The organism is Bacillus sp. SJS (assembly GCF_000732485.2).
GTDB lineage: Bacteria > Bacillota > Bacilli > Bacillales > Bacillaceae > Metabacillus_B > Metabacillus_B sediminis.
In genome coordinates, this window is record NZ_JAQV02000015.1 from 346,029 (window position 1) to 403,699 (window position 57,671).

Annotated in this window: 59 protein-coding genes, 3 tRNA genes, 2 pseudogenes and 1 riboswitch (2 of these 65 cut by a window edge); of the genes and pseudogenes, 19 read left to right on the forward strand and 45 right to left on the reverse strand. The window is 43.0% G+C overall.

Features of this window, described 5'->3' with window-relative positions; all coding sequences use genetic code 11:
- Positions 1-1,201 carry the 3' portion of a M14 family metallopeptidase gene (locus AS29_RS08705; protein WP_035404947.1) on the forward strand. The gene continues 32 nt to the left of window position 1, outside the view, so only the last 1,201 of its 1,233 coding nucleotides appear in the window; the start codon falls outside the window, past its left edge; it ends in the stop codon at positions 1,199-1,201.
- Positions 1,202-1,239: 38 nt separating this feature from the next.
- Here AS29_RS08705 and AS29_RS08710 read toward each other — a convergent pair whose 3' ends face one another.
- Complete coding sequence (locus AS29_RS08710; protein ID WP_035404948.1) at positions 1,240-1,851, reverse strand: flavin reductase family protein; 612 nt, start codon at positions 1,849-1,851, stop codon at positions 1,240-1,242.
- A gap of 350 nt (positions 1,852-2,201) precedes the next feature.
- Here AS29_RS08710 and AS29_RS08715 point away from each other — a divergent pair, with 350 nt between their 5' ends.
- The 4 genes from AS29_RS08715 (at position 2,202) to AS29_RS08730 (ending at position 5,176) form a co-directional block, all read left to right on the forward strand.
- Positions 2,202-3,101, forward strand: coding sequence for a LysR family transcriptional regulator (locus AS29_RS08715; RefSeq protein WP_035404949.1), 900 nt, complete (start codon positions 2,202-2,204; stop codon positions 3,099-3,101).
- A 586-nt stretch (positions 3,102-3,687) separates the two neighbouring features.
- Entirely contained in the window at positions 3,688-4,056 is a 369-nt protein-coding gene (locus AS29_RS08720; RefSeq protein WP_051860547.1) for a carboxymuconolactone decarboxylase family protein, read from the forward strand.
- 57 nt (positions 4,057-4,113) lie between these two features.
- Positions 4,114-4,491, forward strand: coding sequence for a CidA/LrgA family protein (locus AS29_RS08725; RefSeq protein ID WP_035404951.1), 378 nt, complete (start codon positions 4,114-4,116; stop codon positions 4,489-4,491).
- Entirely contained in the window at positions 4,481-5,176 is a 696-nt protein-coding gene (locus AS29_RS08730) for an LrgB family protein (protein ID WP_051860540.1), read from the forward strand. Before AS29_RS08725 ends, AS29_RS08730 begins: the two co-directional genes overlap by 11 nt.
- 117 nt (positions 5,177-5,293) lie before the next feature.
- On the opposite strand, the pseudogene fabF reads toward AS29_RS08730, so the two are convergent.
- The 6 genes and pseudogenes from fabF to AS29_RS08755 form a co-directional block, all read right to left on the reverse strand.
- A pseudogene (gene fabF / locus AS29_RS08735) lies at positions 5,294-6,560 on the reverse strand (beta-ketoacyl-ACP synthase II).
- Positions 6,561-6,670: 110 nt separating this feature from the next.
- Entirely contained in the window at positions 6,671-7,042 is a 372-nt protein-coding gene (locus tag AS29_RS08740; RefSeq protein WP_035404952.1) for a DUF4181 domain-containing protein, read from the reverse strand.
- 159 nt (positions 7,043-7,201) lie between these two features.
- Complete coding sequence (gene abc-f / locus AS29_RS08745) at positions 7,202-9,028, reverse strand: ribosomal protection-like ABC-F family protein (RefSeq protein WP_082883787.1); 1,827 nt, start codon at positions 9,026-9,028, stop codon at positions 7,202-7,204.
- A 138-nt stretch (positions 9,029-9,166) separates the two neighbouring features.
- The gene (locus AS29_RS21945; RefSeq protein ID WP_331712019.1) at positions 9,167-9,301 is read right to left on the reverse strand and encodes an RAxF-45 family protein; all 135 of its coding nucleotides are present in this window, start codon (positions 9,299-9,301) and stop codon (positions 9,167-9,169) included.
- A 134-nt stretch (positions 9,302-9,435) separates the two neighbouring features.
- A complete protein-coding gene (locus AS29_RS08750) occupies positions 9,436-10,542 on the reverse strand; it encodes an ATP-binding protein (RefSeq protein WP_082883781.1) in 1,107 nt (368 codons plus the stop codon).
- Positions 10,520-11,188: a cobalamin B12-binding domain-containing protein gene (locus AS29_RS08755; RefSeq protein WP_035404954.1), complete on the reverse strand. Its 669-nt coding sequence runs from the start codon at positions 11,186-11,188 to the stop codon at positions 10,520-10,522. The genes AS29_RS08750 and AS29_RS08755 overlap by 23 nt, the downstream gene beginning before the upstream one ends.
- A 527-nt stretch (positions 11,189-11,715) precedes the next feature.
- Between AS29_RS08755 and AS29_RS08760 the strand changes: the two genes are divergently transcribed.
- The 5 genes from AS29_RS08760 to AS29_RS08780 are packed head-to-tail and all read left to right on the forward strand — an operon-like array spanning position 11,716 to position 15,986.
- Positions 11,716-13,107 carry a spore germination protein gene (locus AS29_RS08760; RefSeq protein WP_051860542.1) on the forward strand — a complete coding sequence of 464 codons (1,392 nt, stop codon included), beginning with the start codon at positions 11,716-11,718 and terminating at the stop codon, positions 13,105-13,107.
- Positions 13,104-14,279 (forward strand): Ger(x)C family spore germination protein, encoded by a 1,176-nt coding sequence (locus AS29_RS08765; protein WP_035404956.1) that lies wholly within the window; start codon positions 13,104-13,106, stop codon positions 14,277-14,279. The genes AS29_RS08760 and AS29_RS08765 overlap by 4 nt, the downstream gene beginning before the upstream one ends.
- Before the next feature lie 12 nt (positions 14,280-14,291).
- Positions 14,292-15,416: a GerAB/ArcD/ProY family transporter gene (locus AS29_RS08770; RefSeq protein WP_035404958.1), complete on the forward strand. Its 1,125-nt coding sequence runs from the start codon at positions 14,292-14,294 to the stop codon at positions 15,414-15,416.
- Positions 15,394-15,687, forward strand: a complete 294-nt coding sequence (locus AS29_RS08775; RefSeq protein ID WP_035404960.1) for a hypothetical protein — start codon at positions 15,394-15,396, stop codon at positions 15,685-15,687. The genes AS29_RS08770 and AS29_RS08775 overlap by 23 nt, the downstream gene beginning before the upstream one ends.
- Positions 15,684-15,986, forward strand: coding sequence for a hypothetical protein (locus AS29_RS08780; protein ID WP_035404962.1), 303 nt, complete (start codon positions 15,684-15,686; stop codon positions 15,984-15,986). The genes AS29_RS08775 and AS29_RS08780 overlap by 4 nt, the downstream gene beginning before the upstream one ends.
- Before the next feature lie 53 nt (positions 15,987-16,039).
- On the opposite strand, the gene AS29_RS08785 is transcribed toward AS29_RS08780, so the two are convergent.
- From AS29_RS08785 to AS29_RS08820, 7 genes are all read right to left on the reverse strand, one after another.
- A complete protein-coding gene (locus AS29_RS08785) occupies positions 16,040-17,155 on the reverse strand; it encodes an acyltransferase (protein ID WP_051860543.1) in 1,116 nt (371 codons plus the stop codon).
- Positions 17,156-18,605: 1,450 nt separating this feature from the next.
- Positions 18,606-19,952 (reverse strand): Na+/H+ antiporter NhaC family protein, encoded by a 1,347-nt coding sequence (locus AS29_RS08795; RefSeq protein WP_035404965.1) that lies wholly within the window; start codon positions 19,950-19,952, stop codon positions 18,606-18,608.
- A gap of 131 nt (positions 19,953-20,083) precedes the next feature.
- A riboswitch (SAM riboswitch) is annotated at positions 20,084-20,191 on the reverse strand.
- Between the two features lie 211 nt (positions 20,192-20,402).
- Positions 20,403-21,071: a GNAT family N-acetyltransferase gene (locus tag AS29_RS08800; protein WP_035404966.1), complete on the reverse strand. Its 669-nt coding sequence runs from the start codon at positions 21,069-21,071 to the stop codon at positions 20,403-20,405.
- Between the two features lie 104 nt (positions 21,072-21,175).
- On the reverse strand, positions 21,176-21,505 hold the full coding sequence (locus tag AS29_RS08805; RefSeq protein ID WP_035404967.1) for a YqzG/YhdC family protein: 330 nt from the start codon (positions 21,503-21,505) through the stop codon (positions 21,176-21,178).
- An 83-nt stretch (positions 21,506-21,588) separates the two neighbouring features.
- Positions 21,589-22,980, reverse strand: a complete 1,392-nt coding sequence (locus AS29_RS08810; protein ID WP_035404968.1) for an amino acid permease — start codon at positions 22,978-22,980, stop codon at positions 21,589-21,591.
- Positions 22,981-23,146: 166 nt separating this feature from the next.
- On the reverse strand, positions 23,147-23,611 hold the full coding sequence (locus tag AS29_RS08815; protein ID WP_442854521.1) for a divergent PAP2 family protein: 465 nt from the start codon (positions 23,609-23,611) through the stop codon (positions 23,147-23,149).
- Between the two features lie 343 nt (positions 23,612-23,954).
- The gene (locus tag AS29_RS08820) at positions 23,955-24,581 is read right to left on the reverse strand and encodes an FMN-dependent NADH-azoreductase (protein WP_035404970.1); all 627 of its coding nucleotides are present in this window, start codon (positions 24,579-24,581) and stop codon (positions 23,955-23,957) included.
- A 190-nt stretch (positions 24,582-24,771) separates the two neighbouring features.
- Here AS29_RS08820 and AS29_RS08825 point away from each other — a divergent pair, with 190 nt between their 5' ends.
- Positions 24,772-25,194, forward strand: a complete 423-nt coding sequence (locus AS29_RS08825) for a pyridoxamine 5'-phosphate oxidase family protein (protein ID WP_035404972.1) — start codon at positions 24,772-24,774, stop codon at positions 25,192-25,194.
- Positions 25,195-25,313: 119 nt separating this feature from the next.
- Here AS29_RS08825 and AS29_RS08830 read toward each other — a convergent pair whose 3' ends face one another.
- The 15 genes from AS29_RS08830 to AS29_RS08895 all read right to left on the reverse strand — a co-directional run bounded on the left by AS29_RS08830 (position 25,314) and on the right by AS29_RS08895 (position 39,761).
- A complete protein-coding gene (locus AS29_RS08830; RefSeq protein WP_035404973.1) occupies positions 25,314-26,054 on the reverse strand; it encodes an amino acid ABC transporter ATP-binding protein in 741 nt (246 codons plus the stop codon).
- A gap of 12 nt (positions 26,055-26,066) precedes the next feature.
- Positions 26,067-26,732, reverse strand: coding sequence for an amino acid ABC transporter permease (locus AS29_RS08835; RefSeq protein ID WP_035404974.1), 666 nt, complete (start codon positions 26,730-26,732; stop codon positions 26,067-26,069).
- A 21-nt stretch (positions 26,733-26,753) separates the two neighbouring features.
- Positions 26,754-27,551 carry a transporter substrate-binding domain-containing protein gene (locus AS29_RS08840; protein ID WP_197491591.1) on the reverse strand — a complete coding sequence of 266 codons (798 nt, stop codon included), beginning with the start codon at positions 27,549-27,551 and terminating at the stop codon, positions 26,754-26,756.
- A gap of 369 nt (positions 27,552-27,920) precedes the next feature.
- Positions 27,921-28,472, reverse strand: coding sequence for a 6-phospho-3-hexuloisomerase (hxlB, locus tag AS29_RS08845; RefSeq protein ID WP_035404976.1), 552 nt, complete (start codon positions 28,470-28,472; stop codon positions 27,921-27,923).
- Positions 28,462-29,103 (reverse strand): 3-hexulose-6-phosphate synthase, encoded by a 642-nt coding sequence (gene hxlA / locus AS29_RS08850; protein ID WP_035404977.1) that lies wholly within the window; start codon positions 29,101-29,103, stop codon positions 28,462-28,464. Before hxlA ends, hxlB begins: the two co-directional genes overlap by 11 nt.
- Positions 29,104-29,106: 3 nt before the next feature.
- Positions 29,107-30,114 carry a LacI family DNA-binding transcriptional regulator gene (locus AS29_RS08855; protein WP_035404978.1) on the reverse strand — a complete coding sequence of 336 codons (1,008 nt, stop codon included), beginning with the start codon at positions 30,112-30,114 and terminating at the stop codon, positions 29,107-29,109.
- Positions 30,115-30,220: 106 nt separating this feature from the next.
- Positions 30,221-30,859, reverse strand: coding sequence for a bifunctional 4-hydroxy-2-oxoglutarate aldolase/2-dehydro-3-deoxy-phosphogluconate aldolase (locus AS29_RS08860; protein ID WP_035404979.1), 639 nt, complete (start codon positions 30,857-30,859; stop codon positions 30,221-30,223).
- 15 nt (positions 30,860-30,874) lie between these two features.
- Complete coding sequence (locus AS29_RS08865; protein WP_035404980.1) at positions 30,875-32,152, reverse strand: MFS transporter; 1,278 nt, start codon at positions 32,150-32,152, stop codon at positions 30,875-30,877.
- Entirely contained in the window at positions 32,149-33,108 is a 960-nt protein-coding gene (locus AS29_RS08870) for a sugar kinase (RefSeq protein WP_035404983.1), read from the reverse strand. The genes AS29_RS08865 and AS29_RS08870 overlap by 4 nt, the downstream gene beginning before the upstream one ends.
- Entirely contained in the window at positions 33,059-33,835 is a 777-nt protein-coding gene (locus AS29_RS08875) for a hypothetical protein (RefSeq protein ID WP_035404984.1), read from the reverse strand. The genes AS29_RS08870 and AS29_RS08875 overlap by 50 nt, the downstream gene beginning before the upstream one ends.
- Before the next feature lie 279 nt (positions 33,836-34,114).
- On the reverse strand, positions 34,115-35,284 hold the full coding sequence (gene yhbH / locus AS29_RS08880) for a sporulation protein YhbH (RefSeq protein ID WP_035404985.1): 1,170 nt from the start codon (positions 35,282-35,284) through the stop codon (positions 34,115-34,117).
- 275 nt (positions 35,285-35,559) lie between these two features.
- Complete coding sequence (locus AS29_RS21340; RefSeq protein WP_156505908.1) at positions 35,560-35,727, reverse strand: hypothetical protein; 168 nt, start codon at positions 35,725-35,727, stop codon at positions 35,560-35,562.
- Positions 35,728-36,109: 382 nt separating this feature from the next.
- Positions 36,110-38,005, reverse strand: a complete 1,896-nt coding sequence (locus tag AS29_RS08885) for a PrkA family serine protein kinase (protein WP_035404986.1) — start codon at positions 38,003-38,005, stop codon at positions 36,110-36,112.
- 344 nt (positions 38,006-38,349) lie between these two features.
- A complete protein-coding gene (trmL, locus tag AS29_RS08890) occupies positions 38,350-38,832 on the reverse strand; it encodes a tRNA (uridine(34)/cytosine(34)/5-carboxymethylaminomethyluridine(34)-2'-O)-methyltransferase TrmL (RefSeq protein ID WP_156505912.1) in 483 nt (160 codons plus the stop codon).
- A 38-nt stretch (positions 38,833-38,870) separates the two neighbouring features.
- The gene (locus tag AS29_RS08895; RefSeq protein WP_035405090.1) at positions 38,871-39,761 is read right to left on the reverse strand and encodes an amidase domain-containing protein; all 891 of its coding nucleotides are present in this window, start codon (positions 39,759-39,761) and stop codon (positions 38,871-38,873) included.
- 156 nt (positions 39,762-39,917) lie between these two features.
- On the opposite strand from AS29_RS08895, the gene AS29_RS08900 reads away from it, so the two are divergent.
- Together AS29_RS08900 and AS29_RS08905 are read left to right on the forward strand one after the other, a co-directional pair.
- Complete coding sequence (locus AS29_RS08900; protein ID WP_035404988.1) at positions 39,918-40,529, forward strand: FMN-binding negative transcriptional regulator; 612 nt, start codon at positions 39,918-39,920, stop codon at positions 40,527-40,529.
- Positions 40,526-41,071 (forward strand): annotated as a pseudogene (locus AS29_RS08905) (nucleotidyltransferase family protein). Before AS29_RS08900 ends, AS29_RS08905 begins: the two are co-directional and overlap by 4 nt.
- Before the next feature lie 43 nt (positions 41,072-41,114).
- Here AS29_RS08905 and AS29_RS08910 read toward each other — a convergent pair.
- Together AS29_RS08910 and queG are read right to left on the reverse strand one after the other, a co-directional pair.
- Positions 41,115-42,005 (reverse strand): PhzF family phenazine biosynthesis isomerase, encoded by an 891-nt coding sequence (locus AS29_RS08910; protein WP_035404989.1) that lies wholly within the window; start codon positions 42,003-42,005, stop codon positions 41,115-41,117.
- A 132-nt stretch (positions 42,006-42,137) separates the two neighbouring features.
- The gene (gene queG / locus AS29_RS08915; RefSeq protein WP_035404990.1) at positions 42,138-43,271 is read right to left on the reverse strand and encodes a tRNA epoxyqueuosine(34) reductase QueG; all 1,134 of its coding nucleotides are present in this window, start codon (positions 43,269-43,271) and stop codon (positions 42,138-42,140) included.
- A gap of 76 nt (positions 43,272-43,347) precedes the next feature.
- Between queG and AS29_RS08920 the strand changes: the two genes are divergently transcribed.
- On the forward strand, positions 43,348-44,013 hold the full coding sequence (locus AS29_RS08920; RefSeq protein ID WP_035404991.1) for a B3/B4 domain-containing protein: 666 nt from the start codon (positions 43,348-43,350) through the stop codon (positions 44,011-44,013).
- 90 nt (positions 44,014-44,103) lie between these two features.
- Here the strand turns inward: AS29_RS08920 and AS29_RS08925 are convergent.
- The 3 genes from AS29_RS08925 to AS29_RS08935 all read right to left on the reverse strand — a co-directional run bounded on the left by AS29_RS08925 (position 44,104) and on the right by AS29_RS08935 (position 46,371).
- Positions 44,104-44,177: transfer RNA gene (locus tag AS29_RS08925), tRNA-Gly, on the reverse strand.
- Between the two features lie 191 nt (positions 44,178-44,368).
- Positions 44,369-45,388 (reverse strand): ABC transporter permease, encoded by a 1,020-nt coding sequence (locus tag AS29_RS08930; RefSeq protein WP_066099014.1) that lies wholly within the window; start codon positions 45,386-45,388, stop codon positions 44,369-44,371.
- Positions 45,385-46,371: a hypothetical protein gene (locus AS29_RS08935; protein ID WP_035404992.1), complete on the reverse strand. Its 987-nt coding sequence runs from the start codon at positions 46,369-46,371 to the stop codon at positions 45,385-45,387. Before AS29_RS08935 ends, AS29_RS08930 begins: the two co-directional genes overlap by 4 nt.
- 58 nt (positions 46,372-46,429) lie before the next feature.
- On the opposite strand from AS29_RS08935, the gene AS29_RS08940 reads away from it, so the two are divergent.
- Positions 46,430-47,269: a hypothetical protein gene (locus tag AS29_RS08940; RefSeq protein WP_035404993.1), complete on the forward strand. Its 840-nt coding sequence runs from the start codon at positions 46,430-46,432 to the stop codon at positions 47,267-47,269.
- 31 nt (positions 47,270-47,300) lie between these two features.
- Here the strand turns inward: AS29_RS08940 and AS29_RS08945 are convergent, their stop codons facing one another.
- Positions 47,301-47,678 carry a MaoC family dehydratase gene (locus AS29_RS08945; protein ID WP_035404994.1) on the reverse strand — a complete coding sequence of 126 codons (378 nt, stop codon included), beginning with the start codon at positions 47,676-47,678 and terminating at the stop codon, positions 47,301-47,303.
- A gap of 426 nt (positions 47,679-48,104) precedes the next feature.
- Here AS29_RS08945 and AS29_RS08955 point away from each other — a divergent pair, with 426 nt between their 5' ends.
- Complete coding sequence (locus AS29_RS08955; protein ID WP_231889917.1) at positions 48,105-48,512, forward strand: PH domain-containing protein; 408 nt, start codon at positions 48,105-48,107, stop codon at positions 48,510-48,512.
- 217 nt (positions 48,513-48,729) lie between these two features.
- Positions 48,730-49,584 carry a DUF1206 domain-containing protein gene (locus AS29_RS08960; protein ID WP_035404998.1) on the forward strand — a complete coding sequence of 285 codons (855 nt, stop codon included), beginning with the start codon at positions 48,730-48,732 and terminating at the stop codon, positions 49,582-49,584.
- An 84-nt stretch (positions 49,585-49,668) separates the two neighbouring features.
- Here AS29_RS08960 and AS29_RS08965 read toward each other — a convergent pair whose 3' ends face one another.
- The 3 genes from AS29_RS08965 to AS29_RS08975 all read right to left on the reverse strand — a co-directional run bounded on the left by AS29_RS08965 (position 49,669) and on the right by AS29_RS08975 (position 52,135).
- Positions 49,669-50,964: a hemolysin family protein gene (locus tag AS29_RS08965; RefSeq protein ID WP_035405000.1), complete on the reverse strand. Its 1,296-nt coding sequence runs from the start codon at positions 50,962-50,964 to the stop codon at positions 49,669-49,671.
- A 51-nt stretch (positions 50,965-51,015) separates the two neighbouring features.
- On the reverse strand, positions 51,016-51,387 hold the full coding sequence (locus tag AS29_RS08970; RefSeq protein ID WP_035405001.1) for a MerR family transcriptional regulator: 372 nt from the start codon (positions 51,385-51,387) through the stop codon (positions 51,016-51,018).
- Positions 51,388-51,559: 172 nt separating this feature from the next.
- Positions 51,560-52,135 carry an MEDS domain-containing protein gene (locus AS29_RS08975; RefSeq protein WP_035405002.1) on the reverse strand — a complete coding sequence of 192 codons (576 nt, stop codon included), beginning with the start codon at positions 52,133-52,135 and terminating at the stop codon, positions 51,560-51,562.
- A 250-nt stretch (positions 52,136-52,385) separates the two neighbouring features.
- Here AS29_RS08975 and AS29_RS08980 point away from each other — a divergent pair, with 250 nt between their 5' ends.
- Together AS29_RS08980 and AS29_RS08985 are read left to right on the forward strand one after the other, a co-directional pair.
- The gene (locus AS29_RS08980; protein ID WP_035405004.1) at positions 52,386-53,312 is read left to right on the forward strand and encodes a DUF5655 domain-containing protein; all 927 of its coding nucleotides are present in this window, start codon (positions 52,386-52,388) and stop codon (positions 53,310-53,312) included.
- 53 nt (positions 53,313-53,365) lie between these two features.
- Complete coding sequence (locus AS29_RS08985) at positions 53,366-53,845, forward strand: hypothetical protein (RefSeq protein WP_035405005.1); 480 nt, start codon at positions 53,366-53,368, stop codon at positions 53,843-53,845.
- Between the two features lie 41 nt (positions 53,846-53,886).
- Here AS29_RS08985 and AS29_RS22040 read toward each other — a convergent pair whose 3' ends face one another.
- From AS29_RS22040 to AS29_RS09005, 7 genes are all read right to left on the reverse strand, one after another.
- Positions 53,887-54,183 carry an HNH endonuclease signature motif containing protein gene (locus tag AS29_RS22040; protein WP_082883784.1) on the reverse strand — a complete coding sequence of 99 codons (297 nt, stop codon included), beginning with the start codon at positions 54,181-54,183 and terminating at the stop codon, positions 53,887-53,889.
- 433 nt (positions 54,184-54,616) lie between these two features.
- Positions 54,617-55,438, reverse strand: coding sequence for an abortive infection family protein (locus tag AS29_RS08990; RefSeq protein WP_035405007.1), 822 nt, complete (start codon positions 55,436-55,438; stop codon positions 54,617-54,619).
- Between the two features lie 996 nt (positions 55,439-56,434).
- The gene (locus AS29_RS21950) at positions 56,435-56,725 is read right to left on the reverse strand and encodes a tyrosine-type recombinase/integrase (RefSeq protein WP_331712022.1); all 291 of its coding nucleotides are present in this window, start codon (positions 56,723-56,725) and stop codon (positions 56,435-56,437) included.
- Positions 56,685-56,921, reverse strand: coding sequence for a tyrosine-type recombinase/integrase (locus AS29_RS21955; RefSeq protein ID WP_331712020.1), 237 nt, complete (start codon positions 56,919-56,921; stop codon positions 56,685-56,687). The genes AS29_RS21950 and AS29_RS21955 overlap by 41 nt, the downstream gene beginning before the upstream one ends.
- Positions 56,922-56,965: 44 nt before the next feature.
- Entirely contained in the window at positions 56,966-57,409 is a 444-nt protein-coding gene (locus AS29_RS21960; RefSeq protein ID WP_331712021.1) for a site-specific integrase, read from the reverse strand.
- Positions 57,410-57,531: 122 nt separating this feature from the next.
- Positions 57,532-57,612, reverse strand: a tRNA-Leu gene (locus AS29_RS09000).
- Positions 57,613-57,620: 8 nt separating this feature from the next.
- A tRNA-Cys gene (locus AS29_RS09005) sits at positions 57,621-57,671 on the reverse strand (it continues 23 nt past the right edge of the window).

Consider the following 57,671-nt stretch of genomic DNA (forward strand, 5'->3'; position numbering starts at 1 on the left):
TGCCGCTCTATTTCTATTGAATGTTGTCATTCCCAACCACTTGCTTGCAGCAAGTACAGCCAGTACCATGGAAGGCACTGTATCAAGCTTTCCTAAAACGTATGAGCAGTCCAGAGACCGCTTCCGCACCTATGAAACTGTCTTAAAATCAAGATGGGAAAAGACCGCTAAACAGAGCTTTCGGATTTCTGATTCCGAAGACTTAGCAATTGATCTTTTAAAAGCTGATGCAGCAAAATCAAAAGATACATTGATTGTCTTATCTAGCGGTACGCATGGAATTGAAGGCTATACAGGATCCGCTATGCAGGATGTTTTCATGAAAGAATTTATTCAGAAATTGAATCCTGATACGACGGGTCTTTATCTCGTCCACTCCATCAACCCTTGGGGCATGAAGAACTTCCGCCGCTACAACGAGAACAACGTAGATTTGAACAGGAACTTCATTGAAGACTGGAGCAAGTTCGACCTGAACAGCAATAAAACATACAAAGAGCTGGAAAACTTTTTCGAACCGAATCGCAAAATCGGAAGCATTGTTGCTCATGATGCAGAATTTACAGCTTCTCTAGCAAAAACGGCTTTAACTGCCGGTACAGACAAAGTACAAGGGGCTCTTCTCACCGGTCAATACACAAACCCTAAAGGCGTGTACTACGGCGGAACAAAGGATGAAAAATCAACGGCATTTATGAAGCAGGAATTTGAAAGCATTCTCTCGACTCCTTATAAGCAAATTATTCATATTGATTTACACACTGGGTACGGCCCGCGCTACCAAATGAGCATCTTCAGTTCATCAGCAGAAACGCTTACACAATATGAGGCTCAGGCAGCCTACCAATATCCGCTTGTCCTGACACCGGATTCTGAAGATTTTTACGCATCCACTGGAGATATAACCGAGTACTTTACCGCTCTTGCAAAAGAGAAAGCACCGGAAAAAGCATTCTACTCCACAACCTTTGAATTTGGGACACTTGGAGACGGCACGCTCGATTCCATTCAATCTCTTAAGCGTACGGTTGAAGAAAATCAGCTTTACCAATATGGCGCTTCGAGCGAGATCAGCAAATGCATTATTCAGGCACGCTACAAAGAACTTTTCTATCCATATGAAACGAAATGGCGCGAAAAAGCCATCCAGGATTTTAAACAGGCAATGACTGGAGTTCTAACTTATAAAGGAGCTCTATAACAGAAAAGCAGAAAGCCATTTTATTGGCTTCCTGCTTTTTATTTCGGACGTTCCATAGAGAAGATTTCCCCGATTTTCCCGTATTTCGTACCGGCAAGCCGGCTGACGGCTCCAAGCTCTCTCTCCATGATTTTTCCTTCTTTGTATACATTCTTTTTAAAATGGTACTGCACAACGCGCCCGATAATAAAATCAACAGCAGGCTCCCCTTCTCTGCCTCCAAGTTCCAAATGCTTTTCCAGGACGCATTCAAAGCGGATTTTTGCTTCCTCAATTCCTGGCACTTGAATCTGCTGGCTCGGTGTCAAGGTGAGGCCGCTAAAGTCGATTTCACTTTGGTCAGGCGGCAGAGGGGCTGATGTTTCGTTGATGCTTCTAACATTCTCCTCATCTGTTACGTGAATAACAAATTCCTTGTTGTTCACGATATTACGGGCGGTGTCCTTCATTTTCCCTTCAGCTCGCTGCACCGCAATCGTCAGCAGAGGTGGTTCAGATGAGGCTACATTAAAAAAGCTGAATGGCGCACCATTCACTACATCCTCTTCCGAAATGGAGGTGATAAAGGCAATCGGCCTTGGAATCACACTGCCAATCAGCAGCTTGTAATTTTCTAAAGCAGATAAATCGTTAGGGTTAATAGAAATCACGTTAACTCATCCTTTCGTGTCACTTACAAGAACAGACAGAAGGATCTCCTCTAATTGGCTGCTGCTTCTCGACTGCATTCCCGCTTAGTTTTATTATGTACGAATCCAGGAAGGTCTGGGCGCTTATAAAAAGGAGCCTCTTTTTTTCTTGAAATATTGGCGGTTAATTGCCTCTGTTGGCTGTTACCCGTTTTCATGAACCTATAATCGCCCGACCTGCGTTATCTTAAATTTTTAAATCTACTGTTCCAGAGCCTGTTCATTCCATTATCGTATTCAGCATGGCTCCTACTTTTGACAGGCGGCAGAAAGACGGCTACAGTTAAACCAATAATCTTTAGAGGTGACCTATGGAACTTAGACAGCTGAAATACTTCGTAGAAGCCGTCAGACAAAAAAATTTTACTAGAGCGGCAGAAAAAATGCTCGTCTCACAGCCTGCTTTAAGCAAAATGATTAAATCTCTCGAGGACGAACTTGGTGTGCCTCTGATTATACACAATTATAAAGGGCTTGAACTAACGGATGCCGGCCATTCTGTATACAGGCACGCTGTCCAAATGATCGGAATCGAAGAAGATATTCTTTCCTCTGTCATCGATGTGAAGGGTCTCAGCAGCGGAACCATTAAAATAGGAATACCGCCTATTATCGGAAGCCTCTTTTTCCCAAAGGTGCTCGCAGCCTTTCACTCAGCCCATCCCAATATCAAGATTCACATTACTGAATTTGGAGCGAAAAAGGTAGTCGAAAGTGTGCTTGCAGGGGAAATTGAGATGGGGGTAGCCGTTCTTCCTGTAGACGATGAAAGCTTTAGGACCTACCCAATCGTGGACGAAGAAATGGTTCTTCTTGTAAACGAATCCCATCCTCTCGCTTCAAGCAGCGAAGTGGAGCTTTCCCAGCTAAGCAGCGAAAACTTTATCTTTTACAGCGAAGACTTTGCCCTTTATGAGCTGATGCGTGAATACTGCATCAACGCAGGGTTCGAACCGAACATTCTATTTCAAAGCTCCCAATGGGATTTCATGTCCGAAATGGCTGCTGCGGGAATCGGTGTCACAATCCTCCCCCAGTCCATATGCACCCGTATCACAAGCAGTCAAATTAGAAAAATACCGATACAAAACCCAGCCATTCCCTGGCGGCTCGCCATCATCATAGCAAAAGACAAATACACGACATTTGCTGGAAGAGCCTTTATTGACTTTATTCTTGGAATGAAGGATCGGCTTCGGATGGGGGAATGAAAAAACTGTTAAGAAGTCCTGCTGAGAGGAAATGGTTAAAATTGCCCGCCGGAACGCATCAGGGCGGGTTTTTTTATTAACGAGAAATTTGAACAGGTATAGGTTAGGCTGATTGGAGCAGAAATCAGCCAGATCCAATCCATTTTATAAAGTTAGTTCTTAGTACTGGTTGTGTTGTAAAAAAAAGATAGATTCAAAATAAGATTACTTGATAGCGGCGGACCTCCCTTGGGAGCAGCGGAACAGGTGAGATCCCGCAGGCGATTGCGCCGAGGAGACTCACCGCCCGCCCAAGGATAAGCAAGCAGCCTGGAGCCGCCATCAACCTCGTCGAACTGTTTGCCAAAATAACAATATTTGCGAAAACATTCAAAGTTAAAAACTGACTTTACCAGCCCCCGTATCCATTCATATCAGCAAAGATTGCCCGGATCCCAACCATAACCAAAAGTTATACCACTTATAATATTTATATATTTCACGAATAGCATTCCTCCATGCTATCGTTATACATAGAGCGAAACAGAGAGGAGAATATTCATTGTCTAAAACATTTGACCGCCATCAGCAAGGCCTTGATAAGCTTATGGAGTACACTTTAAAAACGAATGATGATATTTCAACACATCTGCGGATTGTAGATGAGCTGAAGGATATTGCTCCTGATGTCGGAGATATGATTATTGATTTTGCCTATGGAGAGGTTTACTCACGCGAGGGATTAACGAATAAACAAAGAGCGCTTGTTACAATTTCCTCCCTTGTCACACAAGGGACAGAGCCGCAGCTGGAGCTTCACTTAAATACAGGCTTAACAGCCGGATTGACTCCTAAAGAAATTACGGAATCCATCATTCAGCTTGTTCCATACACAGGCTTCCCTAAGGTTTTGAACGCTCTGGCTGTTGCAAAGAAAGTATTTGCTCAGCGTGTGGACGATAAAAAAGAAGAGTAATAACGTTTACAAAGAGCCTGTCCGGGCTCTTTGTTTCATGAGAAAGGAGGGATTGAAATGAAGTGGATTCTGCTTATTAGCCAGATAGCCTTTATACATTGTTTTTATTTTCTTGGAGTATGGCTTACGGGAGTGTTTTCTCTTCCAATTCCATCCGGCATGATCGGGATGGCTATTCTTCTCCTTGCCCTGACTTTTAAGATCATTAAGTTGGAGTGGGTCGAAAAAGGAGCAGCCTGGCTTCTCGCAGAATTGCTGCTGTTTTTCGTTCCGTCTGCCGTTGGGATTGTTGATTATACAGAATTGTTCGGCTGGATTGGGCTTCAAATGCTTGGCATCATTCTAATCAGCACGTTTTTGGTTATGGGTGCAACGGCCTTTACCGCAGAGAGAATTAATAACCGCAGAAGGGAGGCCGTTCCAGATGCTGATTGAGCTAATGCTTGCAACCCTTATCACTTATCTAGTATATAAATTTGGCAAATTCGCTTATCGAAAACATGCATTCCCTTTGCTTCATCCCCTCCTGGTCTGTCCCATTATACTAATTGGCCTGATTCGTCTATTTGACATTTCGGCCTCAGAATATATGGAGCATTCGAGGCTGCTTACGCATATGCTCGGTCCCGCTACAGTCGCATTTGCTGTACCGATTTACAAGCATGCTGGCCTGATTAAAAAATACACGGCTGAAATTTTCTTTAGTGTAACGGCCGGTTCTGTAGCTGCCATTCTCACTTCTTTTTTTCTTGCATTATGGGTTCATATAAATGGAGACTGGATAATCAGTATTTTGCCAAGGTCCATAACGACTCCAATCGCGATTGAAGTATCGAAGGAAATCGGCGGGCTTCCTGCACTCACCACCGTTTTTGTCATCATAACCGGAATAATCGGAGGAATCATTGGACCTTCTATCATCAAGTGGATGTCCATAAAAACACCGATTGCAAAAGGCTTGATGCTCGGTATGGCTGCCCATGGGGTCGGAACATCCAAAGCTATGGAATATGGAGAACTTGAAGGAACATTTTCCAGCCTGTCCATGATATTAGCTGGATTTCTTACCCTCCTGTGGGGATACTCCCTAATCCCGGTTCTGCTTCGGTTTATTTCTTAAAAAGCTTGTACCTGATTAAACTGCAGGGCAAGCTTTTTATGTCTTTTATAATGGATGCCGTTTTTAATAGGCTCTTTGAATTCCATTTTGCTCCAGCAGGGGAGTTGGGAAAAATCCCTATTGAACGGATTTAAATACAAGGACCGTATTATGACCGCCAAAACCGAGGGAATTGCTCATTGCCGCATGTAAAACGGTTTTTCTAGCAACCCCAGGTACGTAGTCTAAATCACAATCCGGGTCCGGTTCATCCAAATTCAAGGTGGGAGGAATCACTCCTGTTTTTAATGTCATTAAAGTGAAGATTGCCTCAATTGCACCGGCTGCACCCATCATATGGCCCGTCATGGACTTAGTTGAACTGATTGGAATGTTATACGCGTGTTTTCCGAAAAACCCTTTAATTGCTTCAGTTTCTATTTTGTCATTGTAAATCGTGGCTGTCCCGTGAGCGTTTATATATTTGATCTCTTCCTTATCCAGTCTGGATTGCCCGAGTGCCAGCTCCATTGCTCTTACTGCTCCTTCTCCCCCTGATGCCGGGCTCGTAATATGAAACGCATCTGCCGCTGAGCCATAGCCTGTAATTTCTCCATATATGTCCGCCCCTCTATTTATAGCGGATTCAAGTGACTCCAAAATGAGCGCTGCCGCCCCTTCCCCCATCACCAGCCCATCCCGGTTTCGGCTAAAAGGGCGGCAGGACGTATTTGGATCCGGATTAGCAGAAATGGCTCCCATCGCACAAAACGCTCCAACACCGAGGGGGGTAATAGAAGCTTCCGTTCCCCCGGCAATCATCATATCAGCCTCCCCCCGCTGTATGACCCTCATTGCGTCTCCCACTGCGCTTGCACCGGATGCACAGGATAAAACCGTGCAATTGTTCACTCCTTTTGCCTGCAGCGCAATAGAGACCTGACTTGATGCCATGTTGGATATCACCATTGTTGTTGCAAAGGGATACAAGCTCTTGTACCCCCCCTTCCTGCAAACTCTTAAAGCTTTCTTCAAAGCTTTCAATCCCCCCTATGGCTGTCCCAAACCATACACCAATCCGCTCCGATTCAACATCCATCCCGATTTGAATTCCAGCATCCTGAACAGCCATCACCGATGAAGCAATCGCATACTGTGCAAACCGGTCCATTCGATGACGGTCATTCACTTTTACATAATCTGATAACCTGAAATCCCTCACCTCAGCAGCCGTTTTCGCTGAGAATCCGGACGTATCAAACCGGGTTAGCTCCCCAATCCCTGAAATGCCTTGTACAGCAGAATCCCATGTTGCTTTCATACTATTTCCCATCCCTGTTACAGCTCCAACTCCGGTAACAACCACCCTTTTCAAACAAATCCCCCCTTCCTCCCTTTCTACCATTTAATTAACATAAATACAATATTTTACAAAACAAAAGACATGCACCATTAAGGCGCATGCCTTTTATCATTATTCCTGCAAACTGCACGAGCCCCTGCAGGGAAAGCAGACTACACAAAGAATGGCATAGCAATTAAAGCTAGTAAAAAGAAACCACTAACAACAACCCCAAACAGCGACAGGATATGTCTCCTAGTCTCCCTGACATATTTCCATTCCATGAATGCCCGGAAGAGACAAAGAACCATAGAATAGATAAATGCTATGATACCCGGAGAATAAGAAAAAATAATACCAGCTGCTAAAACGACCCAGAACATAATAAAGAGTGCTGTTTCTCCAGCGCGGTGCACATTGTTTATACTGCGGTAAATCCATCCTTCTCCCCGATCAATCTTAAACTTCTTTATTAGCCACTTTTCCATTCTCCAGAAAAGTAAGAGAATCAAGATAATCACCACAAGAATATAGCCCCAAGGCAATGACTCCACCTCCCCATCATGAATTTACCATATTATAGAAGATAACAGAATTTATTTTTCATAAGCACCCTAATCAGAGGAAATGATTGAAATTCAAACCTGCTGAGAGCTGAAAAAGAAAAAACGTCCCTTCAAGTGAAAGGACGTCATCTTCTTGAACTATATGATCGAATCCAGCTGATCGTACAATTTCCCCCATCTGGCTTTTAATTCAGAGAAATCTCTGGATTCAGAAGTTAGGCTTTTCAGCCGTTCTTCAATGGCTATAAGCTCTTCCTCAATTTCCTCCGCCGTCATTTCTTTTGCTGCTGGTACTTTTGGCGGTGCAGAAAACGTGCTTTGTTCAGCGGCGGCCGCGAAAACAGGCTCCATTTTTTCTCTCGTCCAGGAGTAGCCTCCTTCAAATGGATAAACCTTGCCTCCGTGTATCCAAGCTGTTTTCGTAAACAGTTTTTCTAAAAAATATCGATCATGGGACACTGCCAGTACGGTCCCATCAAATTGCTCAATTGCATCCTCCAATACCTCACGCGACTCAATATCCAGATGGTTTGTCGGTTCATCCAGTATTAAAAGATTGATGTCTTTTTGCATCAGCTTCGCAAGCTGGATTCTCATCCGTTCTCCTCCGCTTGTGTTTTCCATATTCTTGAAAACGGACGCACCGTAAAAAAGGAATTTTGCCAACGTGTGTCTTGCATCTTCCTCAATCATGGAAAGGCCTTCACGAAAATATTGGATAACGGTCATTTTCCCCTCTGCTGCAGAAATCAGCTGCTGGGCAAGGTATCCTGCCTTTACACTGCTGCCGAGCCGTGCTATACCGCAATCCGGCTTCACTTCACCTAAAATCATCCTGATAAGAGTAGACTTGCCTGATCCATTTTCTCCGACGATTGCCAGACGGTCACGGTATAAGATCTCTAAATTTACTTCCGAGAAAAGTTTATTCCCGCTGAATTCCTTCGCTGCACCCTCTATCGTTATTGCTCTTTTGCCGCTTCGCTCCGAGCCTTCGAACTGCAGACCCATTTTCCTGTGCTCCAAAACCGGTCGCTTCAGCTTCTCCATTCGTTCCAATGCCCGTTCCATATTCCGAGCGCGTTTATGAAGGCTTTCACTCGGTGGATTTGCCTGATTCGCCCATTCTTTAAGCTGCTTGATCGCTTCCTTCATCTTTCTAATCTTTTTTTGCTGCTCCTGATAGGCTTGAAATTCATTTAGCAGCCTTTTCTGTTTTTTATCTATGAATTTCGAGTACTTGCCGGGATAGACCGTTATTTCCCCTTCGTCCAAATCCATAATTTTCGTTGATGTTTCGTCAAGAAATTGCCTGTCATGAGAAATGAGAACCACCGTTCCCTTGTATTCCTTTAGAAACTGTTCAAGCCATTCCACAGCATGTATATCTAAGTGGTTTGTCGGTTCATCTAGCAGCAGGAGTTCAGGCTCCTGAAGCAAAATCAGCCCGAGTCCGACCTTCGTCTTTTCTCCTCCGCTCAGCGAATGAAAAGGCTGATTCAGCAACTCTTTGATTCTCAGTCCTGCTGCCACTTTATTCAGCTTGGCATCCGCCTCATATCCTCCACCCCTTTCAAATTGCTCCTGCAGGCTGCCGTATTGGGTAAGTTTCCTATCTAAATCAAACGAATTGGCAGATGCCATCTCTTTTTCAAGTATGGTCATCTGTTCTTTTATAGCAAGCAATTCAGTAAAAGCTCTCCGCAGCATTCCCTCTGCCGTTTCTCCCTGTTTAGATTTCGGAATTTGCGCAAGATATCCCGTTTTCGCCCCCCTGCGAATGGAAATAACACCCCCGTCAGGTTCCTCGATCCCTTTTACTAACTTAAAAATAGTTGTCTTACCTGTTCCATTCCTTCCGACTAATCCAATCCTGTCATTTTCATGTATTTCAAACGATACGTTTTCAAACAGCATGTGTCCTCCAAAGGACTTGGAAATATTTTGACCCGAACAAATAATCATCATTATTACTCCTTTTTCAATGGTTTTTTTATTTAAAGGAGCATAGCTGTTTAAAAAACCTATAAATACGGACACAAAAAGAGAGAGCTAACAAGCCCTCCCTAATCGCACAGATATTTAGGCGGATAAGAGATCTTCTTAACATTCCGGTTCAGCTATGCAGTTGCGAAAAAAGGACAGACTTATCCCGTTGGCAGCTGCAGCATGAAAAATCGCACGGCACAAATAAAGGAAACTCAATCTCTCAGCCAATGCAATCACAGAACGTTTCATCTCTTCTCCACCTCCTTCGAACAGTAATTAGTACTAGTATATACAAAAAGTGTTTTTCTGACAATTCTATTTTTTTGCATTTATGTTTTGGCATTTCCTGCAAACAAAAAAGAGCACCCTTCACGAGTACTCTTCTAATAAACTTCCATATAGGGCAGGATGACTGTAACTCTCGTCCCTTGGCCATTTTCGCTGTCTACTTTAATTTTGCCTTCGTGGTTTTTAAGAATCTCCATGCTGACGGCAAGTCCCAAACCTTTGCCTGCTTCTTTAGTTGCTGAGAATGGGATGAAGAGCTTCTCTAGGATTTCATTTTCTATTCCGCACCCATTGTCTTCAATAATAATTTCAATGGAATCTGCTTTCAGATTTGTGAAGATTTCAATCTTTCCTTCACAGTCGTCAGCCTTCAAAAATGATTCCATTGCGTTTCTAACGATGTTCAAGATTACTTGCTTAATTTTCTTATTATCTACAAAAAGAACCGGATTTTTCAGATTGGCCTGATAATGCACCTCACAGCCGAAATGAATCGCTTCTCTTTTTGATGTCATTGCCGCATCATCAAGGAGCTGGGAAAGCAAAACCTTCCTTTTCGACATGACGGGCGGACGTTCATCAAACAGGTACTCGTATAGGTCATGATTAGCCCGGCTGAGCCCCTCGAATGTAAGATTTTTATCATCTGGATCAATCAAGTGGGGCTTCACTTGGTTAAAGAATCCTTTTATGCTTGTAAGCGGGCTCGATATGTCAGTTGAGATGCTGGCAGCAATCTCCTTAAATGAACGGAGATGGTGATTCTGCACGGCAATCTCCTTCATCTCTTTAAGGGATTTTTCAAGCTGTGTATTTTTTTCAATTAATGACATATTTGCCTTCATCAAATCTGCTTCAAGATTCTTCATCGCTTGATAAACAGGCTCCAGAGAATCCTCTTTATTGATGCAGAAGATGTGAATCGTGTCTTTATTTTCATACTGAATGTATATGTCAAACAAACACAGCGGTTTGTTTTTCGTTTTCATGTTGAGTTCAATCTTGGAAATCGACGGCGTATCCAGTATAAACGAAGCCGCCTTTTTTTTACTGCCTATTCCTACAATATCAATGAAATTTCCGGTCTCATCGAATTCACTGAACGTTCTCTTCGAAACAGAAAGAATGTTCAGTCTCCGATCAACCATGAAGTAGGAAAATGGTATTTTTTCATATTTATTAGACATTAATTGCATTTCCATGTTGAACAGTCCTTATATATTTAATTAAATCCTCAATTTCCGTCAGATTACGGATGACCATGGTGTTAGGAGGACAATGAAATTCAAGATCATGGCTCTCAGCCAGCTTTCCTCCTACCATAATAGTAGGTCCGAAAGGCAATTTTTCCAGTTCGTATATATACTTGTTGATTAGCGGCAGATTATAGGCTATGTTTACCGAAATCCCAATGACTTCAGGCTGGTATTTGTCTGCAAAATCCAACGCATGCTCAAGTGGCAGGTTCGCACCCAGGCATTGGGATTCCCATCCGTTCTCCTGAAAATAATTTGCTATCATATGAACGCCTAAATCGTGCTCCTCACCTTCCACACAGAAAAACATCGCTTTTTTCTTTTTGAGCGGCCTCACCTCATGCGGATGTTTCATCATGTGGTAATACTTGTAGGAAAGCAGATTTTTGCACACATGTGATGCTACATGTTCATCGGCCACTGTTATTACATTTTCTTCCCAAAGCTCGCCAATATAGTACATCGTTTCTTTTAGAGCGTCGTAGAACTCGATACTGTCTTTACCGAATGTAACTGATTCTAAATAGGTCCAGGCTTTCATAACCTTTCCATTTAATAAAAGCTTGCTAAGCTCCTCTACTTGAAATTTCATTTCTCCTCACCTGCCTTTAGTGATTTTGTTAGCCCGTCTACTAAAGGGTAACATATGTGAATTCCTTTAGGTACCATTACGAACAAAAACCAGATGGTATGTTCGCCTCATTTTTCATATTAGAACAACTTCATCAATACCCATTAATTTTTAAGGCAAAACCAAATCCGGAAAACTATTTTTAATTAATCCAGGAAAGAATAGCCGCGGCCTCTGTACCAGTTCTTCCTTCTTTGGATGAAGGATGCCGGTATATATCGAATTGGAAGGAATTTGTTCGGAGTGTGCAGCCTGGATATACAAGCTGAGAAGTTTTTTGAGGTTCACTATATGTTTCTAGGTTCAATCTTTAAAACCCTTTAGAGATTGTGAAAATCATAAACAACTTGTTGTTTTGATCAAGATCGCCTATGCCAATGGTAACATACCCTCCTCAATAATAAGGTTTTTGTCCTGCTTTGTTACATAAATTTAATGATTCAACAAACAATAGTTAGTAGAAAAAGGAATGATAAGGAGGATTTGGAATGAATCCGCAGGAAAGCTTGGCGGGAAGCTTAAAGCAAAACAAACAGACGATTATCAACGCGCTGCACACGATGCAGGATTTATCCTTTCATTCTCTTTTGCTTCCTTCCCAGCCTGCAGTTGAGGGCTGTCTTATTCGGCTGAAAGGGATTTCTGATGACACAAAGGTTACTGAAAAAGTGCTTCATCCTTTACTCTACGCAAATGAGCTTCCTTTAAAAAAAGATTTCCTCAAAAAACTGACCCAAAGGGTATTAGCGAGTGATCTATCAGCAGGTTCCACTTGCCAGGAAGCCGTCCAAGCGATTCTGGAGGGACATACGGTTCTGCTGATTGAAGGATATTCAGGATTTATTGACCTCGAAACCACCGGGGGAGCACGCAGAGCGGTGGAGGAGCCATCCTCACAAATGGTCATCAGGGGGCCAAAAGAAAGTTTTAATGAGACCCTCAGGACAAATACCGCCCTTATCCGCAGAAGGCTGAAGACACCGGATCTTAAGCTGGAGGAATATGTAATCGGCGAGGTTTCGAGTACAAAAGTGAACCTTATGTACATCGAAGGCAAAGTAAGTCCAGAGACTCTAAGATTGGTAAAAGAGCGATTAACAAGCAATGAATCAAAAATCGTTTTGGAATCCGGTTACATCGAGAGGATTTTGCAAGATCATCAAGTTACGCTGTTTCCCACTATGAACAATACGGAAAGACCAGATGAGGTTGTAAGCAGTCTGATTGCCGGAAGAATAGCGCTGCTCGTGGATGGCACGCCTTTTGTATTGCTATGCCCCACAAGCTTTAAGCACTACTTTTACTCTCCCGAGGACCAATATCAATCCAAAATGGCAGGCAAGCTTATTTTATTTCTGAGATATGCAGCTTTTTTCCTATCCGTTTTTGCTCCATCTATTTATATTGGAATGATTACTCATCACCAGGCACTGATCCCTACATCTTTGCTTATCAGTCTTTATTCTCAGCGGGAGGGTGTACCCTTTCCTGCACTCATTGAGGTACTCATCATGGAGGTAACCTTTGAGATATTAAGGGAAGCCGGGGTCAGACTTCCCAGAGCAATCGGTCAAGCCGTTTCCATTGTGGGAGCACTTGTTATCGGCCAAACAACCGTACAGGCAGGACTTGTTTCAACAGCCGTAGTAATTGTCGTTTCCATCACGGCCATCTCAAGCTTCACCCTGCCGAATTACAGTTTAGCCATTACAGCCAGGATGGTCCGCTTCATTTTAATGTTTGTTACCTATTTCCTGGGCTATTATGGATTAATGCTTGCCACCATTATGTTCATGGGACACCTTTATCACCTTACGACTCTAGGAACTCCCTACATGTCGAAAGGGACACAGGCTGAAAAAGGAGGCGGCAATTCGTGAAGAAATGGATAGTCATGCTCTGCGTCCTCCCAATCCTATCATCATGCGGAACCCAGCAGGAGCTGAATGATATGTCGATTGTCATCGGGATTGGAATGGATGAAGCAGGTGATGGATATCAGGTCACTCTCCAGCTTGTAGATCCGAGCGAAATATCAACCGGTGCCGGAATGTCACCTGGCGGAAAAGCGGTACCGGTTATTAACATGGTTGGTGATGGCCCTTCCATTAACGAAGCTTTTCAGGCAGCCGTCTCTAAAATTTCGAGGAGGACTTTTTACAGCCATCTATCTGTGGTGGTTATTGGTGAGAGCATGGCTAAAAGAGGAATCAACGAAATTATCGAACATTTGGAACGCGGTTCTGAAATTAGAAGCAGCCTTTTGCTTCTGACAGCAAAGGATCAGACAGCACTGGAGGTGCTGTCTGCCCTTCCTCCTTTAACGAAGGTTCCAGCCTTATCCGCTATCGGAAAGCTCGAGAACAATATGGAGAATTACGGAACCGTTACAAAAGTCAACATCGTCGATTGGGCAAAAGCGAACGACCGTAAAGGAACCTATGCCGTTATGCCTGGAATATTTAATCATGGCGATCCAAAGGTATTTACTAAACAGGAAAACCTCGAACAGAGTGAGCCTTTTTCGACCGCTGTCGGGTATACCGCTATTTTCGGTAAGGATTCCAAGCTGCTTTACTGGATAGGGCCAGAGGAAACGAAGGCGATGCTGATCCTTCAAAATCAAATCCGGCGGACATTTGTTAACGCGCCCTGTGACCATGAGCACATCTCATACGAATTGCCTTTTTCAAAATCCTATACGGATGTCTCAGTCAAAGATGGGAAAGCTAAAATCCGCATACGGGTTCATACGAGGAGTGAATTGTACTCCCTCGGCTGCATGAAAAAAGAAAAGCTTACAGAAGAGATGATACGGGATTTGGAAAGAAGAATGACAAGCAAGCTCAAAACGGAAATAGAGCGAACTATACAAATTGCACAGAATCATCATTCAGATATTTTTGGATTCGGACAAACACTGGCATCCCAGGATAAAAAGAAATGGAAAGAAATAGAGGATCACTGGGATCAGTTCTTTCAGGAAGCTGAAATCAGCGTAGATGTTTCTACTGAACTGCTGAGAGGCGGCGTGGTTGAAAGTCATATGTAAAGAGGGATCAGTATGAGCAAAGTGACTGCCAAGGAAATGTTTTATTTAATATTCATATTTGAAATCGGCAGTGCAATTCTTTTGGATCCTGCAAAGCAGGCGATGAAGGACGCATGGCTTGCGGTATTGCTTGGCTACGCAGCAAGTATTCCGCTGTTTTTAATGTATATAGGGCTGTCTAAGCTTTCAGGTAAAAAAACGATGGTTGGAATTCTCATCATGCTCCTGGGAAAGAAAGCCGGAACGATCGCCTCCTCTCTTTACGTTCTGTACTTTTTATACATCTGTGCACGTGTCCTCAGAGACTTTGGTGAATTGCTGATCATCACCGCTTATGATGAAACCTTTTTAATCGTGATCAGCAGTTTTATGATGCTTGCTGTGATGTATTTAGCCATTAAAAGATTTCATGTATTTGCCGGTGTCTCAAAACCATTATTTTTTGGAATCACAATCCCCTTTTTTATCGTAGTAGGATTTGAAATCATCTCAGGAATTGTGGACATTCATGAACTTTTGCCGATTGCAGAAAATGGTCCAATGCCGATATTGAAAACAATTTTCCCTACGATCATGACTTTTCCATTTGGAGAGATGGTCGTTTTCACGATGTTCTTTCCGCTCGTTCAGGAAAGTGCCAAGCTTATCAAAGTAACCCTTTCTTCTATCTTTTTCGCCACCTTGATTTTGAGCACCACTGCACTGCTCCATGTTTCCATTCTTGGAGCAGAAATGACAAAAAGCTTCGTATTTCCGATTCTAGCTACCGTCTCATTGATCAATATATCGGATTTTATTCAGCGTCTTGATTCAATTGTGGTCGTTCTTATGATTATTGTGGGATTTACAAAAGTGTTCATGTTTTTCTATGCAGCACTCAGAGGCACCATGGAAATCACAGGAACCAAAAATCCCATACCTCCCGTGCTAATCTATGGAGTGGCCATGATTGCCTCATCCCTGTTTATTGCCAATACTCAATATGAGCACTTTCAGGAAGGGCTCATATTCGTGCCTTATTTTCTTCATGTCCCCTTTCAAATTGTATGTCCAGCCATCATTTTAGCCATACTTTGGCTTAAGAAAAAAAGAACTCAGAAGAAGGGTGCGGCAAATGAAGTTCCTAAAGAAGCTTAAAAAAATCATGACAGAGATCAAGACCGTCCTCTTTGCTTTACTCATCGTCCTTCTTCTGATGATTTCTATGGTCCTTATCGATTTTTATCAAGGCTATTCATGGAGCATGGTGATCAAAACGTTCAGCTACGAGCTTAAGACTTCTTCCATGAATGACCTTTTTTCCCTGCTGATATTTGCACTTATGATTGTGATTTATCTATATATCACCAGCATTAAGAATGGAAAAAAGAAGCAGAAGACAGCGGCTAAAGGAGGTAAAAACCCTTGAACCAGAATAACAAGAGACTGATGGCTATTTTATTCCTATTCACCCTTGTACTAGTGAATAAGAAAAAACTGCTGCTGCGGTTTATGCCGTTCGGAATCTTCATGGTCATGATTTTGAGTATGGGCAAATTATGCAGGGTCTCTGGCGGAAGAAATGGTGAGACGATTGTGAATATAAGTTTTACGCTCGGTCCTTTTTTATACCGGATGCTATGGATTGCTTTTTCAATTTTTATAAGGCTTGCCAAATTGCCATTTTGGGTTAAAAAGAGATTTTTCACTATGGATTCGAGAAATTAATTTTTTATAATTAAAAAGAGCCCAGTGGATTCCACTGAGCTCTTCTTTCTTTATTAAGCAGATTGTCTTGCACTGGCATCTGCAGGATTGATAGGAGTTTCCCGGCTTGTTTTCTTGATTTTCGGCACAGGCAATAGGAACGTTGTAAGCGGAACAAATGTAATCAGTCTGATTGCAGCAACACAGATAATCATAACGGCAATGTACATTAAGCCCACATATTGAACATTCCAATATGGTTCCGGAAGATGCCTCGCCATTAAATAAAGCACCATAGGGTGAATCAGGTAAATTCCCATCGAGTACTTGCCAATGAGCACAAGCGGCTGCTTTATGATTGAAAACTTAGAGAGAAGCGGATAAATCCCAATAGTCGCGATACTTAGAAGCGGAATATTTGCAAGGTTTGAGATCCTGCGGTTTGATACATACCCCTTCATCTTGTACTCGATCACCGCTCCAGCTGAAACGGCTAGAGCGAGAATCAGCATCTGAATCGGACGCTTCAGCGCGTAATTGCGGATACCCTCCCAGTAATAGGCAAGGAATGCACCGAATGCAAAATAGAAAATCCAGATTGGCATAAACGATTTGCTTGCAATGAATTCTCCAATCGGACCCTCAAACGGAGGTTTAATTCCGTATAGGTTGTAACTAATTAAGAAGGAAATAAACAAGAAAATAAGAATCGTCGTCTGCGTTCTAAACAGCTTTTGAAGAAGTGGAAAAACAAGATAAAATTGCACTACGATTGAAATAAAATACAAATGATAAAACGCATTTCCTTGTATAAAGCCCCCGATTTCCTCTATCGGATCGCCAAATCCCTGGCCGTTATAAACGTACATCATATAACGATATGCAACACTCCATAAAATAAAAGGAATAATAACCTTTGAAAAACGTGATTTCATAAACTTTCCAAACTGAAATCCTTTATTCCGTACTTGTAAAAACAACAGAAAACCGCTGATGACCGCAAAAATCGGTGTGCCGAATCGGCCGATCTGGTTCAGGAAATACGAAAACCAATCATACGTATCATTATTCATACCAGAATTTGTTGCGGAAACGTGTACCGCCACAACAGCTAAACAAGCAAAGGCACGCAGGAAATGAATTTCAAACAAATAAGATTTACCGCTCTTCTGACTGGCCTCTTTTGCCATAACGATCACTCCTTTATTAAAAAAAGACTCCTTCATCATTTTAAGCTGAAAAGCTGCCGAAATGGTGGCGTTCTATCAAAAGGCTTCTTTGGTCTCGTTTTCGATTCAAGGTCTTAAGATAGAGACTTTCAGATTGTAAGCGTTATCTCCCTGCTGTCCCGTATAAGCAAATAGTCATCTACTAACAAAGATGTTTACAAAATGGTGTTTTTGTCATTAATTGTTGAAAAAGGCAGAATCGCGGTATATCAAGGATTGTAATGACCACCAATAAGAGGTTTGCGAAAATTGTCGAATTTAGCAGAAACAATGGAATCTAGTGGGATTTCTTCCCATCAGGGAGTCCGAGCTTCAGCCAATTCTTACTCTATATCAGCCGGTTCTCACTCTATATCAGCCGGTTCTTTCATGATTCCAGCCGGTTTCATTGATTTTCCAGCCAAAAATTTTTTACCAGCCGATCGGGACCTTTTTCCAGCCGCTTCCCACTCTATATAAGCGGGTTCTCTCTAAATTCCTGCCGGTTTCACTGAGTTTCCTGCCAGAATTTTTTTACCAGCCGATCGGGACCTTTTTCCAGCCGCTTCCCACTCTATATCAGCCGGTTCTCTATAGATTCCAGCCGGTTTCACTGAGTTTCCAGCCAGAATTTTTTTACCAGCCGATCGGGACTTTTTTCCAACCGCTTCCCACTCTATATAAGCGGGTTCTCTCTAAATTCCAGCCGGTTTCACTGAGTTTCCAGCCAAAATTTTTTTCCAGCCGATCGGGATCTTTTTCCAGCCGCTTCCCACTCTATATCAGTCGGTTGTTTCATGATTCCCCCGCTTATTTAGCCGGTCCGTCAATCGAATATAGCCATTCCTCTTTTTTCTGTCCATTCGCCCACACTATTCGGCCGTTCCAGCTTGCAATTTAGCCGTTCCCCCCGCTTATTTAGCCGTTCCGGCAACCCAATTTAGCCATTCCTCTTTTTTCTGTCCATTCGCCCACACTATTTGGCCGTTCCAGCTTGCAATTTAGCCGTTCCCCCCGCTTATTTAGCCAATCGGCAACCCAATTTAGCCATCCCTCTTTTTTCTGTCCATTCGCCCACACTATTTGGCCGTTCCAGCTTGCAATTTAGCCGTTCCCCCCGCTTATTTAGCCGATCGGCAACCGAATTTAGCCGTTCCTCTTTTTCTGTCCATTTGCCCACACTATTTAGCCGTTCCATTCTTCAATTTAGCCGTTCCCCCCGCTTATTTAGCCAATCGGCAACCGAATTTAGCCGTTCCTTTTTTTCTGTCCATTTGCCCACACTATTTAGCCGTTCCATTCTTCAATTTAGCCGTTCCCCCCCACGTAGTTGCCCAGTCGTAAATTGCCCTTGTCAGTTGTTCCCTTAGCTGCTCACAGCGTTCACCCATTTAAAAAAGCGATACCCCATAAGAGGGTACCGCTTCAGATATTAATTGGTATAGTTTTCGCTCAGTTCTGCCCCTTCTGCTTTACGGGTTCCAGCTTTCTGTTTAAATCTAGGCAAGCCGAATGCTATGGCTAAAATACCGCATAGAAGGGTTAGCATCGGATAGAATGTGTACGGGAGAATGCTTAATGGAGATGCTTTTACAAGCTGAGCTCCGGCAAGCATTTGCGCTCCATATGGAATCAGTCCTTGTACACTGCATGAGAAAATATCCAGGATGCTGGCTGATTTTCGTTTGTCAATGCCGTACTGATCGGCAATATTTTTCGCAAGCGGTCCTGCTGTAATAATAGAGATTGTGTTGTTCGCAGTTGAAAAGTTTGTTGCACTGACAAGTCCTGCAATTCCAAACTCTGCGCCTTTTTTTGTACGGATGTTTTTTGTCATAGCGTTCAGGAGGAAGGCTATTCCTCCATTATGCTTGATAATTTCTACCATACCGCCAATAAGAACGGACAGGATGATAAGCTCGGACATTCCAGAGATGCCTTTCATCATCGTTTGAGAGAATGTCAGGATATTGAAGCTTCCGTCTGCCAGCCCAATAATCCCGGTTAAGACAATTCCGCCTCCAAGCACGGCGACTACATTCAAGCCGGCGAGCGCTGCAACGAGTACTCCAATGTAAGGGAGCAATTTAACAAAACTGAATTCCTTCGGATTGACGGCTGAGTCCATTCCAAGTGAGATGGTAAACAGCACGATAACCGTAACAATCGCTGCAGGCAGGACGATGAAAAAGTTCGTTTTAAATTTGTCCAGCATTTCAGTCTTCTGTGTGCGGACAGCGGCGATTGTTGTATCGGAAATAAAGGATAAATTATCTCCAAACATAGCTCCTCCAATAACAGAAGCAACAGCCAGGGCAACCGGTATTTCGGTTTCACCGCTGATTCCCGCTGCAATTGGTCCAAGTGCCGCAATTGTTCCCATTGATGTACCCATTGAAATCGATACAAATGCTGCAATAATGAAAAGTCCTACTACTAAAAAGCTTTGAGGAAAATAGGTTAAAAACACGTTAACCGTTGATTCAACCGCTCCCATTCCTTTGGCAGCTTCAGAAAAAGCCCCCGCCAGAATGTAGATAAACACCATAATCATAATATCCGTTTGCCCTGCACCTTTAGCAAATCGTTCAACCTTCGAGGTCAGGTTTTCTTTTCTATTCATGAACAGTGCCACAGTTACTGCTACTAAAACGGCTACAACCATTGGAAGCTTGTAGAAATCTCCAGTTATGACACCCGCTAAAATAAACAATGCTACGAAAACCAGCAATGGCAGCAGCGCCAGCGGATTTCCTTTCGCTCCATCTTTCAAATCCATTTTCTCCACCTCACTGCTATTCGATTTTTCCAGCATGAGCAATCTTATAATGCCAGAAGATTCACCTTATAAAAAAGACCCCTTCTTATCCTTTTAAGAAGAGGCCTTAATACACAATAATCAGGACACTCTTCTTATCTTCCAAGCTCTGGAGCTTGCTGGATTTGGCACAGCACTCTTTAAAAAAGTCCGCTGCCGAGGCATCGCAGGGCCAGTCCCTCCGCCTCTCATAATAAGAAGTTGAATTTATTTAAGGGTTTTTCAAAAACAATCTTTTACTACCTTAAGGGCTGTCAGAGAAAATGTCAAACAAAAAAATGCATGAATTTTACTTTTCCAATAAAATAATAACCTTTTCAGATAGATAGAAAACCTTTTCATTTCCTATATGCCAGGGCCGTGTATCGCATGCACAAAAATATTATCGCACTCAAACATTTACAATTATTGCTATCGATTCGTAAATGGATTTTTCCATTCCATTAATGCTCCGCAATTGAAGGATTCCTCATCCTCTATATAATTGCGGATCACCTTCACTGGCGTCCTGCCGCAGCGGAGCAAAAATGTGAGGACAGGATCCTTCAATTCTCCTTTAACTATCGCATCAACATATTGTTCAGGGGTCATTTTCCCGGCATGTTTTTGATACCCTGGCATTCTCCCTCCGCCAAGGAGCCTGTCCAGCCCTTTATAAATAACCACGTCATACATAGAGGACATAAGCCACTTCCCGAGTCCCGCTTTCCGATACATAGGACGGACACCTATATCTACCACATATAAGGTGTTTCCATTAGGCTGATGGCTGCGTATGTATCCATCATCTGTGATTTCTTTCCACGTATGATCCGGATAAGCCGGGTCAAAATTGATTACTAGACCGGTGATGGAACCGGCAAGCTCTCCATTTACTTCTATGCAAAGCGCTCCTTCTGCAAAGAAATTCACATGGCTGCTCAGCTGCTCCTTATTCCACAAAAGCTCAGAAGAAAAAGGCGGAGGAAAGCTCTCTTGCTGAATGCGAATCAGCCCCTCAAAATCCGGTTCCATATAATTCCGAATAACTGCAGGCGTTGGTCCATTCTCATCGAAAACGTAAAAGTCCTTCCTGTACATTGGTTTCCCCCGTCTCAATACTTTAGATAGTAACTAATACCGCTTTTTGAGATTTAGAAACCTTTTTAAAAAAGCAGACCACTAAAGATGGTCTGCTTTCCGCTTCAACTTTCGGATTCTTTAAAATGAATGGATTTTACTTTCTGGGTCTTTTCATTAAATTCAACTGTTACAAATAATCCGAATTCCCTGCTGCCCTGGCGAACCCAAAGCTTAAATTTTTCTGCTGCCAATTCAGCATCCACTTTTTCACGGCCAATATGCTTATAATCAAGCAGCTTGGCATCCGGATACTTACGCTTAACCTCTTGTATAGCTATTCTAGACCACTTAGCATATGCGGGCTCCTGCTGGTGTGCTGAGTAAACAAGCCTAGGCTCAGCTATCCCTGCAAGTATACCTGCTATAAGAAAACAGGAAATCCATTTTTTCATATTACGTAACACATCCCTTTTTCTTTTAGGTTGGCGCAAACCGCAAAAAAAAGACGTGCATTAAGCACGCCTTTTTTATCCAATTACGATTTGTTTAACAAACTGTGTTTTCTTCCGTATAAGAAGTAAACAATTAAACCGGCAGCCAGCCAAATAAGGAAGGCAATCCAAGTTTGCTTTTGAAGCTGAAGCATTAAATAGGCGCAGGAGAGAAAGGCTAATATTGGAACAACTGGGACAAATGGAGTTTTAAACCCAGCCTTCATCCCTTCTCCTGATCTCCTTAAAACCAAAATCCCTATGGAAACCGACATGAAAGCAAACAATGTACCGATACTTGTTAAATTTGCCAATTCATCGAGCGGGATAAATCCTGCAAATAGAGAAACGAGCAAACATCCAAGGTACGTTGTTTTAACCGGAGTCTGCGTCTTTTGGTTAACTTTTGACAGACCTTTCGGCAGCAGACCATCACGGCTGATTGCATAAAACAGACGGGACAGACCGTACATCATAACAAGCAAAACTGTTGTCATTCCGGCAATGGCACCGATTGAAATCAGTCCAGCAACCCAATCCTGGTTGATATAATTCAGTGCAAAAGCAACAGGATTTTTCACATTAAGTTCAGTGTAAGGAACGACTCCCGTTAAGATTGCAGAGACGGCAATGTAAAGAACTGTACAGATTGCCAAGGAAGCGATAATTCCGATTGGCATATTTTTCTGAGGATTCTTTACCTCCTCCGCAGCAGAGGATACAGCATCGAATCCGATATATGCAAAGAATACTGTCGCAGCACCGGTAGCAACCCCCGCAAAGCCGAATGGCATAAACGGCGTCCAATTATCAGGCTTCACATACCACACAGCAACCGCGATAAATAGAAGAACAACCACAATTTTAATAATAACCATAATAGCATTAAGCCTGGCTGATTCCCTTACACCTTTCGTTAAAAGAAAAGTGATCAGAAACGCAATAATGACAGCCGGAAGATCAAAATAGGTGCCATTTTCAGGTGAATAGGCGCTGGTTAATGCAGTAGGCAAATGAATCCCGAAGCCCCCCAGCAATCCTTGAAAATATCCCGACCATCCGCTTGCGACGGAAGCAGATGCAAGCCCGTATTCCAAGAGTAAATCCCATCCCAAAATCCATGCCATCAGCTCGCCGAACGTTGCATAGCTATATGTATACGCACTGCCTGAGACCGGAACGGTTGAAGCAAATTCTGCATAGCATAATGCCGCAAAAGCGCAGGCAATTCCCGCTAAAATAAATGATAAAACAAGTGCCGGACCAGCATGTTCTGCTGCCGCAACGCCTGTAAGGACAAATATCCCCGTACCGATAATAGCCCCTATTCCGAGCATCGTCAGGTCAAATGCACCTAGCGTTTTGTTAAGCGAAATCCCTTTACTTCCTGAATCCCTAATGATTTTATCAATCGACTTTTTCCTAAACAGACTCATCGTCTCACCTGCTATTCTTTTTAAATATTCAGAAATATTTAAATAATATTTGAGATAGTCTTAATTTAATCGAACCCTGTCGAAAAATCAACCGTTTTTTGAAAATTTAATTTATTAAAATAGAAAAACCTTTATATGGAAAAAGCCGGCAATAGCCGGCTCTTCACTATTCCGATTCAGTTCTAGCGCTAATAAGCCCTATAATAACCCCAAGCATCGCTCCATAAAAGACCTCTTCAGGCTGATGACCCAAAAGTTCTTTTAATTCTTCTTTTTGCTTTACATGGCCCAGCCCGGGAAAATGCCCCGAGAGAACCTCGATATCTGCATCAATATCATTGACAAGTGCAGCAATCTCTCCCGTATGCCTTCTAATTCCTTGCGCATCATACATCACAATAATCCCAAAAACAACAGCCAGTGCGGTTTCAATGGAAGAACTCCCATTTTTAGCCGCAACATATGTAGCAAGAGATGATACCCCTGCCGAGTGGGAACTCGGCATTCCTCCCGTTGTAAAAATTGGCCGCCAATCCCATTTTCCAGTCAGCTTTTTATGGCCAAATATTTTCAAACCCTGTGCAATCCCTATTCCTGCTAATGCTGTCAAAATTCCTCGATTCTTAATCAATTCCTTCACCTCGCATAAGATTAGTTTTAGACTGTTCGATGACGACTATGCACTTCCATCATTTGCTTATACCCGAAATTCGGCATGAGTAAAATTTGTTTTGCAGGTTAGTTGAGGAATGATCGGTTTTTTATGAGTGCTGAGGATAATTGGAGGCTGGTGGGAACGTGGGGGATGCGGCTCTTATTTGAAGGGGTTCGGCTGGAAACCCGATTGCTTCGATTCGTATTCGATGCGGTTCGGATGGTATAGAAAGTGCAGCGGCTGCTGGTAAAACCCTCCTCCCTTAAAATATTCCATAAAAAAACCGCCCGCTTTTGCCAGCGGACGGTTTTTAAAATAATTAGAAGCTTAGAGCTGCTTCTTTTGCTTTTTCTACAGATTTTCCGAAGATTTCATCTGCTGCTGCAGGATCTGCAGCCATTCCTTCAGCAAGAACCACTGTCACATCATTGATGCCAAGGAAGCTCATTACTGCACGGAAGTAGCTTTCAGTGTGTTCCATAGGCTGCGCCGGACCTTCAGAATAAACGCCGCCGCGTGCTTCAATTAGAGTTACTTTTTTGTCGCCGGAAAGGCCTACTGGACCATTTTCTGTGTATTTAAACGTTTTGCCTGCTACTGCGATTGCGTCGATGTATGCTTTCATCAATGGAGGGAAGCCAAAGTTCCACATTGGAGCAGAGAATACCACTTTGTCTGCTTCAAGGAATTGATCTACCAGCTGAGAAAGGCGGGTAATTTTAGCTTGCTCGGCATCTGTTAGCTCCTGTCCTGCAGCAAGTTTGCCCCAGCCGCCAAGAACCTCAGCGTCGATCATTGGAAGATCTGTATTGTAAAGATCAAGTGTTTCCACTTTATCTCCTGTGTTTTCTGTTTGATAAGCATCTAAGAACGTGTTAGCTACACGTGCTGAGAATGACATTTCGTCACCTTTTGGATTTGCTTTTACGTAAAGAATGTTTGCCATAATTTATCTCTCCTTCAAATATTTTCATTTTATATATTTTTTATTAAAGTATCTCGACTTCGAGGTTTATTTTATCTTACTCTCATTCCGCTGTCAACCAGATTGATTTGCAGCACACTTGCCGGTTTTAAAATTTAATGATTAAGGGTAACGCTAAAGTAAGCTATTGAATGGAAGGGATGAATGAATCATGGATCAAAAAGAGCTTAGAGAACAGATCGTAAAAATAATTGACCAAAACAAAATCGGGACACTTGCTACAGTAAAGGATGGCAAGCCGCATTCCCGTTACATGACGTTCTTCAATGAGAATTTAACGCTTTATACTCCTACTGATATTGAAACTCATAAGGTTGAGGAAATTGATGAAAATCCGAATGTTCATATTCTGCTTGGCTATGACGGGGAGGGTTTCGGCGATACGTACGTAGAAATTGAAGGCAAGGCTTCAATTGAGAAATCAGAGGAGCTTAAACAGCGTTTATGGGATGACAACATGAAGATGTGGTTTGACGGCCCTCATGATGATAACTACATTATTTTGAAAATTACTCCGGATCAAATCAGGCTGATGAATAAAAAAGGCGAGCCGCCGCATACACTGGAAGTATAATGAACCTAAAATGGGCGGACAATCCAAGATGATTGTCCGCCCATTTTTTATGGAGAGAATGAGTGCAGATGTTATTAAGAAAAAAAGCTTGAGGCTCCACCTCAAGCTTCTTCCTACCATTATTTAAACGTTGTCGACATCAAAAATTCCTTCGAGCGCTCTTCCTTCGGGTTGTCAAAGAACTGATCCGGCGTTCCTTTCTCCACAATCCGTCCTTCGTGCATATAGACGATGGAATCGGCTACCTCACGTGCAAATCCCATTTCATGAGTGACGACAATCATTGTTTTCCCTTCTTCAGCGAGCTGTTTCATCGTTTCGAGCACTTCGCCTACAAGCTCAGGATCAAGCGCTGAAGTCGGTTCATCAAACAGCATGATGTCCGGTTCCATTGCAAGCGCACGTGCTATGGCTACCCGCTGCTTTTGTCCTCCGGAAAGCTTGCTTGGATAAACGTCCGCTTTGTCCTCAAGCCCTACTTTTTTCAAAAGGTCTTTGCCTAGTTGAACGGCCTGCTCTTTTTTCATTTTTTTCACCATAAGCGGCGCTTCTATAACGTTACCAAGCACTGTTTTATGAGGAAAGAGGTGAAAATGCTGGAACACCATTCCGACTTTTTGGCGGACCTCATTAATATCATGTGATTCTTTCGTTACTTCTTCGCCTTCAATGACGATCTTGCCGTTATCTCGCTTCTCTAAAAAATTGAGGCAGCGCAGCAAGGTGCTTTTCCCTGATCCACTGGCGCCGATCAGGCAAACCACTTCACTTTCATAGACCGTCATATCAATATCCTTTAATACATGAAGCTCTCCGAACGATTTGTTCAGTTTTTCTGCTTTTATCATTTCCCTATCCATGATGGCCTCCTTCTACCGGTCACTGACAGCCAGTTTTTTCTCGATCAGGTTGACACCTATTGTCAAAATTGCCACGACAATTAAGTAGTAAACGGCGACAATGAGCAAATACGTCATTTCATCAAAATTATTTGAACCGAGCGTTGTCGCGACATTGAATAGTTCATTCATTGAAATAAAGGCGGCCAGGGATGAATCCTTTAACCCGATGATAAATTGATTTCCAAGAGGCGGCAGTGCACGCCGGAAAGCCTGCGGCAAAACAATTCTGCGCATCGCAAGCGACCGGGTCATTCCAAGAGACCGTCCCGCTTCCATTTGCCCTTTGTCAATCGATTGAATGGTACCCCTGAAAATTTCGGCGATGTAAGCACCATTATGAAAAGCGAGCGCAAGCGATGCGGCCCAGAAATCCGGAATTAAAAAGATCCCGCTGATCCCGAAATACAGGATGAAAATTTGGACGATGAGCGGAGTTCCGCGAACCAGATAAATATACGCATCCGAGATGTACCCCAGCGGCTTTATATTGGAAATTTTTAATAGTGCAAAAAACAACCCGATAAAAATCCCGATGATGATTGATACAACCGTGAGCTGCAGAGTGAGCAGCATGGCCTTTAAAAAGACATCATAGCTTTCTCCGAATACTTGAAAAAAGTGCGGCAAACTAGGCAATGATCCGACTCCCTCTCTTTATTATTTTTTTGGTTTCTCCGTTGCTTCTTCTTTTGTAATGTCTTCTCCAAAATATTTAATACTGATTTTTGCTAATGTTCCATCCTTGCGCAGGTTTTCCAGCGCCTCATTCACTTTCTTCTCCATCAGCGGATTGTTCTCGGGGATGACCACTGCCTGGGCACTCCGTTCAATCAGCTGCTGGCCCTTAATTTTAAAGCCTTCATTTGCAGCGCTTCGGCCGGTTACAAAATCCGTGATAACGGCGTCATGGCGTCCTTCACTAAGTGCCTTCAGCGCAGTTATGTCACTATCATATATTTTCACGTTTCCTGTGTACTGCTTCGCTGTGTCAGCGTATGTAGATCCTTTTGCTGCAGCAACCTCTTTTCCTTTCAAGTCAGCGGTTGTTTTAATATCGCTGTCCTCTCTCGTGAAAATTTGAGGTCCGGAGTAATAGTAGGGAGTGGAAAACCGAACATACTTTGCCCGCTGATCATTGATCGTGTGGCTCGCAACCGCTACATCGGCTCTTCCTGTTTTTACCCCTTCTACAATTCCTTTAAATTTAATCCGTTTTTCAACCGGCTTTAGCCCGAGTTCCTTTGCAATTGCCTTTCCAACTTCCACATCAAAGCCTGTCATGGTCATATCGTTTTTGACATAACTAAATGGCTTGAATTCTCCGGAAGCGGCAAAGATAAACTCGCCTTTATGCACAAGCTCCAAGCCGTCTTCACCTTTTTCCTTTTCGGCACAGCCTGTAAGCACGGCCATCATAAGCGTAACGCCTATCATCCATATCAATACCTTCTTCATCCGAATACCTTCTCTCCCTTCTGTCATGGGTCAGGTTTGTAAGCTACTGGTATTACATACCCAATTTTCTGAAATTTTAATCTGAATAAAAAGTACAAGATTGAGTTTTCAGTGAAACGTTTTGGTAAACGATTCTTTATAACTAGTTACATACTGCTGAAACTCATTTCAAAAGAACCCGTTGAGATGAGCGCATTTATGTAACCTTTATTGAGGGAAAATCGGCTGGAGACACAAGAAATGCAGCAGAGATCGTCAAAAAAATAATAAAAATAAAGATCAAGCAACTGCAAGAGTACTGCGAAAAATGAAGATGGATACGCCAAAGAGCCTGGGAATTCTCCCAGGCTCTTTCAATTGGATTGCTGACTATTCCATGTTGCTATGCATCCCCAAAACCTGATCATGATCGAGGCTCTTCCGTTCAGACAGGCTGAGGCAAATCCAGTCAAACAGCAAATGGATACTCTGATCAAAAAGGGATCCGAGCGGCTGAATGCTCATCTTTTCTCCCGGCTTCCGGTATTTCGTAGCCGCCGGCACAATCACAACCGACTCTTCTCCGGCGTTCTGTGCAAGCAATGTATCTGCATTCGCTGTAAAAACGAGGAGCTCTGTCCCCAGCTCCTTTGCTTTTACAGAAAGCCATTCCACGCTTTTTGTTATTCCGGAGCCGGATACAAGTATAAGCAAATCTTCCTTTTGTACAGAAGGAGTGGTTGTTTCGCCGATGACATAAACGACTAGACCAAGGTGCATGAGCCTCATAGCAAATGATTTGGCCATGAGGTCCGAGCGCCCTTCACCTGCTACAAAAATCCGTTTTGCCCTGTAGATCCTTTCCACTGCTTTTTCTGCAGATTGACTGTCTGTTTGCTGGAGAACGGAAGCCACTTCCGCAACGATATCATTAACATCCAAGGCTGCTCATTCCTTTCATACAGGCTTCTTTCAGGTCAGCGGCAGCCCTTGAGGGATCGGCCGCTTTTGTGATGCTCGAGCCGGCAATAACGATTGAGACTCCGGATTTTTGCAGGGAAGGAATGCTTTTGACACCAATGCCCCCTGCTGCCGCAGTTCGCACTCCCATCTCCTTCAAGAAAGACAAACCTTCAAATTCAAAGCTTCCATTTCCGCTTTCCTGCAAATCCTTGCTGGTATGGACACAAAAGATGGCAGGGCAGTGGACAATTTTTGCTGTTCTTTCTAAATCGGTGTTCAGCAAATCAATCATTACCGTCCTGCCCCTTTTTTCCGCTTCATTGAGGCAAATTTCAATAGTTTCTACCGGCGCTGCTCCCATAACAGTTAGAAGATCAGCACCCGCTTCAAATGCGAGCTTTGATTCATAAACAGCGTTATCCATGATTTTCATATCTGCCATAACCAGCTTATCCGGACAGGCCTTTTTCACCTCAAATACACTCCGCATTCCGAATTCCTTTATGAGGGACGTTCCCACTTCCACATAATCCGTAAAGTAGTCTGTTCTTCTTGCTAAATCAATTGCATCCTCCAGACTTAGCCGGTCGAGCGCAAGCTGCAGCTCCATGTTTCATCCTCCGATCGTGGTTGATGATTCTCTAATCTTCAACTCTGTCTGGAATACGAATAATCTCTTTTCATCAGATTTGCCGCTGATCTGTTCGAATAATAAGTCCGCAGCCTTCATACCCATCTCGTAGGCGGGCTGGTCAATTACCGTGAGAGCAGGCTCGGATATGGCCGCCATTTCAATATTATCGAAGACCACGAGGGCGAGATCTCTGCCGATACGGATTTCATTTTTACGGGCGAACTTCATCACTTCAAAATACGTCAGATCATTTCCCGCAATGAGTGCGGTCGGCCCTTTTCCGTTAGCAAACATCTCTTCAAGGACCGATACCATCTCCGAAATTTCAACAGATCTTATGAAATGCTCATTGACCGGTTCCCCTCGTTTTTCAAGTGCTTCTATAAATCCGGCCACCCGCTCTCTTCTTGGAAAAATCGTTGGAGGCGGCGTTAAAATCGCAAGCTTTTCATGGCCTTCCTTCAAAAGGTGACCGACAGCCTGATCCATTGCATCCCGGTTGTCGACAACCACCGTATTCACATCGATCCCATCCAGTTTGCGGTCAACGAATACCACAGGGTACTTCTCTGACTCAAGCTTTTTATAGAGCTCAGGGTTTTTCCCAGTAGGAAAAATCACGAGTCCGTCTACCTGTCTCGCTCTCATGCTGTCGATATACTTTTTTTCCTTATCCTGATCTTCATAAGAATTGCAGAAAATCACCTGAATGTCTTTTTCCTGAAAATAATCTTCGATGGCACGGCTCATCTCCGTCGAAACGGTATGGACGATATTGGCGGCGATAATGCCGATAAGCGACGTTCTTTTTTGCTTCAGGCTTCTTGCTACATAATTTGGATGATACCCGAGCTCATCTATCGCTTTTTTGATCCGGTCCTTCGTTTCCTGGCCCATATATTCAAAACGTCCGTTTAAAAATTGAGAAACTGTGCTTTTGCTGATTCCAGCTGCTTTGGCTACATCTGCCATCGTTACGCGTTTCATCTAAATCCGTCCTCTTATCTATAGATTCTTCCTCTATTGTACTGTTCCACGCTGTCGATATCCATCTAAGAAGAGGACGAGCTGATTATGCCGCATCACGCAAGTTTCATTTCACCTGGAAACCCCGGACACATTCACTGAATTGGCGTGCTCGATCCGCAAGCTTGATCAGGCTTTCCCCATCAGCCGCCATTCCACCGCTCACCAGTGTGCTCCCCACACCAATCGCGGCTGCCCCCGCCTTTAGGAAGGCTTCCATATTATTGAGTCCGATTCCGCCTGTTGGCATGAGCGGTATATGGGGAAGCGGTCCTGCTACTGCCTTTAAAAATTCCGGCCCCAAAACATTTGCCGGAAATACCTTCACTAAATCTGCTCCTGCTTCATAGGCAGTGAGAATTTCAGTAGGGGTCATTGCACCCGGTACACTGATGACCCCGTATCGCTTTGCCATACGGATGGTGTCCAAGCTCACAGTTGGTGAAAAAATAAATTTCGCTCCGGCTGAGATTGCTGTTCTTGCCGTCTCCGGATCCAGTACCGTCCCGGCCCCTACTAAAACCTCTTCATTGAACGCCTCGTTTAACCGTTCAATCACCTGGATTGCCTTCGGGTTTTCCATCGTAATTTCAAGGGCGGTAACCCCGCCATCCTTCAGGGCTTGAGCAATCGGAACAATCGTATCCGGATTCGCTCCTCTTATAACGGCTACAACGCCGCTTTCCTGAAATGCATGTGCTCTCATTTTCCATTCCTCCAGTTAAGCGCTTTTAACGGCAGATTGGTGTCTCGCTGCAGCTGTATTCTTTACGGCAAAAATCGTAATAATCGCGGACAGAAGCAGGGCACCCGACATGAAAAGATAAGAAGCCCCAAATCCTCCTGTTGTTCCATTTAAATAACCGACAAGGTATGAACCTGCAAATGATCCGAGTGCCCCCATGCTATTGATGAGGGCCATCGCGCCCCCTGCAACATTACGAGGCAAAATCTCCGGTATGATGGCAAAGAACGGACCATACGGGGCGTACATCGCTCCTCCTGCAATAATGAGCAAAACAAAAGAAAGCCAGAAATTGCTCGTTCCAATTAGATAGGAACCATAAAACGCAAGGGCTCCAATCAGCAGGAACGGCCAGACAAAAGCACTCCGGTTAAGGGTTTTATCTGAGAAATAAGATGCGGACAGCATCCCGATAATGGCTAAAATATAGGGAACAGATGAAAGCCATCCCGTTGTAACAATATCCATGTTCGGCGCTGCTTTAATAATAGAAGGAAGCCACATCACAAACCCGTAAACCCCGATGCTCCAAAGTGCATATTGAAGACTGAGCAGAATAACCGTTTTGGATTTAAATGCTTCTGCGTAATTTTTCACAGGCTTCAAGCCTTGCTGCTCTTGATCCAGCTGGATTTGCAGGTCTCTTTTTTCCTGCTCGTTCAGCCATTTGGCGTCCTTTGGTTCATCGTTAACGAGCTTCCACCAGAAGAATGCCCAGATTATTGCCGGCAGCCCTTCCAAAATAAACATCCAGCGCCAGCCAACGGATTCTACTAAATATCCGGATAGAATCGACATCCACAGCACGGTCGCCGGGTTCCCAAGGATAAGAAACGTATTCGCCCTGGACCGCTCCTCTTTCGTAAACCAGTGACTTAAGAAAACGAGCATGGACGGCATTACAGCACTTTCTACGACTCCCAGCATAAAGCGGATGACAATGAGAAGGTTTACGTTTGTAATCAACCCTGTCGCCGTTGCCAGTCCTCCCCATAAAATAAGCGACCAGAAAATCAGCTTTTTCGCACTTTTATTTTCGGCATAATGAGCTCCCGGAATTTGAAAAAAGAAATATCCCAGGAAGAAAAGCGACCCGAGCAGCGACGACATCGCTGCCGTGATATGCAGATCCTCTGCCATTCCTCCCGCTGCCCCGAATCCATAATTGGCCCGATCCAGATAAGCGAGGCTGTACGTAATAAATGCAATTGGAATTAGTCGAATCCAGCGCTGTTTAGATAATGTCCCTTTCATACCTCATCAGCCTCCTTAACATGCTCTTTCATATATCGTTCGAGCTCTTCTCTAACCGGGTATCCATCACTGTCGCCGATTGACTGGACCGCCATTGCCCCGATAGCATTTCCTCTCAAAACAGCCTCTTCCATTGGGAGCCCCTCAAGAATTCCACTCACAAAACCGACGGCAAATCCGTCTCCTGCCCCGACGGTATCTACGACTCTATCAACCTTGAAGCCTTCCACAAGCCCTCTTTGCCCTGCTGTTTTAAAGAACGCTCCATCCGGTCCCAGTTTAACGGCCACTGCCTTCACCCCGTGCTCCAGGTAAAAATCTGCAATTGTTTCAGGCTGACTCGATCCTGTCAAAATACGTCCCTCTTCCACTCCCGGCAGAACATAATCTGCCTGGAATGCTGCTTTGTTTATCTCCTTCGCCATTTCCTCCTGAGAGTTCCATAATGATGGCCTCAGGTTCGGATCAAAGGAAACCGTTTTGCCCGCTTCCTTCATCAGCGTAAGGATATGATGTGAAAAAGCCCTCGTCTGTTCAGACAATGCAAGGGGAATCCCCGTTAGATGGAGATGCTTTGCCGAAAGAAAATAGCCGCTGTCGGCATCTTCGGGTGAAAGGGTGCTTGCTGCAGAACCTCTTCTGAAATACTGCACCTCAGGATCTCCCTCTAAAACCTTGGATTTAATCTGGAATCCAGTCGGATAGCGGGAATCCGTCAAAACACAGTCAACATTCACGCCTTCTTTTTTCAGCCGGTCCATAATAAATTCGCCAAATGCATCGCTTCCGACCTTGCTCGCCCAGCCGCTTTTAAAGCCAAGCCTCGCAAACCCTATCGCTGTATTGGTTTCCGCCCCCGCCAGAGACCTGGTGAAATGCTTTGCTTTATAAAGAGGTCCTGTATCATCAGCTATGAACATGGCCATTGCTTCGCCGAACGTCACTGTATCCAGCATCTTTTTCACTCCTTTTAAAATGGCTAACATATTTCACAGCCTCTGCTTTTGTTCTTATAGGGAACTCAAGTCCGATCGGACAGTTTTCAGGCAATACGCTCAAAACCCGGCTGCACAAAGACTCCTTATGCAGTTCAGGAGGCGCGGTAATCAGCTGATTCCCTTCCATGACCGTTTCCTTCAGGTGAATGTAACGAACATATTTGCTTAGTCTGCGTGCTGCGTCCAACAGATCTTCTCCTGCATACCGCCAGTTTCCTATATCAAACGTCATACCAATCGGCAAATCAAGCAAGGAAACGCTTTCAAAAAATGATTCCATGGGCGTTATTTTTCCCCCGTAGGATGTTTGGTCATTTTCAACATAGAGAACCTCGGATTGTTGGAAATGAGACATCAGTTCTATCAAGCTCTCAATCTCAAAAACATCCGGAATATAATGACCAAGTGATACCTTCAGTGCTCCTGCACCGTGCCGCTTCATTTCCTCTGCTAATTGGAATATTTCTATGTTGAGCCTGCCATGTTTATCAAAGAGCTCTGCCGGAGCCGAATACACATCTTCCTTGGTCGCTTTAAGCGGCAATTCAGCTTCCCCCATACGCTCCTTTCTTATTTCCGCTCCATCGGCTTCGACTGAATGAATGAGCGGAAAAAGCTGGGCATGATTGTCTAACTGGAGTTCCCCTCCATCCAAAGCATGGAAAGGGATGACGATTAATCTCAAAGTAAACACCCCCTATTCTTTAGTAAATCGGTTTAGTAAATCGGTTTATAAACAGTATATTTAAATGTAAGCGTTTTAACAAGGGTTTTTATGGTTCTGTTTTTGCATAATCTGGTGCAGCAGTTTGGGATATAAAAGAAATAGGCTGCCACGTCAGCGCGGCAGCCTGTAAACACTTCCTGTTTATGTTTGTCATTATATACACATTTGATTGCTTCGCTTGGTAATGAGTCAATTATAAAAAAAGCCCTGCATACACAATGTACGCAAGGCCCCAAATCAGCTGGTCATTTCAGCTGCTTCTTTTCGGAAAAAGCTTTTCATCGCATGGAATACATCGACTTTTTGCTTGAGGATATAATAGCGGAAGTTTTCATTGGTGATGTTTTTATAAGCGGACATTAAGGTCGAGTGCCGGTTATACTGATTGACCTCGCCGTAACCAAACATATTGGATACCTTCATTAATTCACCGACAAGCTTCACACATCTCGCATTATCGGACGTCAGATTATCTCCATCTGAAAAATGGAATGGATAAATGTTATATCGGGCAGGCTGGTATTTTTCATCAATAATTTCAAGGGCTTTCCTGTATACAGAGGAGCAAATCGTACCTCCGCTCTCTCCTTTGTTGAAAAAGTCTTCTTCAGATACAACCTTTGCTTCAGTATGATGGGCTATGAATTCAATTTCCACATGCTCATATTTCGTACGGAGAAACCGCGTCATCCAGAAGAAAAAGCTTCGCGCCATGTACTTTTCCCATAACCCCATACTGCCGCTTGTGTCCATCATCGCAATAACGACTGCCTTTGACTCCGGTTTAATCACTTCATTCCATGTCTTAAACTTCAAATCCTCCGGATAAATCGGATAAAATTGCGCCTTTCCCTTCATTGCGTTTCGTTTATAAGCAGACATCATCGTCCGTTTCTTATCGATATTTCCCATCAATCCGGTTTTGCGGATATCGTTAAACTCTATATTCTCCACAACGTTCTCTGCCATTTCCTTGCGCTTCAGATTGGGCAGCTCAAGCTCACTGAACAAAGCCTCCTGAAGCTCCATCATGGACACTTCGGCTTCGTAATAATCTTCCCCCGCCTGATCTCCTGCTCCTTGGCCTTTTCCTGGTCCCTGGCCCTGCTGCGAACCGTCCCGTGCGACCACATCTCCAACCTGGCTGTCGCCGTCACCCTGCCCGACATGTTTGTTTTTATCATAATTATAGCGAATCTTATATTCATCGAGTGACCGGATTGGAATCTTCACTACGTTTTTCCCATTGGACATAATGATGCTTTCCTCGGTTATCAGGTCAGGCAGGTTGTTCTTAATCGCTTCCTGAACCTTCTCCTGATGCCTTAGCTGGTCGTCATAGCCTTTGCGGTGGAGGGACCAATCTTCATTCGAAATGACGAAGTTGCTTGCGTCTCCTTTTGACATATTCCCCTTCCCCTCCAAACTTTTTTAAAAATTGCTCTGCCATTTATCACCGATTTGGAGCCTATTGCATATGATGTCGGTGAATGAATTTCTCTCCGTTGGCTGATTTTTTGAGATTACTCTATCCTATGCGGGGGATGAGGATTATTGACAAACAATTATGAAAATTGGGCACCTCCTCCAATAAAAATAGACAAGGTATCTATGCAAGGATTTTGGCAGATTTTATACATAGTAAATAAAAGAACCCCTGCACTGGGCAAGGGTTCTTTTTATTATTTATTCTCGTTTTCTTTATGCTGATCAGGATCCGGAGTCTTCCCCGATTTCTTTACTTCCTGATTCGTTTTCATATGCTCCATGATTTTGGATTGTTCCACCAAATCGTCCATATTGCGAATACTTGAACTCTCTTTTGATTTCTTCGGATTCTTTTGATCCATTTCTATCACTCCTTAGGAGATTGTATAGGGTAATTACCCGGTTAGGGGTGGGGTGAAACGTGGGCTGCGGCAAAGTATTTAGCACTGACCCCCATCTTATTAACGCAACGGGGGGCAGAGAATCAAAAATGCCAGCCTAGATGGGCAACGGGTTTCAACTCAATGGGGACGGAGCTTTAGTTCTGCAGTGAATTGGGGGTCAGTGCATTGCACTGACCCCCAATACTTTACAGGATCAAGGGACAGAGCTTTAAACTCTGCAGTTCCTCTCCTCCAATCGATTCCAAGTGATGGGGACGGAGTTTTAACGCTTTATCAGAGTGGGGGTCAGTGCAAAATCAGCCCACACAAAAAGCCGGGAATCTCCCGGCTCGCCGCATACCTATCGATTTAGCAAACTTCCTACATAACGCAGCAGTTCATTAGCAGAGGTAGAGTTATAGCCATGCTCATCAATTAATCGCTTGACGACTTCGTTTACCTTTTTCAGTTGCTGCTCATCCGGTGTTTTGGATGAGGTCGTAATTTTCACAACGTCCTTCAAATCCGCAAACAGTTTTTTCTGGATAGCTTCGCGCAGTCTTTCATGAGAGTTGTAATCAAATCGCTTCCCTTTGCGTGCATAGGCGGAAATGCGAATCAGGATTTCTTCGCGGAATGCTTTTTTCGCATTTTCGGAAATGCCGATCTGTTCCTCTATGGAGCGCATCAATTTGTCGTCCGGATTCATCTCTTCACCGGTGAGCGGATCGCGCAGCTTATTTTTATTACAGTAAGCTTCAACGTTATCCAGATAGTTTTCCATAAGGGTTTTCGCCGATTCTTCATAGGAATACACAAATGCTTTTTGAACTTCTTTTTTCGCAATATCGTCGTACTCTTTACGGGCGACCGAGATGAAGTTCAGGTAGCGCTCGCGGTCTTCCTGTGAGATTGACGGATGCTGATCGAGCCCCTCTTTAAGGGAGCGAAGGACATCCAGTGCGTTGATGGACGGATTTTCTTTTCGGATGATGGTGGAGGAAATCCGGTTAATGACGTAACGCGGATCAATCCCGCTCATGCCCTCATCCTGATATTCCTTTTTCAACTCCTCCAAGTCCACAGAGTTGTAGCCTTCTACACTCTCTCCATCGTAAAGCCTCATCTTCTTCACGAGATCGATATCTCCGCGTTTTGCTTCCTTTAATCTCGTTAAAATGGAGAACATCGCTGCAACCTTAAGGGTATGCGGGGCAATGTGGACATCGGATACATCGCTTTCGCTGATCATTTTATCGTATATGCGCTCTTCCTCTGTGGCTCTCAGATTATATGGAATCGGAATCACAATAATCCTTGAGTGAAGTGCTTCGTTTTTCTTATTGGATATGAAGGAGCGGTACTCGGTTTCATTGGTATGGGCCACAATCAGCTCGTCGGCGGAAATGAGCGCGAATCGCCCTGCTTTGAAATTTCCTTCCTGTGTCAGGGACAGAAGGTGCCATAAGAATTTTTCATCACATTTCAGCATCTCCTGGAACTCCATCATTCCGCGGTTTGCTTTGTTCAGCTCTCCGTCAAAGCGATAAGCCCTTGGGTCAGACTCAGAGCCGTACTCGGCAATCGTTGAAAAGTCGATGCTTCCTGTCAGATCGGCAATATCCTGTGATTTCGGATCTGATGGACTGAACGTACCAATTCCGACGCGCTTATCCTCGGAGAAAAAGATCCGCTCAACAATTACATCTTCAATTCTGCCACCGTACTCCTCCTGAAGCCTCATCATATTTAAGGGAGACAGATTTCCTTCGATCCGGATGCCGTATTCCTCATAAAAATCCTGGCGAAGGTGATGGGGAATTAAATGAAGAGCATCCTCATGCATCGGGCAGCCTTTAATCGCAAATACGGAACCGTTGTCGGTTTGAGAGTATTTTTCAAGACCTCTTTTCAGCATCGTGACAAGTGTTGATTTCCCTCCGCTTACCGGACCCATGAGTAGAAGGATCCGCTTGCGGACATCGAGCCGCTTGGCAGCAGGGTGAAAATATTCTTCTACCAGTCTTTCAAGAGCTTCTTCAAGCCCGAACAGCTGAGAATCAAAAAATTTGTACTTTTTGACGCCGTTAACTTCCTCAATACCATGATCTTTGATCATATTATAAACCCGCGAGTGAGCTGATTGAGCCACATTGGAGCGAGTTTTCAATATTTCCAAATACTCTACGAAGGTTCCTTCCCATTTCAAACGCTCTTCATCTTCTCTGTACCTTTCAATCTTCTTTAAGATATCCATAAGGACCTCCTTCATCTTTGTGCATCACAAGAGATTATTACACTTTATGAGAGAGGGAAGCTTATCATTCTTGTTTTTCTGATGTGTCTTCCAAGCAATCGATATGACTGAAAATTTAGAAATGGAAGAAAAAGAGGACGAATACAATTCACAGCGCTTTCATAATACCGTATAATTGAATCTATACGCTTGGACTACATTTTTTTGGGGAGGGCATTTATGAAGACCGCATTGCTGCTTGGAGTCTGCATTACATTCCTCGTTTCGATTTTCACAGCCGGGTACAACGATAAACCGAAAATACGGAAATAAAAAAACGGCCTTCTCGCGGAGGCCGTTTTTGCTTACAGTAAATCCAAATAATTCTGCTGTCTCAAGGCTTCATAAACCAAAATGGCAGCTGTGTTGGAAAGGTTCAGAGAGCGGACATGCTCTGTCATCGGAAGCCTCAGGCACCGGTCCATGTTAGCATCAATCAGGTCCCGCGGCAGACCTGTCGTCTCTTTTCCGAATACAAAAAAGGTATCCTTCTCCTGATCGGAATAGTCAAATACCGTATGCGGCTGTTTGCCGTGTTTTGTTAAATAGTAAAATTCTCCGTTCTCATATTCCGCAAACAATTCGTCAAGCGAATCATGGTAACGGACATCTACATGCTCCCAATAATCCAGGCCGGCACGCTTCAGCATTTTATCATCAGTTGAAAACCCAAGCGGGCGGATTAAATGAAGAACGGTGTTTGTTGCTGCGCAGGTACGGGCAATGTTTCCCGTATTGGCAGGAATCTCCGGCTGATACAATACTACGTGTAATCCCAAAATGGTCACCTCTGTTAAAAATTCTTTCCACCTCATTATACCACGCTTTAGCTTTTCTCAGAATCGTCCTGAATCCGGTAAAATGAATAGCGGATATTCGGTGTATAGGCAGTCGAATCCTTATAGGACCAGTACCTCATCCGGCTGTTGGACGTCTGTGCATTCACAAGCGGCATGTTGTTTTTATCCTTGGCCACAACAAAGGTTGTATGATCAAAACGGCCGTCTCCTTCAAAATCATAGCAAACGACATCGCCGGGTCTCAGCTCTTCAGCTGAGCCGACCTTGATTCCCCGCAGTCCCGTTTTCGACCGGGGCAGGAATAAATTCATAGAATGAGCAACCGCCCAGCTGTAGCTCCAAGTGTTATTCTGCATCCACCAGCCGGTTCCCTTTCCCGGATATCCCCGCATTTGTGCTCCTCCGCTGCGAAGGCATTGCGAAACAAAATTGGTGCAGTTGACATCAAAATTTTTATACTGGCTGTTATGGCTGTTCCACCAGCGCTCCGCATACTGTACTGCCGCCATCCGGTCATAATAAAAGCCCTTCCGCTCGAGGTCTTCATCATCAAAAGCTTCAAAGTCCTGATGAACCTCCGGCCGGCTTTCCGCCCAATCCTCGAGAACCTCAGCATCTGTGAGGGAGGCAAAACGCCGGCCTATTTTTTCCTCTAAATAAAACGAATCGTCATTTTGAATGAGCCACTTTTCATGAAGGATATATTGAACCTCCCGAAAATCACCCTGTTCTTTCATACCCGTCACCTTAATCTTCGACGATCCTTTAATCGCAAGGGTCTTTCTCTCATTCAATTCCTCTGCCTTCCGCTCAAGAGAAAGCTTTTCTGCATCCGACATAAACGGCAAATGCCTCGTCTTTCCATTGACTACATAATCCAGCCGGCTTTCCGCTGCTGTTCTAAGCAACTCATTCACCATGCTCACCTGCTTCCCATTCTTCTTTTACAAGAATATGAGAAAGAATCCCGCAGTATCAGTTTTTTTCAAATGGCACCTTTTCATTTCATGAAAACTGGCTCTGTATGGGCTGTTCATTCATTGGTAAAATCATGATTAAAAGGAGGCGTAACTATGTACATTCCAAAACACTTCGAACTGAACGATAAAGAAGCCATGTATCACTTAATGAAAGAAAACAGTTTCGCCACTGTTTTTTCCCATCATAACGGTGAACCGTTCGCAAGCCATCTGCCTCTGACAATTGATGAGAAAGAAGGAGTGATTTACGGTCATTTTGCCCGGCCGAATCCGCAATGGAGGGATGCTGAAAATCAGCAGGTGCTCATCGTTTTTCAAGGTCCGCACTGTTACATATCTCCAGCTTGGTACAACACCGATCAAGCCGTACCGACCTGGAACTATACAGCGGTCCATGTATATGGTGAACTGGAACTCTTGGAGGATAAGGACGACGTTTTGGAAGTGCTGTCGCAGCTCGTCCGCCAGCATGAACCTGCAGACAGCTCCTACCAGATGGAGGACATCGAGCCTGGTTATATTGAAAATTTGAGCAAAGGGATTGCAGCCTTTAAAATCCGCATAACGAAGATGGAGGGCAAAGCAAAGCTGAGTCAAAATCATCCTGCTGAACGGCAGGAGCGGGTCATTCAGGCGCTAGAAAATCTGCCTGGCGAAAATGAACAGAAGATTGCCGGCTTGATGAGGAGAAATGATAAACGATGAATGAAAAAGAGATTGTTGCCCATATAGAAGAGGATTTGTGGATGATGCACGTCTTGGAAACCGTGCAGCTGCTGAAGCTTCCTGATTGGTGGATCTGTGCAGGCTTTGTCCGTTCAAAGGTTTGGGATGCCCTTAACGGGTTCAGCGAAAAAACGGTGCTCCCTGATGTAGATGTCATCTATTACGATCCCAGCTTCCAGGATGAAGCAATTGAGAAAGAGCTTGAACGGAAGCTCTTCTCATTATCACCTGAAATTCCGTGGTCGGCAAAAAATTAGGCAAGGATGCACGTCAAAAACCAAATGGACCCCTACACCGATTCATTCGATGCCATGTCCAGGTTCCCGGAAACGGCAACCGCCATTGGAGTTACACTGAACCATGACGGACACGCCATTTTAGCTGCCCCACACGGTATTGAGGATTTAGTGGGGATGCAAGTGAAAGCAACTCCCTATTTTGTAAACAGCGCTGTGTATAAAAAGCGGGTCATAGAAAAAGACTGGTTAGCCGTTTGGCCTATGGTCAAGGTGACCCTTTAATCCGAATGAAGGGAACTCCTCTTACTCAGAAGTTCCCTTCCATTCATAAAGCAATCTCAAATTCTTTTACAAATACGGCATTTCCCGTCATTTCTACATGAAGGCGGCCATGATCTTGTGCCACTTTCACTCGAACTCTTCCCTCTTTTCCGATCTCATTTCCCTGCTCGATAATAAGACTGATTTCGGTCTCTTCATTTTTCGCTATGTATTTCTTGTAATACGCACCCATAACGCCGGAAGCCGTTCCCGTCACCGGATCCTCGACTGTGCCTGAAAATGGAGAGGAGAAATGCCGGCCATGCATATGCGCTGCAGTATCATATGTTTCTAAGCAAAATGGGTGGACAGATGCTTTCGGGATTTCTTTTAACAAATCAGGAAATCGCTCATTGTGAGGGACCATTCTTTCAAAAGCACGCAACTCTTTAACGGGGACTAATAACGTCCAGTTTCCTGTGCTTCCATATTGTATCGGCAAATCGCCGGCTAAATCTTCTTCGGCCAGTCCAATAGAAGCCATTAAGTCTGCCTTTGACCCCTTAAACGGCTTGAAAACCGGTTCCGCCTGTCTCATGGTTACAAGTAATTCATTGGAAGTAGTCGTAAGCTGAATAGGAAGCATTCCTGCATTTGTTTCGACGATCATCTCTTTTTCTTCATTTAACAAACCGTTTTCTTTTAACGCATACACCGCAGCAATGGTTCCATGACCGCATAAATCCATTTCATGGCCCGGCGTAAAATACCGGATTTTAAAATCGGCGGAATCGGAATGGACCGGAAACGCCGTTTCGTTAAACCCAGCTTTTCTTGCCAGTTCCTGCATTTCCGTTTCTTTTAAATGATCCCTGTTCAATATCACTCCAGCTGGATTTCCTTTATCGGGCTTGCTGCTGAAGGCATCATAATGAAGAACCTTTATACGTTTCATCCTTTTCCCTCCAAATTATAGATGCAGATTATTAGGTTTCGTCCCCTGTTCTCTCTTTCCATCTATTGTAGATTAATACAAGTTATTTGAAACGAAAAAAAGCCTGCCAGCAGGCAAGCTTCTAACTTTTAATCACTTACGCAGGACATCAAGTCCCGCCCGCATTTCCTTCAGCACTTCGTCATCTTCTTCTTTTCGCAAATGTTCTTCCAGAAACGAGATCGACTCGGCCTGTCCGATTTTCCCGATCGCCCATGCCGCGGTTCCTCTTATGACAGGCCTTGGGTCATCCTTGACAAGCTTGTACAAATCAGGAAGCGCTGTTGTGTCTTTGTAGTGAGCGAGGGCAATGATGGCGTTGCGCTGGATTGGTTTTTTCCCTCTCCAGAACCCTGACACATGTCCGAATTTATCTTTAAATTCCCGGTTTGACATGGAAAGCAGCGGCTTTAGGCTCGGTTTTGCAAGCTCTGGATCCGGCTCCATTTCTTCATGCAAATGAAAATCCTTGCCTTTGTTCTCGGGACACACGGTTTGGCATGTATCGCAGCCGTATAGCCGGTTTCCGATTTTTGTCCGGAACTCCTCCGGCAGAAAGCCCTTTGTCTGCGTTAAATAGGCGATGCATCGCTGGGCGTTGAGCTGTCCGCCCTGGACAAGTGCACCTGTAGGACAGACATCTACACACTTATTGCAGGTTCCGCACTGATCCTCAATTGGCTGATCAGGCTCGAAAGGAATATTTGTGACGATTTCCCCCAGATACACATACGAGCCGAACTCCGGTGTGATCGTTGCGCAGTTCTTTCCGCTCCAGCCAATCCCTGCCCGTTCGGCGACAGCCCGGTCTGACAATTCGCCCGTATCGACCATGGATTTAACCCGGACGTCCGGAGATTTTTCTTTTAAAAACTCTTCCAGCTTCAATAGCTTTTCCCGCAGCACGTCATGATAATCCTTGCCCCATGAAGCTCGGCAGAAAATCCCGCGGCGGTCCTCCCTCGTGCTTTTCGGTGCGTTTTTCATTTTAGAAGGATAAGCAAGAGCAATGGCAATGATCGATTTAGCTTTCGGTACAAGCAGGCCGGGATTGGTCCGCTTTTCAATATCGGGCTCTTCAAAGCCTGATTGGTAGCCAAGTTCCTGCTGCATAAGAAGCCGTCCTTTTAATGTTTGAAACGTATCCGCACTTGCAAAGCCGATTTTATCAATTCCAATCGTTTTGCTGTAGGCAACGACTTCTTCTTTTAATGCTCCAATATTCATCAGTCATCCTCCTTTCTTCGGTTTTTCCGCGGCACTATGATAAGATAATGGTACCAAATCACGGAGGGCGGTTAAAATGGAAATTGCAGTTAATCATGAATTGAAAGAGCTGGAGCCTTCGTTTAAAATCGGAATCGCTCTTTATCGGGGAATAGAGGTAGGAGACTCTCCACAAATGCTGAAGGGGAGAATGAGGCTGTTTCAGGAATCCTTATATTTTGACTTTGAAAATCAGGAAATAAAGGACATTCCAGCGGTTCAGGAATGGCGCGCTCTTTTTAAAAAAGCCGGGACGGATCCAAACCGGTACCGCCCTGCTCAGGAAGCCATTTTCCGAAGAATTAAAAAGCAGCAGTATTTGGAGACCATCCACTCCGCTGCCGACATTAACAATTTCTTCTCGATGGAATATCAAATTCCAATCGGCATCTATGACCTGGACCGGTTAAACGGAAACATCGAAATCCGCATCGGAAATTCAGATGATACATATGAAGCCATCAATGGACGTGAAGTCTCAATGGAAAAGAAAATTCTATCTGCAGATGGCAATGGAGCATTTGGAAGCCCCTATGTCGACTCCAAAAAAACAGCCGCCAGCAGAGAAACGGTCAACGCCCTGCAAATCGTCTATCTCGCTCCATCTATGGAAGAGCCTGAAGCAGAGAAGCTGTTATCAGCATTGACAAGCATGTTCGTTCAAATTCATGGCGGAACGGAAGAGCATTTTATTCTATCATAAGGCCTGCGGTGAGCGCAGGCTTATTTTTACGCAGTAAAAAACGCAATGCTTCGCTGATCGGAACGAAACACTGCGTTAGTAACGTATGTATGGAGCGGGTGATGGGAATCGAACCCACTACATCAGCTTGGAAGGCTGAGGTTTTACCAGTAAACTACACCCGCACGTTTACTTTCTCGTCTTGATGACGATGTATATTATTATATTCGTATTACATCAAAACGTCAATACTATTTTTGTTTTTTTTATTAACCGCTGTATACGAGGGTACATCTCGACAAGAAGGCTGGCGGATGAAGAAGGAAATTCCTATCTTCAATGAATTAGTTTATTTAGAAGAAGTATCCGTTTGTGTTTATCCCTTATCAATTAATTCTTCCGCGTGCTTCCTCAGCCTCTGCTTCTTTTTGTGTTTTTTTCTGTTTATACTTTTACCAAGCATTAAGTCATTAGATGGAATTTGCTGCCTTAGATTAAAAACCTTTTCTGCAGAAGAAAGCATCATATTCACAGCTAAAATAGTCAATGTAAAAAACACGATCACAGTTAGAGGTATCCATGGATAATACCGGATGAGAGGATAAGAATCTCCGATGAGACCAGACCATTCATAGGAAAGTGTTTTGGGCGGATCTGTCATGATGGCATCCGTCATGGTTCCTCCGAAAAAAAGTTCAAGTACCCCCAAATGGGCTAATAAAGACAGCACTTGAATAAATTGCTGGATGAATAAAAGAACACTGCTTCCAAAAGTAGACGGACGAATATGTCTCCAGAAAATATGGGTTTGGCTCCCGCCAAGCGTCTTGGAGCTTTCTATGAAATCCATTTTCCAAAAGCTCCTCATTTGATCCGCCATATACAAAGTCAGAGCCGGAATGGCGATGATGCTTAAAATAAAGACTTCAAACAAAGCCCTCTCCCAAAATGGATTTGGGAACCCTTCGTCTGGCATCCACAACACATTCAGGAGAATAAAATAAGCAATCAGAAGCTGCGGAACGATGGTAAATGGTTCAGTGATAACTCTTAATAGAGGAATTCCTTTTGGAAAATAGGTTGAGATGACCGCGCCTGTTATATAGCTGCACACCATCCTAATTATGGTAATCAGAAGGGCAATCCCTATCGTATACTTCGCTCCCTGAATGATAATATGGAGCATATCATATCCATAAACATCCGTACCCAGCAGGTTTTGAACGGAAGGAGCATAAGGAGGCTTCGCCAAAACGGTGCCCTTCTCTCCAAAAGATAATCGGGCCTGACTAATGTCTCCATTATTAAAGATTGTATTCCCAATGCTTAACAGGAGAAGCAGTGCAAGGAACACAAATCCAGCCACAAACTTTTTCTCTCTCCATAAACGCCTCAACTGCTCTTCTCCCCCTTTATAATATCCGGTACGAAAAAATGGTACGATTTATAGATAACCAAAAAAGGTATGAACATAATAACGGACGAAACAAAAAATACTTCCGGGTCTCTAAAGGTGATCAAAAACCAAAGAAGTCCCTGATAATTGAATAGATACTCGATTATGACCAAAGTCGTCAGCATGGACCAGACAAGTGTTCTTGTGGAAATAAACACCTCATGAAACACGTTCCGGCTTATATGGAAGGTTAGAATATGAAAGGGCGTCGCTCCAATTGATCTCCCAAGCACTGTATAGGTTTTGCTCCATTCTTTCTCAATAACTCTTAAAAAAATTTTAATAAAATAGATGCTTGCCGGGATGCCCAGGCAGATGACCGGAAGAAGAATACTTTTCGACTCTCCCACTGTCACAACCTTTGCCACCAAAATATCTGTTTTTTTATAAAAATAAAGGATGCAAAACTGCAACCCGCTTATGATGAGGATATCTGGCAGCGCCTCTACATAATGAAGAACCCGTTCAATATAATAAAGCTTTTTCTTCATTAAGAGGATTCCAATATATGTGATGATAACGGCAGCAATCATTGCCGATATGAAAGAGAGAAAAAGCAAATAATAAGTATCCCATGCTTTCTCCAGGACAAGAGGAAACAGCGGCCCTTTTTCCCAGAACGTCCCGTTATTGAAATGGAGCACTTTATCAAGCAAAACAGAAAAATAGGTTACATATTCTATAAGATTAATTTTCATTCCGTTAAACAGAGTAGGTGAGGCACTTATTAGCATGATAATGATAAAGGACAAGAAGACTTGTCCTGTCAAAACAAGAACGTTCTTAATAAACCTGGAGAGCAGCATTAAAATCCCACCTAGATTTTTTTCCATATTCTCGTTATTCTGCGGCTTCTGCCAGGATTCCTTCTTTTTCGCCGATTTATATGACTTACGAACGAATTCCAAAACGTGACTCTTCAATCGTTTACCCCTTCCATAAAAGGGAAAAATATAGGAAACCTGTGAAGGAGAGAAACCAATGAAACGTCCTTACATCCTAAGTACCGCTCTCGTGCTGTCCCTCACTGCCGGATGCAGCCAAATCAATGCTGCTGATCAAGGAACATCCAGTAAGTCACCCGAACAGAAAAGCTCTCCCGAAACGGCTCAGGCTTCAGAAGTTTCACCTGGGTTCGCTGAAGGAGAACCCGCTCCAGGGACGGATCCTTCTAGCGCTCCGTCTTCACCTGAGCAAGTCATGAACGAAACGTCCATGCTGCTTAAGACAAGGGTTCCATTCACATTGCCGAAAACCATGCCCGTTTCTAAAGGGCTTTATCTGACCTCTAAAGTAAAGTCTGATGCCAATTCCTATGAAATCACGTTTTACCAAACAGAAAAACCTATTCCAATCAATAACAGCAAGCTCAATACCCTTAGCAGCAATCAAAAGATCGCGACGGTTAAAGCAACGAAATATAAAACCGAACGGGAAGCAGCCGAGATGGTCAATTATCAAAAGGCTGAACCGACAGGAAACCCGCCAATCGATCTCGGCCATGGGATTAAAGGATATTCAGATGCAGGAGCAGGAAGTGTATTCCTGCACTGGAATGAAGGCAGATGGTCTTTTATGTCCAAAGCCTTGAATGAACCAGAAAAAGACAGCAATAAAGAACTTGCTGTCAAAGTCGTTAACTTCCTCGAAAAAGAAACGCTTCCTCCGCCTGATAAAGGCGCGGTTTTATTGGACGGAAACAATCCGGACAGCCGGAATAACCTTGTTGTCTGGCAGGATGGAAAGATCGTGTATGAGATTAAAGAGGCAAATGGAGCCATGACGGCTCTTGAGATTGCTGCGGCATTTCATAAGGAGTAAGAAAAGACCTCAGCGATGCTGAGGTCTTTTTTCAATTTCTGATAATCCCATGGCTCGATCCGACAAGCACTTCTTTCCCGGCCTGATTCCGGTATACGCTTTTCATGGCAACTCGATTGAAACCTTCTTTTTCTTCAAGCTCTGTTACAGTCACTTCACATGTAATCGTATCTCCCGTAAAGACCGGCCGCAGGAATTCACTGACCATCTCCCTGGCAATGTAGTTCATATCCCCGCCGATTTTTGTTCCGATACTCGCAGTCATGAGTCCGTGGACCATTAGTCGTCCCTGTTCATCTTTCTCCATATGATGCTGTCCCTGATCACCGGTGAGCTCTGCGAAAAGGACAACCTCTTCTGCCGAAAACGTTCGTTCCCAAGTCAATACATCCCCTGCTTGAATGCTCATCCCATTACCCCTCCCTGTTTCTTTGAATATAGCATAAGAAGCAGGGAAAATGAATGAGTATTCACTTTGAACTATATTTCTTTTATTAGGATGCTGCCGATTTTTGTCGAAAAATCGATATCTTGAAATTTTCGTCGATATATTGTAGTTTTCGTCGATATCCTGGGATTTTCGCCGATATAGTTAAATTTTCGAGATATTCTGATATTTTCGTCGATATAGTAATTTTCACGCCGGTTTACTGATGTTTCTAACGCTATCCCCATATCTTACCTCCCACAAATTCAGGATGACCGGTCCTGCACCTTGTATTTCTCCTTAAACCAGACATAACATTCGCTTACTTCTTCCCTCGGCAAGTCTTGAGAAGGAAAACAGGAGGAAAGTATAGAACTTTATTAGGATAATAGATAGAGAGGAAGAGAGATGTTCATGTATTTTCCATCTAAAAAAGATTGGTGGGTTTATCTTGTCATTTGGGGAGGAGCCCTTGCCGGATGCCTCTCGCCGTTTCTTGCCGGCAGAGACTACGAAGCTTTATTTGTTACCGTTCCACTGACGGGCTTTCTAATATGGCTCTGGTTTTCAACCGGTTATTTAATAGAGGGCGAGAAGCTTACGATCCGCTACGGCCCCTTTACAAATACTATACCGATAATGGAGATTACGAGCATCAGGAAAACGAAAAATCCATTCTCTGCCCCCGCTTTATCATTAGACCGACTGGAAATCACCTATGGGAGATGGTTTGATATCGCGGTAGTATCTCCTAAGGAGAAGCAGGAGTTTATTAAAATGCTGAAGCAGATTCAGCCCGATATTAAAGAGAAATAGCGGATTCCCGGTAAAGGGGATCCGCTTTGTGTTTTAAAATATCTGCCTCTTTGAAATCCCCAGGAACCGATTCACCGAAGCGCTATAAGCTAGTAGTAACTCATACTGCTTTTACGCCAAACATACAAAGCCCATTTTGTTTGGAAAGGTTTCTAATTTACCAACAAAGGGAATTCATTCAGTACTAATCGACTAGAAAAAATGTGGAGGCTACAGGATGGAATTATCAAGATCAAAAGCGGGAGCGCGGCAGTCTGCTGAGCAAACGAAGCAGGATACAAAACCATGGATTAGGCGTTTAGGACGCTTCGGCTACATGGCTCAAGGACTTGTTTATGGATTGATTGGGATTCTTGCCTTTATGGCAGCAATCGGGGCTGGAGGCAAAACAACCGATACGAAGGGAATGCTTCAATCACTTCCGGGTATGCCGCTTGGAGAGCTTCTCCTCTGGATTATCGGAATCGGCTTGATTGGCTACAGTATATGGGGAATTGTTAAATGTTTTACCGACCCGGAGAACAAAGGATCTGATGCGAAGGGCATCGCTATCAGAATCGGCTACCTTATCAGCGCAGGTATTTATGGAAGCATTGCCTTTAATGCCATAAAAATCGCTGTAAATGGCGGAGGTTTAGGCGGAGGCTCTGAGCAGAGCATGTCAGCGAAGCTTCTCTCCCAGCCCTACGGTCAATGGGTGATCGCAATTATCGGCGCTATCATTATCGGCTACGGAATATACGAATTTATCTCCGGCTACAAAGAAAAGTTCATGACTAAATTCAGAGCCAGCGAAATGAGTCTTCACGAGCGTAAAATAGCCCGCAACTCAGGAAAAATGGGGCTCATAGCACGCGGCATCGTGTTAGCTATGATTGGATTCTTTTTCATTGAAGCTGCCTACACGGCTGACCCAAGTCAAAACAAAGGTTTGGATGGAGCCCTTTCAGAGCTTTCCAGCCAGCCTTTTGGCCAATGGATGCTTGGAGCCGTCGCACTCGGACTGATCTTGTATGGGGTATATGGTGTCATCCGGGGAAGATATGAACATATGAGTTTTGGAGGAAAATAAGGAACTTGCCTGCAGAGAACGTTCTGCAGGTTTTTTAACGAGCAAAAAAAGAAAAGCCATGCTGCCATGGCTTCTTCTTCAATACTATAATTTTTTAACCTCTAAATAATAAATTTGATGCCCTTCAATTTCATGAACACGGAACAAGTACCCTTCCTCTTCAATCTCCGAGCCGGATTTAGCATCAATATTCTGAGTAAGGAACCAGCCGCCGATCGTATCAACCTCTTCATTCTCAAGCTCCGTACCAAGCAGGTCATTTACATCCTCGATCAGCAGTTTCGCATCCAAAATGTAGTGCTGCTCGCCTACCTTGCGAATTTCAGCCACTTCATCCTCATCAAACTCATCACGGATCTCCCCAACGATTTCTTCAAGGATATCCTCAGCTGTCACCAAGCCCGAGGTACCTCCGTATTCATCCATGAGGATGGCAACATGCGTCCGCTCCTTCTGCATTTTCACAAGCAAGTCATGAATCGGAATATTTTCAATCACTCGGATTACCGGGTTAATAAAGGATGGCAAGTTTAAATCTTTATCCATTTCCCTGTTCATTACTTTAGCCGTTAACAATTCCTTCACGTTTATAAAGCCAATGATATTATCCTTATCGCCGTCAGCTACTGGATAGCGGGTATAATTTTCTTCAATCATCGTTTCCATAATCGTGTCAAAACTGTCATCTACAGAAATGCTCACGATTTCAGTGCGGGGAACCATGATTTCCTTCGCAACTCTTTCATCAAATTCAAAAATATTGTTCACATATTTCAATTCATTCTTGTTAATCTCACCGCTTTTATAGCTCTCTGAGAGAAGCAGCCGCAGTTCTTCCTCCGAGTGGGCGAGTTCATGCTCAGAAGCCGGTTTCAACCCGAAAAGCCCAACAAGGAAACGCGCCGATCCATTCAGGAACCAAATGAACGGATACATAATACGGTAAAACCAAATAATCGGTTTAGCAAACGCAAGCGCCACAGCCTCTGCCTTCTGAATCGCAACCGTTTTAGGCGCAAGCTCCCCGATAACAACGTGCAAGAACGTCACAAGCGCAAACGCAATCCCAATCGTCAATATATGAGCCATCGAATCATTCACATTAAAATATTCAAATAGCGGGTGCAGGAGAATCTCAAACGTCGGTTCACCAAGCCACCCCAGTCCAAGAGCGGTAACCGTAATACCAAGCTGACAGGCTGATAAATATTCATCTAAGTGCGAAACAACCTTTTTAGCAGCAATCGCACCCTTCCTGCCCTCTTCAATCAGCTGGTCAATCCTGGACATACGAATCTTTACGATTGCAAACTCCGTCGCAACGAAAAATCCGGTTAATGCAATTAATAAAACAAACATAATCAAATTAATAGCTGTCAATGAATGATCTTACAAATGTAAGATCTTACACCTCCTTGAGTAGTAAACAAATTAATTAAGCAGCACAAGCAGTGTCTGAATCAATGATAAACTTTCATGAGAAAGATTCTTTTTAATCGACTCAAGGCTTGTCTTATCATTTTTATCAAGATGAGCCAGCACCTCAGAAACATCCTTTTCCAAACCGCTGATTTTCAGTCTTAATTCAAGCACATCTATTTCTTCTGCATCCTTTTCTAGAAGCCGTTTCTTGATATCAATTAAATGCATTCCGTCAGCCTTGCACTCTTCTATATAATTCAGCCTCTCAATGGAAGAATAATCATAGTAGCGATAATTAGAAGGGGAACGTTCTGCTTTTAACAGTCCAAGATTTGTATAATAGTCAATGGTTCTCTTAGTAACATCGCATCTTTCAGCCAATTCGCCAATTTTTAGTTTCTCTGTCCCAGCGTAATCACCCCAAACTGTAACGTGATGGTTATAAACTAATTGTATAGTTTAGCAGAATAGAAGGCAAGACATACGAAGATAGTTAATGGAATGTTCACATAAGCAAAAAGAAACCCTACAATAAGTAAGATTTCTTTTAAATTTAATCACCAACAGCATCCTGCTGATTCAAAAGCACAATTTCATCTTCAAGCATTAAACAATCATGGGAGTTCAAAAGTGAACCCTTCATATCTTCAGTCAGCCGATCCTTATCGTATGCACAAACAGAAAGCAAATCCATCTTATGCACAGTCTTTTGAGCGTTGACCTCATATGCATCAACCTCACACTCAATATCCTGTAACCTACCCCACTCAATATGAGCCCACGTCCGATAAGATTGCTCTGCATCAATAATTGGTTTCACAACCTCCAGAAAATAAGCCACAATGGTTGGTGTATGAAAATCCCCTCGGGAATAGTAAAAATCAAAATTATTCACAAAATGAACCCGGTCCAACTGAGTCCTTGTTAAAGAAGCTTTAACCAGCTCATATAGCGAAGTAAACATTCGATCATTCTCAATGACAAAGACATGGTCTCCCTGCTCAACTCCTGAGAGAATGTAGGCAGCAGCATTCTTCAAATACGCCTGTGGCTCATTTATTAAGTACATGATATGCCCGCTTTTATACTCATCTATTTTTTTCTTCATATCCTGAATGGATGTATTCAAACAAAGGGCTCCTTAAAAAGCAAAGTTTATTCATTTTAATTCTTCCTACCATTTTAACATGTTTGAAGATAAAAGAGCTTAGCCAAGAGAAGATTGGGTATATTAACTACATTTATAGAGAGAATGGCCCATGTGTAATAATGATAAGATTTTATGTAAAAAAAACGTGTAAGCACATTTCACCACATCGTAAATAGGAAGATTTTAGTAGTATTAGGTGATATAATTACAAATTAAGGAGGGAACTTATTTGGGGGATATAAAATTATTTCGTATAAACGGTAATAACGTAGAAGAATTAGCGGGGAAAGCTGTTACTGTAGAAAAATCGTTGCAAAACTTAATAGAGATGTATTTGGATACGATTCTTGGCGTACGCTTTTTAGCTTCCGAATATAGCACGGGTAAAAAACATGCAGGCAGGATAGACACGTTAGGAATAGACGAAAACAATTCGCCTGTAATTATCGAATATAAGCGAGCAGTTAACGAAAATGTGGTAACGCAAGGCTTATTTTACCTTGATTGGCTATTAGACCATAAAGCGGAATTTGAATTAATGGTTATGCGTAAATTCGGCGATGAAGTATCAGACGCTATTGATTGGAGTAGTCCTCGTTTGTTATGTATTGCGGGCGGCTTTACAAAATACGATGAGCATGCCGTTGAACAGATAAACAGAAATATAGAGTTATACGTTTATAAGCATTACGAGGAAGGGTTACTTTTGCTAGAGTTAGTTAACGCTACAACTGCGCAAACAATACATATTAGTGATGAAGCTACTACGCCCGCTAAAGCAACTAACCGCAATACACGGGTAAAAACGGTTTCTGATTATTTGGAGCAGGCTAATACGCAAATTACCGATAGGTATGAAGCTTTAAAAGCGTATATGTTGGCGCTAGGTGACGATGTTCAAGTAAAGGTATTAAAACATTACATAGCGTTTAAACGTATTAAAAACTTTGTTTGCTTAGAAGTACACCCGCAAACGGGGAAGGTATTACTATATCTGAAGCTTGATCCGCAGAGTATTACGTTGGAAAGCGGCTTTACCCGTGATGTAAAGAACATTGGGCATTTTGGTACGGGCGATTTAGAGGTCGTTATTTCTAACGATGAGGATATAGAAAAGGCTAAACACCTAATTAACATGGCGTATGACGGAAGTTAACAACACTCTGATAAAAATAGAAATTATTCCAATTTATAAGGAGAATGATTACTATGGAAATTTCAAATATATTATGCACAAGTAAACCTGAAGATTGGCTAAATGTTATTGAAGATGATAAACAGCGGTATATTTTAATGGCACTCGTTAAAAGTGGAATTACAGAGGATAAAATCATTGAAATGTGGTTAGATGAAGTTGAAAAGCAGGGGCAAGCATTTACTGTAATGAATTTTCATAAAATAACAAGAAGTGATTTAATGGAAAAATTCAAAGAACTTTTTACTAAACTTATTTGTGGAGATGAAGTCTATCTTGAAAATAGGAAGGAAATTATTTCACAGACAAAAAATTTACATAAAATTATAACTGTTTCTCTCGCAACAACTATAGGAGCACATTTCGGTCTTCAAGCAGCTATTATTTATCCTGTAATTGCTCTTTTTTTAAGCACTGTTTCACGTTTGGGATTTGATACATATTGCGAACTTCAAGGTTATCCTATTAATGACCAAAAAAAAGATAATACCTAGGTGAGTAATTAAACGGGCAAGCATTACGCAAGCCCGTTTTTTTATTCGTACTCATGCTTTAATCGGTGCTCCGCTAAATACACGTTTAACGGATAATTTTTTATCGGCAACCTAAACGTAATATCCGTACTAATAAGCTGTTCCTCAAAATTATACGTTGGTGAGTAAAGCAAATCGTAGTCATCCGTTAAACTAATATTTCCGTTTTCAAACAAACCATCATGCAACTTACAAAGCAATATAGCGTTACTTAGATCTACCCGTTCTTGTACCGTAGAAGCAGACCAAGTTTTGATGTGGCTTGTAATTAATAGTTTCGGATCAGTAATATTGCACATAGCGCATTTACACTGGTAGTTGCTGAGTAATGCTTTACGTAGTTTATACTGACCTTGCCGTGCCTTTATTGTGCGTAAAATATCTTTACCGTCATTAGCTGTAAAAACAATCTTAGCGTAGTTCTCCTTTTCTGCCTCAATAGCTAAGTGGAACTCTTCTAGTTCTTCTACATTAACGTTTATTAAACTCTCTTCTATCTTTTTTACCGTTAAGCTAGGAAACGTTGCTTTACTGCTTCCGTCAAATCCGTAAAAATGTATTATTGACCGCGCTTGCCATCCATCCTCTTCCGCAAGTTCATCAACAATGCGCTCAATTCCACGGTTACTAGTTCCAACCTTTAAAAACTCGTATAATACTTTTGCTCTAACACTATCCTTTTTACAAAGTTAATTCTATGTTGATCTAGTTTAGCCATTTTATCCTCCGTGGTTACGCCTTAACAAGCGTACCTTTTTCTAACTGATATTCGTATGTGTTAAACAGGAAAGTTACTACCGTTTTAGCAGAGTTAATCACTACTAATGCATGGTGCTTATTAACCTCGTACCGCCTATGGTGCACATCCCCATTTTCGTTTCTTATTTCAGCTAATCCGTTAACTACACTAGTTAAACCGGAAATAACTTGCTTTAAAGGCTTTTCTAATTTAGGATTATCGGTATTTAAATTTAGTTTTTTACGTACTAGCGTGAATAACGCAGGTAAATCGAGCTTGTCCTCCAAGTCCTCGCCAGTTATTTTATTTACTATTTCGTTACAAACGCCTTCTACTAAAGAACGGGCACTTGTTATTGCTCCTGAATAGTCACCATCATCAAAACGTTTATCGCACTTTGCCAAATCCTCTAGTATATGGGCATAAGTTAAGTGTTCAGGTATTTCACTTTTAACGTGGATTATTTTCACGTCTAGCTGTTCGTCTTCTAAGTAATCAATAAATTCATTAATATGGGTTCTTACATAGGTACTTAATGTAGATAACGTTTCTCTTGATTCCATTTCCGAAGTTAGTTCGTTGACAAGTTCATCTATAGTTCTATTATTTTTAATAAAATTCGGAATTACTGCTTTTTTATCCGTTGCTAATTTTTTAATAACTATACGGCACTCACGATATAACATATCCGGTACTGAATTATCCGCAAATGGATCTGCATCAAATTGATCTGCATAATTTTTAGGCTCTAATTCCTCTGCTAAAGCGGTACAAATGTTTAACTTAGTTTTCTCTAAAATTTCAATAGCGTTCATTCACCGCACACTCCCATTTACAAAATTATCCTTAAGTCTATTATATCATTGTAATTGATGGCGGGGGATTAGAATTATTACTTATATACTACGGTTAAGTATTGCGGCAATAGGTTTTATTAGCTAATACTAGCGTTATTTTATGAAAGGTTAGTAGCGGAAACAGCGTAAGGTAGTATACGGTGGCTGTACCGTAGTGAATAACGGTTATTTACGGTAGCTTTCCGTTTAATCCTCCGCATTTATAAAAAATTGTAAGCAAAATTTGCTAACCTGCAAACCGATTCTGATTCGATCAGCCCGCCCCCTCTTTTCGCTTACAGAAGATACCGTTGATTTTATGCATATATTTATACAGTTCTATTACGGTAGCTTTACGTTCTTAATGTATTCCGTTGTATTGTATATGCAAATTTAGTTAACATAATAATAGTTTAGTTAGTAACACTTCATACATACGTTGTATAAACGCAGTAATACCAACACTTTATAGGCGTCTACACTTAAGCGCAAATTACTACGTTATGCACTAGAATATACAACGTTATAACGGTGGGATTTGTAGCGTGTTGGTACGTTATATAGTACCGTTATATTGCATACTACACGGCGTACAATAAGTGCAGGGCTAGCGTTTATAGCCTGTATATTAATGCGTTTATATTTCGTGACAGCCCCGTAGTTTACGCAAGGCAACGCACGCCGAGGGCGCTTGGCTAATGTTATACGTTAACCTACACGTAACCTATCGCTTACACCGTATCTATGTTAACTTTATACCCGTGTAAAAACACTATTATTACGTGAACAATATACGGAACATTTAACGCCTTAAATCATTGACGTTAGTACATTCTCTCGTAACTTCCGTTATGTTCATTACGCACAATAATAACGTTCATTTAACGTTTTAAAGTAGTTTACAGCTTACAATCTTTCTCCCCGATTTCAGCCAAAAATAAAACGCCTGCAAGCCGTAGCCTACAAGCGTTAATATTATCGTTTCAAACTGTTTAAAGGGCTAAATTTGCGGTGTCCTTCTGCAACTTCTGATGAAAACAAGTTAACGTAAACCTTCGTCATTTCAAGTGTTGTATGTCCCAGTATGTTCATTAGTTGAAAAGCATTTGCACCGTTAATAACACATAGCTTTGCAAAAGTGTGTCGTAGTGTATGGCACGATACCCTTACATCAGTTATTTTAGCTTTTTTGCCATATTCACTTACACGGCTTTGTATCTGCCGCTTACTTAACCCCGTTCCATCTAGCGTAAATAAACAAATTATTTGTTACGGCGTTGCCCCGTATTTGTATCCACTTGCGTAACTGCTCTTTCATCCTGCTTTGTATCGGCACTAGCCGTTCCCTATAACTTTTAGCGTTTCTAATCCGTATATTACTGTTAGCAAAATCAACATCATTTACTTCGATTCCTGTTAATTCATTCACTCTTACGCCTGTCTCAATAAATAATAACAGCATAGTATAATCCCTTACACCCGTAAAAGTTCGTAAATTACAAGCGTTTATAGTTGATCTAATTGCTTAACGATTAACGTTTCAATAATCTCTTTACGGTGATTTAACATACTTATTTCTGCCATTGGATTACGTTTAATGCACTTACGCTTGTACAACCAATTAAACAAGGCTTTTAGCGCCGTTAACCGTGTATTTATGCTAACAGGCTTTATATTTGCGCCCTGCATAGCTTTAATCACGTTATCAGTAATAACGGTAGGCGTAATTGCGCTTAAGTTTAATTCAATGCCCTGCCGTTCTAATAAGGCTTTAACAGCGCTAAATTCATTGCGGTAATACTTAATGGTATGTTCCCGTAAATTTCGCACCTCGCAATCCTCAATAAACAATTCAACCGCTTCACTTAACGATAAATTGCCCGTAGGTAGTACGCTTTGTACCGTTATTAATTCTTGAATATTTAACTCATTACTTCTACGCTTTGCCACGTAGTAACACCTCCGCACACGATTATATGCACACTATTTTTACGGCTCAAATCGTGCGTGTAGGCAAAATAAAAACGCCCTGCCATGTACGGCAAAGCGTTTCTATTACAGCGTTTTTGTGATACCGGTGGCCGGGGTCGAACCGGCACTCCAGAGGAACACGATTTTGAGTCGTGCGCGTCTGCCAATTCCGCCACACCGGCATACTATTTGGAGGCGGCACCCGGATTCGAACCGGGGGTAAAGGAGTTGCAGTCCTCTG

What these genes read in the sequence shown, in the direction of transcription:
- AS29_RS08715 (WP_035404949.1), top strand. Translation starts at nt 2,202, where the DNA reads ATGGAACTTAGACAGCTGAAATACTTCGTAGAAGCCGTCAGACAAAAA.
- AS29_RS08720 (WP_051860547.1), top strand. Translation starts at nt 3,688, where the DNA reads ATGGAGTACACTTTAAAAACGAATGATGATATTTCAACACATCTGCGG.
- AS29_RS08725 (WP_035404951.1), top strand. Translation starts at nt 4,114, where the DNA reads ATGAAGTGGATTCTGCTTATTAGCCAGATAGCCTTTATACATTGTTTT.
- AS29_RS08730 (WP_051860540.1), top strand. Translation starts at nt 4,481, where the DNA reads ATGCTGATTGAGCTAATGCTTGCAACCCTTATCACTTATCTAGTATAT.
- abc-f (WP_082883787.1), bottom strand. Translation starts at nt 9,028, where the DNA reads ATGATTATTTGTTCGGGTCAAAATATTTCCAAGTCCTTTGGAGGACAC.
- AS29_RS21945 (WP_331712019.1), bottom strand. Translation starts at nt 9,301, where the DNA reads ATGAAACGTTCTGTGATTGCATTGGCTGAGAGATTGAGTTTCCTTTAT.
- AS29_RS08750 (WP_082883781.1), bottom strand. Translation starts at nt 10,542, where the DNA reads ATGGAAATGCAATTAATGTCTAATAAATATGAAAAAATACCATTTTCC.
- AS29_RS08755 (WP_035404954.1), bottom strand. Translation starts at nt 11,188, where the DNA reads ATGAAATTTCAAGTAGAGGAGCTTAGCAAGCTTTTATTAAATGGAAAG.
- AS29_RS08760 (WP_051860542.1), top strand. Translation starts at nt 11,716, where the DNA reads ATGAATCCGCAGGAAAGCTTGGCGGGAAGCTTAAAGCAAAACAAACAG.
- AS29_RS08770 (WP_035404958.1), top strand. Translation starts at nt 14,292, where the DNA reads ATGAGCAAAGTGACTGCCAAGGAAATGTTTTATTTAATATTCATATTT.
- AS29_RS08775 (WP_035404960.1), top strand. Translation starts at nt 15,394, where the DNA reads ATGAAGTTCCTAAAGAAGCTTAAAAAAATCATGACAGAGATCAAGACC.
- AS29_RS08785 (WP_051860543.1), bottom strand. Translation starts at nt 17,155, where the DNA reads ATGGCAAAAGAGGCCAGTCAGAAGAGCGGTAAATCTTATTTGTTTGAA.
- AS29_RS08795 (WP_035404965.1), bottom strand. Translation starts at nt 19,952, where the DNA reads ATGGATTTGAAAGATGGAGCGAAAGGAAATCCGCTGGCGCTGCTGCCA.
- AS29_RS08800 (WP_035404966.1), bottom strand. Translation starts at nt 21,071, where the DNA reads ATGTACAGGAAGGACTTTTACGTTTTCGATGAGAATGGACCAACGCCT.
- AS29_RS08805 (WP_035404967.1), bottom strand. Translation starts at nt 21,505, where the DNA reads ATGAAAAAATGGATTTCCTGTTTTCTTATAGCAGGTATACTTGCAGGG.
- AS29_RS08810 (WP_035404968.1), bottom strand. Translation starts at nt 22,980, where the DNA reads ATGAGTCTGTTTAGGAAAAAGTCGATTGATAAAATCATTAGGGATTCA.
- AS29_RS08820 (WP_035404970.1), bottom strand. Translation starts at nt 24,581, where the DNA reads ATGGCAAACATTCTTTACGTAAAAGCAAATCCAAAAGGTGACGAAATG.
- AS29_RS08825 (WP_035404972.1), top strand. Translation starts at nt 24,772, where the DNA reads ATGGATCAAAAAGAGCTTAGAGAACAGATCGTAAAAATAATTGACCAA.
- AS29_RS08830 (WP_035404973.1), bottom strand. Translation starts at nt 26,054, where the DNA reads ATGGATAGGGAAATGATAAAAGCAGAAAAACTGAACAAATCGTTCGGA.
- AS29_RS08840 (WP_197491591.1), bottom strand. Translation starts at nt 27,551, where the DNA reads ATGAAGAAGGTATTGATATGGATGATAGGCGTTACGCTTATGATGGCC.
- hxlA (WP_035404977.1), bottom strand. Translation starts at nt 29,103, where the DNA reads ATGGAGCTGCAGCTTGCGCTCGACCGGCTAAGTCTGGAGGATGCAATT.
- AS29_RS08855 (WP_035404978.1), bottom strand. Translation starts at nt 30,114, where the DNA reads ATGAAACGCGTAACGATGGCAGATGTAGCCAAAGCAGCTGGAATCAGC.
- AS29_RS08860 (WP_035404979.1), bottom strand. Translation starts at nt 30,859, where the DNA reads ATGAGAGCACATGCATTTCAGGAAAGCGGCGTTGTAGCCGTTATAAGA.
- AS29_RS08865 (WP_035404980.1), bottom strand. Translation starts at nt 32,152, where the DNA reads ATGAAAGGGACATTATCTAAACAGCGCTGGATTCGACTAATTCCAATT.
- AS29_RS08870 (WP_035404983.1), bottom strand. Translation starts at nt 33,108, where the DNA reads ATGCTGGATACAGTGACGTTCGGCGAAGCAATGGCCATGTTCATAGCT.
- yhbH (WP_035404985.1), bottom strand. Translation starts at nt 35,284, where the DNA reads ATGTCAAAAGGAGACGCAAGCAACTTCGTCATTTCGAATGAAGATTGG.
- AS29_RS21340 (WP_156505908.1), bottom strand. Translation starts at nt 35,727, where the DNA reads ATGGATCAAAAGAATCCGAAGAAATCAAAAGAGAGTTCAAGTATTCGC.
- AS29_RS08885 (WP_035404986.1), bottom strand. Translation starts at nt 38,005, where the DNA reads ATGGATATCTTAAAGAAGATTGAAAGGTACAGAGAAGATGAAGAGCGT.
- AS29_RS08900 (WP_035404988.1), top strand. Translation starts at nt 39,918, where the DNA reads ATGTACATTCCAAAACACTTCGAACTGAACGATAAAGAAGCCATGTAT.
- AS29_RS08910 (WP_035404989.1), bottom strand. Translation starts at nt 42,005, where the DNA reads ATGAAACGTATAAAGGTTCTTCATTATGATGCCTTCAGCAGCAAGCCC.
- queG (WP_035404990.1), bottom strand. Translation starts at nt 43,271, where the DNA reads ATGAATATTGGAGCATTAAAAGAAGAAGTCGTTGCCTACAGCAAAACG.
- AS29_RS08920 (WP_035404991.1), top strand. Translation starts at nt 43,348, where the DNA reads ATGGAAATTGCAGTTAATCATGAATTGAAAGAGCTGGAGCCTTCGTTT.
- AS29_RS08940 (WP_035404993.1), top strand. Translation starts at nt 46,430, where the DNA reads ATGAAACGTCCTTACATCCTAAGTACCGCTCTCGTGCTGTCCCTCACT.
- AS29_RS08945 (WP_035404994.1), bottom strand. Translation starts at nt 47,678, where the DNA reads ATGAGCATTCAAGCAGGGGATGTATTGACTTGGGAACGAACGTTTTCG.
- AS29_RS08955 (WP_231889917.1), top strand. Translation starts at nt 48,105, where the DNA reads ATGTTCATGTATTTTCCATCTAAAAAAGATTGGTGGGTTTATCTTGTC.
- AS29_RS08960 (WP_035404998.1), top strand. Translation starts at nt 48,730, where the DNA reads ATGGAATTATCAAGATCAAAAGCGGGAGCGCGGCAGTCTGCTGAGCAA.
- AS29_RS08985 (WP_035405005.1), top strand. Translation starts at nt 53,366, where the DNA reads ATGGAAATTTCAAATATATTATGCACAAGTAAACCTGAAGATTGGCTA.
- AS29_RS22040 (WP_082883784.1), bottom strand. Translation starts at nt 54,183, where the DNA reads ATGTGCAATATTACTGATCCGAAACTATTAATTACAAGCCACATCAAA.
- AS29_RS08990 (WP_035405007.1), bottom strand. Translation starts at nt 55,438, where the DNA reads ATGAACGCTATTGAAATTTTAGAGAAAACTAAGTTAAACATTTGTACC.
- AS29_RS21955 (WP_331712020.1), bottom strand. Translation starts at nt 56,921, where the DNA reads ATGCTGTTATTATTTATTGAGACAGGCGTAAGAGTGAATGAATTAACA.